We start from the raw sequence: 55,828 nt of genomic DNA, 5'->3' as shown, positions 1-55,828 counted from the left end.
TACCCATCCTCTACCGGTTGCGTGCGCCCAGGGTCCACCGGTAGGATCTACGACCTCAAGAACATCGCGCTTGATGGTAGTGACTGGTCAGGCGGAATCACCGACATCTTCGTCTACGCCGTGGATGTCGATCACAACGTTACCGGATTCGCTAAATGTGGACGCGCGGCGAGTAACTGCGTGGCTGGCCAGTACTGACCACTTGTAACGCGATGAGCTTCTAATTGCAATAGTTACGTGGCCGCCGAATGATTCGGCGGCCACGTTAACCTATCCCCGGCCACTACGCGCGCGCTGCGGGGTAGATCATGACGCTTTCGTCGATGGAGCCCGGCAGCTGGTGGGGTCGGGATGGCAGCCAGGTGGGACTGCGGCGATCAGACCAGTCATCAAAACATCAGGGTAGCGAGGAAGAGACCGACCCAGCCCGCGAAGATGACGACCAGGGCCTTGCCAAGCAGGTCGTTGATCCGATTGACCCGGGCGGGTAGCCGTTCCTTCAAGCGGTCGAGGACGTGACGGGTCATGCTCACGGACAGGAAGAGCGCGAGGGCTGCCGTCCAGGCGCCGCCGAACAGGCTGTAGCCGGCGAGGGATGAGACTAGCCAGATCAGCATAAGGAGATGTGTGACCACGGCCGCCAGGACGGCATGGGGGATCGACGCGGAGGGGCGCGGCTGAGTATCGGTCACTGCCCCATGATGGCCGGTAGGCGCCAGCCCGTCGATGCCTACGAGTGGTTGCACTCGCCGCTGCAAGGCCCGCACGAAGCGGCGGGCGGGTCTTGCGCGACGCCGGCTGTTTAGGCCACCAGGCTCGACGTGGTGGGTCGCTACGTCAGCAAGAAATCAGCAAGAGGTCCGGTCATCCATCGTTAGGCGATCTTCGACGGTGACCGGCTGGCACGCGACAGCATCCGGTGGCATCGGCTGAAGCGCCGCAGCGGGCGAGATCAACATTCACACCGAAGAGGTCACTGGTTCGATCCCACTGGACGTCGAGGTCGGCGAGCAGGGTGGCGCAGGTGCGTCTGGCGTCGTGGACGGTGATCGCGCTGCTCCTGCCTCCTGTTCTTGTCTGAGCTTGATGGCGGTCAGGCAGATGTCGGGCAGGGGGAGGGCGTCGGATGCTTGGGGCTTGGTGTCGCGATGCAGGAGTTGGCCGCGGACTCGTTGGAGTTGGCGGCCGATGGTCAGCTCTCCGGCGTCGAGGTCAACGGCCTCCCATGTCAGGCCGAGTGCCTCGCCCTTGCGCAGGCCGGTGACGAGGACCAGCGCGTCGCCGGCGAAGAGTGGTCTTCGAAGCGGACAGCGCTGGCGTGCGCCGACCAGTCGACGATCCCGTGGAACTCTTTCTCGGGATGGCGTCGGATCCGGGCCGAGTCGTTCGTAGAAGGGGCGAGAGGCGGAGAGGTCTGCCCGGTCCCGAACCAGACGTGATGCTCCACCAGCTGGCAGGCGAGGGTGACATCCCAATCGGGTCCTACGTGCACCGGAGGTAGAGGCATGGCAAAGCTGATCTACGTGACCAACGTGTCGATTGACGGCTATATCGAGGACGAAGGCGGAGTCTTCGCCTGGTTCCCGCCCGACGACGAGGTATTCACGTTCACCACCGACCTCCTGCGGTCGGTGGGTACGTTCCTCTACGGGCGGCGCCTGTACGAGATGATGGCTGTCTGGGAAACCGACCCTGCTCTAGCCGCGCAGTCCGGCCTCATGGCTGACTTCGCCAGCGCCTGGCAAGCGGCGAACAAAATCGTCTACTCCACGACTCTCACCGAGGTGTCAACAGCCGCCACCAGCCTGGAGCGCCGTTTCGACCCCGCCGCCGTACACCAGCTGAAGGCCACCGCCGGCAGCGACATCACCATTGGAGGCGCCAACCTGGCGGCGCAAGCCATGCGGGCTGGACTGGTTGACGAGTGCCAGTTGTTGGTCTGGCCCACGGCCGTCGGAGGCGGCAAGCCGGGGCTGCCCACCGGCGTGCGCCACAACTTCGCCCTCCTCGACGAGCGCCGATTCAAGAACGGCGTCGTTCACCTCCGTTACCGCCCGCTCGGTCACTGAACATCTCGGCGCTGCAGCCTGTGTGACGAGCGCCCGCCCACCCGTCCGCCGCATGGTGAGACCCATGAGCGTTCGCCGGCTGTTTCCCAAGCATCGGAGGTCCATCGCATGACCGAGTGAACCCTTCTCGGCTACTTGTTTCATTGACCTGCGATCGTGGCCCGGCCAAGCCTGGGCAGGCAGGAGAGATGCCGGCCTGGAACGATGGGTGGGTGAAGATCACCCGACTCATCACTTCCGAGGACGCGCCGGCCCTGGCCGAGGTGCTCCGCGCCAACCGTGAGTTTCTCGCGCCGTGGGACCCGATCCGTAGCGAGGACTACTTCACGGCAGAGGGCCAGCGCGCCGTCATCGAAGCGGATCTCCAGCAGTACGAGCAGGGATCGAAACTGCCCCACGTCATCCTCGACGACTCCGGTCGGGTGATCGGCCGCATCACGCTCAACGGCATCGTGCGTGGCCCGTTCCAGTCGTGCGCCATGGGCTACTGGGTGAGCGTCAGCCACAACGGTCAGGGGTTCGCGACCAGGGCGGTTCGGGAGATCGTGCGGCTGGCGTTCGATGAGTTGGGGCTGCATCGGGTACAGGCAGAAACCCTGCTGCACAACGCCAGGTCGCAGCGGGTGCTGGAGCGCAACGGGTTCGTGCAGTTCGGCATGGCGCCGGAGTACCTCAACATCGCCAGCCGGTGGCAGGACCACGCCATGTACCAGGTGGTGAAGCCGTCGTCGGCAACCGGCTGAACGGCATCGCCCACCGCAGTGCACGGAGCCGCGCCTTGACGATCACGGTGCCGGTGTTCGCTGACGCTGATCGCGCCAGCTGTCGACACAGCGTCAGAGGCACAGAGACTGGACACCCGGTCGTGGGCCGTGTCGGGTCCCAGGATCTGTGTGGCGGAACAGCCTCAAGACGTAGGTGGCAATTCCGCTAGCCGGGTGGTGACGGCGCCTCGGGCGGGTGTCCGCGGGCGCGGGCCGCATCCGAGATGGCGATCCCGGTCAGGACGAGGGCGGCAGCGGCGGCGACCACGACCGGCGGCAGGAGGAGCATCGCCGGTGCCAGGGCGGCCAGTGCGAGGACGCCGATCGGCCGGGACCGGGACACGCGGCCGAATACCGCGTGCTCGAAGCGGGCGCGCCCGGCCATGTACAGCGCGGGTCCGCCCAGGATGACGGCGATCCAGGCCGGTGGGGTGTGCCCGAGCGGGTGGGCGATGACGAGTTCGTCGCCGACGGCTGCAGCGACCACGCCGGCCACCATCACCAGGTGGGCGTATGACGCCGATCGGGCGAGGCGGACCGGGTCGGCAGACGCGGCGATCGCTCCCGCCAGGACCTGCCCGGCGCGGTAGATGTAGATCCGCCACAGCAGCACGGTGGTCGCGATCGACACCGCGAACGCGGCGCTCCGGTCCGGCGCGAAGCCGCTGCTGCTCAGCGCCAGTCCGGTAACGAGGATCAGCTCGCCGAGCGCGATGATGAAGAACTGCCGGTAGCGCTCGGACAAATGCTCGCCCGAGATCACAAGGTCCTGGCTGGGCGAACGGCCCGCCCCCGGGGTGGGGAAGCCGATCCTGCCCGCCGTGTGGTCAAGCACCACCGCGAGGGCCCACAACGCGCCCCGCGCCGTGCCGTTGACGAGCGCCCCCGCGATCCACGGCAGCGCCGACAGGCCGTACCAGAACAACCCGCGCACGCTGTGGCGCTGCAGTTCGTGGCCACGCAGGACGACAGCGAGCACGAGCCCTCGGCCGAGCTGTACGGCGACGTAGGCGCCCGCGAAGATCAGGCCCGTGTCGCCGAACGCCTCCGGCACCGCGGCCGCCATGACCAGGCTGCCAACCATGGTCGCGATGACCAGCGCCTGGATCACCGGTCGTTGCGGGTCCGTCCGGTCGGTCAGCCATGCGGTGCTGGACCAGACCCACCACATGGCTCCCAGCAGCACCAGGGTGCGGAATGCGCCGCTCCACCCGAGATCCTCGGCCAGGCCGCGCGAGAGCTGAGCGAGCGCGAGGACGAACACCAGGTCGAAGAAGAGTTCCAGGAACGTAGCCCGCTGTGGATCCCCGGCTTTCCGCAGCAGCTCTGCGGTCCTGCCCGTCGTCATCGGCTCGCCCGTCCTGCCACCTTTGCCCAGTTTAGAGCATTCTGTCATGCGTCAGCAGTGGTGACTGCGGATGTGCCGCCGCGGGTTCGCCGTCTTGGTGAGGCGGTGGGTGGCGTCGGTGGCCCTGCTGGCATACGCGGCGAGGTGGCCGGCGGCCTTGCCGTCCGTCAGCTCACCGGCGGTGCTGTTGATTCGGCAGCCCCGGTAACCCGGACTCCCTAACGACGGCTGCCAACGATATGAGAGGAAGACATGAGAACTGTTGTACGTGTTGCGCTGGTCTGTGCCAGCAGTGCCGCACTCGCGGTCGGGTTCGCAGCGACCAGCGGTGCGGCATTCGCCGCCAACCCCCATACCCCCGGTGGAACAGGCCAGCCCTCGAAGGAGTGTGGCGACGAAGGCGCCACGACGAGGCCGGGTCACTCCGCCGAGGCTCCCGGTCCCGGTTCCCCGTTCAGGCCGGACGGCGGCATCGCCGGGGCGCACTACGCGGGGGAGCAGCCGCAGAACTCGAAGAACCCCAAGTCCGTTGCGCAGTACGACGTCGCCTGCTTCCAGGTAACCCAGAACCACTGAACACCCACCGGTGCGCCGACGCGGTCAGACCTTCGCGGACTCGGCTGCACGGGCCTCACCGGGTTGTTCGCGTCGCAGTTTGAGCGCGGTCCGGCAGGTGCCGGGCAAGGCAACGGTGACGTCGGAGATCCCTGACCACCGGTGCCCGCCCGTCACGGGCGGGCACCGGAGGCACGACGGACTCAGACCGCCTTGCGGAGCCCGGCAAGCTGCAGAGCGGCAAAGCCGGCGACCACTACCGCCTGTGCGATCACAAATGCGGTGCCGAGGCCGGTCAACGGGAACCACCCGGCGACGAGCAACTCCACGCTCGCGATCACCCATGCGGTGTTGGCAGCGATCACGACACCTACGGCGGGCCTGCTCACCTTCGGCTTCGACGCGAGGAACAGCAGCGTGGCGGCGAAGGCGACCAGGAACGCGCCAATCGGGTAGAGGAAGGCGGCGGGCAGGCCGAACATCTTGCCGAAGATCGCTGCGACAGCGAGGTAGACGACCCCGTTGGCGCCCGAGCCGATCGCGTCCTGCTTGAGGGCGAAGCGGAGCAGCTTGGCGTCATCGGCGGTCTGGACGGTGCTGGCGATCGTAGCCATATCGGAGGTCCCTTCGTGGTGCTGACGTGCGTCTGGTCACGAAGCTACGGAGATCGGCGCCATCCCGAATCAGTCGTCGTGACGGTAGGTTGCCAGTCGTGTTGCACGGGCGGGCCAAGGAGCAGGCAAAGATCGATCGGCTGCTGGAAGATGTCAGGAGCGGCCGCAGCGGCACCCTGGTGATCCGTGGTCCGGCGGGAATCGGCAAGTCGGCGCTCCTGGAGTACGCCGCCGGGCAGGCAGCCGGCATGCGGGTGTTACGCGGCGTCGGTATCGAGTCCGAGGCGGCATTGCCGTTCGCCGCACTCCACCTGCTCCTGCGAAGTGGCCTCGATCGGATTCACGCCCTGCCCGACGCGCAGGCCACCGCGCTCAGCGGCGCCCTGGGATTGTGCGACGCGCCGCCGGACAGCCGGTTCCTGGTCGGACTGGCCACGCTGAGCCTTCTGTCCGAGGTGGGCGGGGACGGTGCGCTGATCTGTCTCATTGACGACGCGCAATGGTTCGACCAGGCGTCCCTCGACGCCCTTGTGTTTGCCGCGCGCCGACTCGAGGCTGACGGCGTCGCCATGATCTTCGCCGCTCGCCCGGATTTCCATGCCACCGGACTGCCCGAACTCCGGCTGGACGGCCTGGACAGCACCGCGGCGGCAGCCCTGCTGCCCGTCGACCTTCCACCCCAGGTACGGGCGCGCCTCATTCAGGAGTCGGACGGCAACCCGCTGGCGCTCATCGAGTTACCCGCCGCGCTCAGTCCCGAACAGCGGGCGGGACGATTGTCGCCGGTGGGCGCGATGCCCGTGGCCGATCGTGTCCAGGAGGCCTTTCACGCGCAGATGGCGGAGCTTCCCGAGCTCGCGCGCACCGCGCTACTGATCGCGGCGGCGGGCGGCTCAGGTGAGCTCGCGACACTGGTCGCTGCCGGCGCTTCGCTCCACGGTCTCGAACTGGCCGAGCGGAGCAGGTTGATCGAGATCAGGGGGTCGACCGTCGGTTTCCGTCATCCCCTGATCAGGGCTGCCGCCTATCAGAGGGCCCCGGTCAGCCAACGTCTCGCCGTACATCGAGCTCTTGCCGAGGCGCTGAGCAGTACGACCGCGCCGGATGCCGCCGACCGGGGGGCCTGGCACCTGGCCGCCGCCGCGCTCGGTCCCGACGAGGACGTCGCGCAACAGTTGGAGGAGGCGGCGGGTCGAGCCCGCACGCGTGGCGGTCACGCCGCGATGGCGGCCGCCTACGAACGGGCCGCCGAGCTCACCGCCGAGCCGGTACGCCGATCCGCGCGGCTGGCCGCTGCGGCGCTGGCCGCGAGCGACGCCGGCCTGATGGGCCGTGCCGCCGCACTCGCCGACAACGCCACCCCCGACGTGAACGAGCCCACAATGATCGTGGCGCTCACCCAGGTGCGCGCCCATCGCGAATTCGAGCTGGGCTCCCCGCTGGCGGCGGGCCGAATCATCATGGACACCGTCCCTCGCGTCGCTGCCCACGCCACCGACCAGGCCAGCTGGCTGCTGGTGGAGGCCGTTCGCTGCGCCTGGTTCGCCGGTGACGCGCGGCTGGCGGAGCAGGCAGCCGCGACGCTTCACGCGCTTCCCGGTTCGCCGCTGGTCAGCCAGGCGATCGGGCTGACCCGGCTGCTGCGCGGCGACATCCCCGGCGGAATCAAGCTCATCACCGAGGTACTCGACGCACCTGCGCTCGCCGAGCTGGGCGTGCCGGGGCTCACCTTCACCGCTGGTGTCTGCCTCCCCGCGGGCCGTGCCGCCTTCTGCGAGGAGATCGCCGGACGTGTCGTGGCGGAATGCCAGCAGAGCGGGATGGCTGGCTGGCTGGCGTTCGCGCTGCAGGACCAGGGGTTCGCACAAGGGCTGCTCGGCCGGTACGGCGAGGCGCTGGCGACGCTCGACGCGGGGCTGCGGTTGGCGACGGATCTGGGTCACGAGCAGCGGGTCACCCAGCTCACGTGCTGTATCGCCTGGGTGCTCGCCCACCAGGCGGATGTGCCGGGATGCCGCGAGAAGGCCGAGGAAGGCGTTCGGCGCGCCGACGAACAAGGGCTGGTTCTCGCCGCGACCATCGGGCGGTGGGCGCTCGGCCGGCTCGAACTCGCCCAGGGACACCCGGACGCCGCCCTGCGGCAGTTGGAGGCCGTCCCGCCGGTGGGAATCGGAGTCCTCTGCGCCGCTGACCAGGTCGAGGCAGCCGTCCGCAGTGACCAGCCGGACCGGGCGAAGGAGCCGCTCGATCGCTACCTGACGTGGGCGCGGCAGGTCCGTCAACCGGCATCGGACGCGATCGCCCTACGCTGCCGGGCCCTCGTCGACCAGGACGAAGCGCACTTCGTGGACGCCGCTCGTCTCCACGCGAGCGACGACCAACCATACGAACAGGCGAGGACCCGGCTTGCCTACGGCGAGTGGCTGCGACGGGCCCGAAGGCGGGCGGACGCCCGCGCAGAGCTACGCGGCGCACTGCAAATCTTCGATCGACTCGGTGCGGAGCTGTGGGCCCGGCGGGCCCGTGCCGAGTTGCGTGCGACCGGGGATGTGCCGGCTGCGCCGCGCAAGGCCGGTGATCCGCTCAGTGTGCTCACTCCCCAGGAACGGGAAGTCGTCCGGCTGGCGGCCGGTGGTGCCTCCAACCGCGACATCGGCGCCCAGCTCTTCCTCAGCCCGCGGACCGTTGGCTACCACCTCTACAAGGCGTTCCCCAAACTGGGCATCTCCTCACGATCCCAGCTGGCGGCGATCGTCCGGTCCCGCTTCATCGAGGGCTGACGGCCGCTCCGTCAGCGGCGCGTGCAGCCGGGCTTACCCCGATTCGGCTCGGTGGCCGGTGATCTCTGCGCGAACCAGGCAGTAGCAGAAACGCTGACAGAAGTCGGCCTCTGGGCCGAGTGCTGCCGTCACCCTTCGAATCGGCGGTTGCGGGCCGAGTAGGAGCGCTGGCCGGTGATGCCGTCCAGGATGGTGGTCAGGTTGTGGTGGAAGGTCTCCTCGGCGTTGAGGTGGGCGCCGTCGATGACCAGCCGGGCGACGGTGGGGTAGCGGCCTGTTTCGAGCATGCGTGTCAGGTAGGGCCCGAGAGCGGCCTGCCAGGCGGACTCGTCGGTGCCGGTTGACCGGGCGGTGCGCCGCTCGGTGATCTCCCTGCGGAGCGCTCCTACGATGAACGCGTTGAGGGCGCCCAGGGCCCGCTGGAGATCGTCGATGGTGCGTACGCCAGGGGCCTGGCTGAGCGCCGCGGCGGTCGACTCGGCCACGGCGAGCGCGTGGGGTCCCAGGTGTGGCCGTGCGCCGAGCAGGTCGGCGAACCACTCGTGCTCCAGGGCGACGTCGCGGGTCCGGTGAACGATGGCCAGCACCGTGGCGCGCCACTCGGCGTGGTGGCCGGCCTCGGCGATCCGGGCGTACACGGCGTCGACCATCAGGTCGAGCAGTTCGGATCTGTTGACCACGTAGTCGTAGAGCCGCATCGGACCGACGCCGAGCTCTTTGGCGATCTTGCGTACCGACAGCCCGTCGAGGCCGTCTGCGTCGGCGATCCGGATCGCCGTGGCGGCGATCTTCGCGCGGCTCAGCGGCACCGGCGCCGTCCGTGGCTGGGGCTCGGGCCGTTCCCAGACGGGCAGCGGTGCGCTACCGTACGGCGTATCCATGAGATACAGCGTACGGTAACGGAGATGTTGATGCGAATCGCGATCGCCGGTGGTGGCCTGGGCGGCCTGACGCTGGCCCGGATCCTGCACCGGCACGGCATCGGCGCCGTGGTCTACGAGCGCGAGGCGAGCCGATCGGCGCGCTCGCAGGGCGGCTCGCTCGACCTGCACCCGGAGTCCGGGCAACGGGCCCTGACCGATGCGGGTCTCGCCGGCGGCTTCCGGTCCGAAGCGCGGCCGGAGGGCGAGGAGCATCGCATCCTCGATCCGGCCGGACGCACCCTCGTGCACCACAAGCCGCAATCCGGCTCGTTCTCCGGACGCCCCGAGATCGACCGCGGCGCGCTGCGTGATCTTCTGCTCGATTCACTCCCCGCCGGCACTGTCATGTGGCGGCACCGGCTCGTCGCGGCGGTGCCACGACCCGGCGCAGGCTTCGGGCTGACGTTCGACGGCGGTCACCGCGCCGACTGCGACGTTCTCATCGGCGCGGACGGCGCCCGCTCGGTCGTCCGGTCGCTGCTGACCGACGCGGCACTGTCTCCCGTGGCCACCCTGGTCGAGCTGGGCATCAGCGACGCCGACCGGCGCCACCCGGATCTCGCCGAGCTGGTCGGCCCGGGAAACCTCTGGTGCATCGGCGTGAGCCGGATTCTGGCAGCGCAACGCCTCGGCGACGGCAGCATCCGAGTCGGGATCTCCCTACCCGCGGACGGCCGTCACCTGGACACCTACCGCAGCAAGCGCGCTCTGCTGGACATGTTCGACGGCTGGGACCCCCGCCTCACCGCACTCATCGAAGCCGGCGACACTCCGCCGGCGCCACGCCGGATCGAGGCGATGCCCGCCGGTGCACGCTGGGCCCACCAGCCGGGCATCACCCTCATCGGCGACGCCGCGCACCTCATGCCGCCGGTCGGTGAGGGCGCCAACCAGGCGATGCTCGACGCCGCCGAACTCGCCGCCGAACTCGCCACCGATCCCGCCGACCCCGACGCGGCGATCCGGGCGTACGAGGAGGCGATGTTCACCAGGATCGAGCCGATCGCCCACATGTCCGCACGGGTTCAGGCGATGATGCTGTCCCCCACCGCGGCCGACGACATCGTCCGCTTCTTCACGCGGCGGCCCGCCGAGCCGGCACCCGCAGACTGACGGCGCGCGACGCGGCGGCGCCGCCCCTGCCCGCGATCACCGGTCGTCCACGGCCCGGCGCAAGGTGTCAGAGCCTCCTGTCAGGATCGGCGCCGTGACGGCATGGAGATACAACGATCGCCCGGAGGGCGTCCGGTTCCTGACCGAGCGGATCGCGGAGCCGGGTCGCGGGGAGATCGAGCGCGAGGTCTGGGACTGGATCGTGCGAGGCGAGGACGACCCGGACGAGTTCGTGGAGTTCTTCGACGACGAGGAGCAGCGCCACGGCGCCTCCGACGAGGAACTCCGAGCGGCGCACGAGAAGGCGCTGGCCGCCCGGCGGGAGCAGCAGCGGCAGTGGGGTGACGTGCGGAGCAACCTCACCCGGGCCTTCGACGACCTCACCGGGCTCGGTGTGCTGGCCAGGGAGAACTTCAGCTGCTGCGGCACCTGCGCGGCCGCTGAGATCCACGACGAGCGGGACGACTCCCGGCACTGGCACGGATACCTCTGGTACCACCAGCAGGACACGGAGTCGCTGGTCGCGAGCGAGGACGGCGAGGTCTACCTCGGCTACGGCGCCTATCCGCCGGCGGACTTCGACGAGGCCGCCTATGCCGCGCTGCCGGAGGCCGAGCAACAGGCCCGCTATCAGGCGGACCTGGAACGGTTGCTGGACGACGTCGTCTTCCCGGTACTGCGCGAGCACGGCATGCGGGTGGAGTGGAATCGCAAGCAGTCCACGCGGATCCGGGTGACCGGCGCCCAGTGGTATGCGCGACTGACCTGAGGACGAGGACGACACCGGCTCTGTCCGTGGGCGCAGAGCCGGTGTCGGGTCCCCGATCGGGCGGGCTTTCTGAGTGATGGAGATCGACGTCAGAAAGCTTCGGCACGGGGGCTCGGGTCGTTCTTGAACGCGTGTTGAACGGGCCTGCGTGAATACGGTTTCACCGTGCCGCGGCGCGGTCGAGTTCGCGCAACGCCTCGGCCACCTGATCGGCGTTCGGATGGTCGAGTTCGCGGAGGAGGGTCAACGCCTGCCCCAGAAAGTCCCGTGCCGGGCCCATGTCGCCGGCGGCGCGATGGCTCGTCCCCAGATGCGTCAGGATCTCCGCCTCGTTGTACCGGTCCCGGAAGCTGCGGACCAGGTCGAGAGCCCGCTGGTAGCAGGCGTTGGCATCCGCGTGCCGACCCAGGTGGTGGTATGCGTAACCCAGGCTGTCCCAGGCGCCCGCTTCCGCATGCCGGTCGCCGATCTCCTGGTTGAGCTCGACGGCCCGCCGGCAGTACGCCAGTGCCGCCTGGTGATCGCCGAGTTGTGCGTGCAGCCACCCGGCGTTGTTGACGGCCAGCGCCTGCCCGGCCCGGTGCCCGGCCTGCCGGTAGAGCTCCAGGGCCAGCTCGTTGTGGTGGAGCGCATCGGACCACCGGTCCTGCTCGTGGTGGACCCAGCCGAGCCCACGGTGGGTGTGCGCCTGGCTCACCAGGTCGCCCAGTTCCTCGAACAGCGAGAGCGCCTGGCGGTGGTGCCGGTGGGCCTCGTCGAGCTCCCCGAGCTGCGTGTGGGCCACCCCCAGGCTGCGGTGGGAGCAGGCCTGCCGGCGCCGATCGCCCAGGCGGCACGCGGCACGCAGCGCCGCCCGCTGGGTCGTCGTCCAGTCGCGCCAGTGCCCCTGCTCGTCGAGGTAGCTCTCCAGCGTCCAGGCCAACTGCCAGGTGTACGCGTCGAGGCCCTCCTGCGCCGCCCGGCCGAGGATGCCGAGCAGGACGGCGTGCTCGGTGTGGAACCAGGCCAGGGCCTGACCCTGGTCGGCTACCGGATCGAGGGTGGGCGGGCGCTCCGTGGGCGGCAGTGTGATCGGCTCGCGCAGGGGGTCGAGCAGGCGCGCTGCCGCGTGTGCGGTGTGCAGGTAGTGGTCGAGCATGCGACGCAGGGCGGCCTGCCCGGCCTCCGGGAGATCGCGCTCGACCTGCTCCGCCGCGTACAGGCGAACCAGGTCGTGCAGGCGGTATCGCGTCGCGGTCTGCTGGTGCACCAGGTGGGCCTCGTGCAGTTCGTGCAGCAGCGTGCGGGTCTGCTGCGCGGGCAGGTCGTTGAGGCTCGCCGCGGCCCCGAGGCTGACCTCGGGGCCCGGGGTGAGACCGAGCAGGCGGAACACCCGGGCCGCCCGGGGCTGCAGGGCCCGCGTGGAGGCAGCGAAGACGGCACGCAGGTCGGCGGTCAGGTCGCCGGTGGTCAGGGCGTCGAGCCGGGTCGCCTCCTCGGACAACTCCTCGACGAGAGCCCGGAGCGGAAGGTCCCGGTGCATCGCCGCGCGGGCCGCCACGATGCTCAGGGCCAGCGGCAGCCCATGACACCGGGCCAGCAGCGCCGCGACGCTGTCGGGTTCCTCCGCGACCCGTCGCGACCCGAACCGGCGGGACAGCAGGTGGTGGGCTTCGTCGTCGGTCAGCACGTTCAGGGTGAACCCCTGCGCCCCCTGCGCGAGGAGCCCGCCGAGACGGCGGCGGCTGGTCACCAGCACGGTGCAGGTGGGGCTGCCCGGCAGCAGCGGGACGACCTGCGCCGTGTCGTGGGCGTTGTCCAGCACGATCAGCATTCGCCGGCCCGCGATGAGGCTGCGGTAGAGGGCCGCCTGCGCGTCCAGGCCGTTCGGAATCGCCTTGGGCGGCACGGCGAGGGCGTCGAGGAAGCCGCGCAGGGCGACCGGTGGCGGTACCGGCTCGGCGGCGGGGTCGAAGCCGCGGAGATTCACGTACAGCTGGCCGTCCGGGAAGCGGTCCAGATTGTCGTACGCCCAGCGCAGGGCCAGCCAGGTCTTGCCGATGCCGCCGATCCCGCCGATCACCGCGACGGCGACGGCCTCCGCGTCGCCGGCCGGACCGTCCAGGAGGTTCGACAGCGTCGCCAGTTCGCGGACGCGGCCGGTGAACAGAGGGGGTGGCGCCGGCAGCTGCCGGGGCGTCGGAAAGGGCGGCGCCGTCCCGGTCGCCGGCGCGGCGAGGGCCGGCTCGCCATGGAGGATGCCCAGGTGCAACGCCTGCAGATCGGGCCCGGGGTCGACACCGGTCTCGTCCGCCAGGACACGCCGGAGCCGGTCATAGTGATCGAGCGCCTCGGCCTGCCGGCCGCAGCGGTAGAGGGCGCGCATGAGTTGCCCGGCGAGACGCTCGTCCAGCGGGTGGGCCGGTGCCTCCCGCAACAGGTCGGGCAGCACCGACGCGTGCAGGCCCAGCCGGAGCGCGACATCCGTCCGGTCCCGCTCGGCGGCGATTCTCTCCTGCGTGAGCGCCTCCCGCATCTCGTTGAGCCACGGGGTGTCCAGCCGGGCGAAGGGCTCCCCGCGCCACAGGCCGAGGGCCTCGTCGAAGCGGCGCAGCGCCGCCTCGTCGTCGTCGTCGGTCCCCGACCCGGTGACCAGCTCACGGAACCGGTGCAGGTCCACCGCGGCCGGATCCACGGTGAGCAGGTAGCCGCCCGATCGGCGGGAGATCCGGACGCCCTCGGCGCCGGCCAGGCAGGACCGCAGCCGGGACAGGTAGCTGTACAGCGAGTTCACGGCACGTTGCGGACGATTCTCGGCCCAGACGCGGTCGAGAAGTTGGTCGACGTGTACGACGCGGTTCGCCTCGATGAGCAGGACCGCCAGGACGCTGCGCTGCCGCGCGTGACCCAGGTCGACCCACTCGCCGTCGATTCCCGCCTCGACCTCGCCCAGCAGCCTGAACTTCACCGACACCGTCCCCCGCGGTCGTCCATTCCCGGCTTGACCAGGCGATTCAAGATTTGCTCAAGAAACCTCTCCAGTGTACCCGGTGACATTTACGAGTTCGAATAGTTAAGGTCCTGCGCCTACGTTCTGGGACGGACGCGAAAAACGGGCCCCGCGACTCCGAGGAGTCGCGGGGCCCGCTGAACCGGCGGCGTCAGCCGTTGGCGGAAACCTCGAAGACGCGGCTTCCGCTGACGAACGTGGACCCTTCGTAGTTCGCGACGGTGAACGTGATGTAGCCGGACTCCGCGATGTCGAGGTCGATGTCGACGCAGTTGCCGTAGCCGGGGTAGTAGTGCTTGTTGCCGCTCCACGAGCCACCGTTGATCGCGTAGTTCACCACCGGGTGATGGTTGTTGCCCGTGTCGCAGACCCAGAGGTGCTCGCCGTAGGGGGCGAAGCAGGCGAAGGCGCCGCCGTCGAACGAGTAGCCGCCGTAGCAGGCCGACGGCGGGCTCGCCGCGGCCTGGACCGTCGGCGCGGCAGCCGAGGCCGGCGCGACGAACGTCAGCACCGCACCGAAGGCGAGGGCGCCCACCGTAGCGATTCGCCGAAACTGCATGGAAACCTCCTGTGAGAGTGGTCCCGGGCGTCCGGGATATCTGCACCAGAGGCTGCCGGTGGAGGTGTGGACAAACCTTGTGCGGAGGTTGAATCGCCTGATGACGGCTACGGGCTCAGCGACGGGCCCGGACGGTCGAGTACGGGGTCAGGGCCTGGGCCGGCCGGAGGACGTCGACGGCACCCAGCAGGAACCACAGGCCGAGCGCCGCGACGCACGGCGGGAAGCCGAACTCCCGAAAGGACGCGGACAGTCACGACCATCGCCTCGCCAGTGAGGGCGAAACCCCCACTGACGAGGCGATGATCAGGGACGACGCGCCGTGGCGCCTGACTACTGCTCGATCGTGATCGTCGCCGTGCGGTAGTTGTTGCGCTTGTCGGTCTTCGACGGGTCGTAGTTCTGCTCGATGTTGCCGGCGCTGTCGACCGAGAACCAGCGGAAGGTGGTGGTCTCGGTCACGTGGAACACCTGCCCCGGCTCCCGGAACTCGGTCGCGGCGTAGCGCGGCGACTCGAGGGTGGGCCGGCTGCCGTCCGTCGTGTAGTAGATGGTGGCCGGCTCGCTCGTCTCGAAGCGCACGTCTACGGGCCCGGAGTACTTCGCGCCGCCGGGAACCAGCTGCGACGTCGGCTTCTGGTGGTCCTTGCCCCAGTCCGCCGCGATCCGGAACATCTCCATGATGCCGTTCGCGTACTCCATCGTCTCCGAGTGGCCGCTGACGAGGTCCGGGTTCCCCACCCACGCCGGCTGGAACGAACCGCCCTGCCAGTTGCCGGTGGCCGGGTTGTAGATCGAGCCGCCGACCTCCCAGCCGAAGGCGTAGATCCCGTAGTTGTGGTACAGGTCCTCGCGCACGTTGCCCGCGGAGGAGTAGAGGACGTCCGACGAGCCGCCGACGTTCTCCGGCGTGACGACGGTCTGCCGGTGTGCCTTGACCTGCGACAGGATCCGGGCGGCCGACTGCCAGTAGAACGCCTCGTCACCCAGCGGCGGACGGGGGGTGGTGATCCGCCCGTCCGCGATGTAGGCGCCCGGCTGCCAGAACAGCTGGCCGCCGTTGGAGTGCACCGACATCATGAACTTGATGTTCGAGTACTTCTCGACCAGCCAGATGATGTTCTTCGACTCCGGCTCGGACAGCTTCTCCGGGCCCTGGTAGGTGTCGCTGACGCAGCTGTTCGACCCGCCCGAGTAGCCGTCGTGAGCCGACCCGACCCGGTAGTTCCGGTTCAGGTCGACGCCCCAGGAGTTGCGCCGCGCCGGATCGGCGTTGTCGTCCGCGCAGTGGTTCGTCATGTTCCGGCGCTGCGAGGCGAAGTTGTAGAAGCTGTAGTTCGCCCCGTCGGGGTTGTTGGACAGGATGAAGAAGACGTCGGTGTTGTCGACGATCTTCTTCGTCTCCCAGTCGGACTTGTAGTTGTGCACCAGACGCTCGGCCGACTCCAGGCTGGTCGTCGCGGGCACCCACTCGCGGGCGTGGTCCTGCGCCTGGATGAGCACACCCGGGTTCCTGCCGTCGCGGTGCTTGCCGATCCGCAGTACGGGGATCGTGGCCGGCCCGCGCGGCACCTCGCCCTCCGGCGCGCCGACGCGCTTCTGGTCGAGGAAGTCGGTGAGCGCGACCGGGCCGGGGGTGGCCGCCACGATGCCGGTGCCCGTGTTGGTGCGGTACGGGTGCGCCCGGTCGATCAGGCCCTGGGACTGGCTCTCCAGCGCCGCCGCCACCTGCGTGGCCGTGCTCGACGGCGCACCGGAGGCGTCCTTCGCGAGGAGGACGCGGATCGCCTTGCCCGTGACCTCGACCCCGAGCGGGAGGTTCGCCCCCGGCCGGTCCACGAACTCGACCGTGATGTCGTTGCCGCCCTCGTGGCCCCAGGCGGCCGAGCTGACGACGACCGCGCTCTGCCCGGTGCCGCCGATCGTGGCCTGCGCCTTCCGTTGGTAGCCGTTCGTCTTGTTGGGCAGGTAGACGATCTCGGCGATGTCCGGGTACTGGCGGGCGATCTCCTCGGCGCGGCTGAAGAGCTGCTGCGGGTGCCGGTAACCGTCGACGAAGTCCCACTTGTACGCGGGGTTCGCGGTCAGCGGCGGCGCGCCGTCCTCGAGCCAGTTGGAGACGTAGGCGGTGGTGACGCCCCCCGTCGAGCTCGTGACCCGGATCTGGCTCGGGCGGGTGCCGAGCTTGAACAGGTTCCGGTGGAACATGTACTGCCCGGAGTCGACGAACCGGCTCATCGTCCGGGCGGAGCCGAACGCCGTGCCCGGGCCCGAGTCGTTCTCGAGCTGCATCCCGACGATCGGGTTCGTCTGCGCCCCTTCGGTCGTCCGCGCCTCGACGTACAGGAAGCCCTGGCCCTTCGTCGTGAACCAGTCGGCACGGGCGATCCGCACCGTCTCCTCGTGAGCGAGCGGCTGGACGGCGTTCGTGCGGAGGGCCTGGAGGCCGCCGTCGGCCTCCTCGCTCCAGGCGAAGCCCTCGCCGTCACCGAGGATCTCGACGCCCAGCGCCTCCAGTTCGGCGACCTGCTCGGCGGTCGCCACCGCCTCGCCCTCGATGCCGGTCGGCACGCGCTTGAGGCCGTGTTCGAGGTCGAAGCCGGCGGCGGCCACCTTGTCCAGCATGTCGGCGCCGGTGAGCTTGATGCGTACGAGGCGTGCGGCCTCGGGAGCCTCGAGGCCGGATCGTCCTGAGCCGGCCGCGGCTGCCGACCCCGTGGGATCCGCACCCGCGGGCCCGGTTGCCATGAGGACGCTTCCCACCAGCGTGGGCAGCGCGAGCAGCGCAATGCGTCGTTGTATGCGTCTCATCTCTCCCCTCCTTCTGCTTGCGACGGGTGGTCGACGTGGCGGCCGGCCCTGCTGCGGGTCGGGCCGATCCCGCCACGACGGTCATGCCGAGCTCGCGCAGGGTCGTCCCGTGCACGACGGTGGTCGCCGCCGTGACGGGATCGGGGAGGACCGTGAGTGAGCCTGGTGCGGTGAGCGTATGCAGGTTCGTCGCTCCGACGGATCGGCCGAACTGGATTTGAGCATTACTTGAGGCGTGCAGAGTCGACGCTCCCGGGCCGGTTCGCCGCGGGTGGAGCCGCGGCGGACGGCCGCCTCAGGAGGCGGTCAGTGGAGACGGGCCCGCAGGTCGGTGACCCGATCCGCCGCGGCGAGGAAGTCGGCGGCGTCGAGCCGGCCCCCGGTCCGGGCGTCGACCAGGGCGGCGGTGGCGGCTTGGCCCTGGCCGACGTCCCGGGCGGAGCACAGGATGAGGTCCATGCCGGCGGCCGCGGCGGCGACCGCGCGCCGGCCGGTGCTGCCGTAGTTCGCCAGCGCACCGGCTTCCAGGGCGTCGGTGACGGTCACTCCGGTGAACCCGATGCGGCCGCGCAGTTCCTGCCGGACCACGGTCGGCGACAGGCCGGCCGGGCGGCTCGGGTCCAGCCCGGGGTAGATGGCCCAGGACACCATGACGAGGTCGACGCCCGCGGCGACGGCGGCCGGGTACGGGAACTCGTCGGTCCCGCGCAACGTGGCCGGCGATCGGGGCAGGGTGACCGGCCCGGTGTCGGTGTTCTGTGCCGTTGCCGCCCAGCCCAGTCCGGGGAAGTGCTTGGCGGTCGCGGCCACGCCGGTGCGCTGCTGGGCGGTGATGAACGCCCGCCCCAGGCGTGCGACGGTGCCGGGGTCCGCGCTGTAGGAGCGCTGGTACTGGTCGATGAAGTTGCCCGCGGTGGAGTAGACGTCGAGAACCGGGGCGAGGTTGACGTTCATGCCCACGGCGGCGAGCGTGCGGCCGGCTCCGGTGCCCGCCGCGGTCGCCGCGGCCACCGGATCGGCGGACCGGCCGATCCGCTTCTCGGACAGCGCGGGCGCCCCCGGCAACCGCCGGATCAGGCCACCCTCCTGATCGACCATCAGCAGCAGCGGCACGTGGACCGGGCTCTGCGCCTGGGCTCGGCGCAGCTGGGCGATCACCGAACCGATCTGGGCGCTGCTGGCGATGTTCTCCCCGAAGAAGATCACCCCGGCGGCCTCACCGGCGCGGATGATCCGCAACAGGCTCGCGGGCGGCGTCAACCCGGGGTAGGAGTAGATGATCCGTTGCCCGGCCAGTTGCCGCCCGGTCAGGCCGGCCCACCTGGTCGGGGCCGGCCCGGACGGTGCCGGTGCGAGTGACGTGCCCGGGACCTTCGGCGGCGCGGTCGATGTGGACGGTGACGCGACCCATCCGCCACCCGATCCGCCGGGCGCGGGCCGGATCGAACGTGCCGCATCAGGCGTGGACGGCCCGGGCGTGGGGGCGTGCGCGGACTGGCAGGCGACCAGGGCAAGGCCGAGCGCCCCGGCGACCAGACCGGCGCGAACCTTCGCCGCTGGGCGCATGACCACCTCCGGGTAGCCCGCACCGATCCGCCGCACCTCGTGTGGCGGCCCTGTCAATGAGAAGTATGTGCCGGACATCCGTCGATGACCAGTCGCCGGCTCGGCCGCAGGAGCGAGAGAGCGCCGCACATTATCGTTCTCGATAGTGATATCGTTGGCGCGTGGAGATGTCGAGGGAACGGTGGGCCGACCTGGCGCTGCATCCGGTGCGCATCCGGATCCTGCGGGCCGTCGCGGGTGCGCGGCTGACCACGCACGACCTGGCGGCGCTGTTGCCGGACGTCCCGCAGGCCACGCTGTACCGGCACCTGGCGACGCTGGTCAAGGCGGGCCTGCTCGAGGTGGTGGACGAGCGCAGGATCCGCGGCGCCTTGGAGCGCGTCTACGCCCTGCCGGCCCACGGTGCGACGGCGGATGCCGCAGCCCTGGCCACCGCGACGCCCGAGGACCACGCCCGTTACTTCACCGCCTTCGTGTCCAGCCTGCTGTCGGAGTTCTCCCGCTACCTGGCCCGTGACCACATCGACTTCGCCGCCGACGGGGTCGGTTACCAGCAGCTCGTGCTCCACCTGACCGACGCGGAGCTGGCCACGTTCGCCGCCGACCTCAACCGGGTCGTCGGCCCGCTGCTGCGTAACGAGCCCGGCAAGGGGAGGGTGCCTCGGCTGCTGGCCACGATCCTGCTGCCGGCCGACCAGCCGGCAGCCCGCGACACCCCACAACAGACGCCGGAACGGGAACAGGGCTCCGGCACGACGGAAGGGAGTGGCTGATGGCATCGGTCACGGTTACCGACGAACTCGTCGACATCCGGTTCACCGGATGGGAGCGGATCTGGACCGGGCGGGAGAGGCTGGCGGTTCCGGTTGACGGGGTGCGGCACGCGGTCCTGGTGGCCGACCCGCTGCGCCTCGCGCGGGGCGGCCGGCGCGGAGTCGTGGTGTCCGGCTACCTCAAGATCGGTGTGTGGGGGTTGTTCGGCGGTCCCCGTCAGCTCGTGGCAGCACGCCGGGGTGAGCCGGGCCTGCACCTCGTCCTGGACCAGGCAGCCACCGGTGGCCGGTTCGACGAGGTCGTGCTCTCCGACCCGGCCGCGCCCCGTGTCGCGGACGCGATCGCACGCGCGATGGCGGCCCGGGCATGAGTGGTGACGGCCTCGCAATCGAGGTCTCGCACCTGACCAAGCGGTACGGCGGGGCCACGGCGGTGCGTGAGCTGACCTTCACCGTCGACGCGGGTGTGGTCACCGGGTTCCTGGGCCCGAACGGCGCCGGCAAGACGACCACCATGCGGATGCTGACCGGCCTCGTGTCGCCCACCTCCGGCACCGCGACGATCGGCGGCCTGCCCTACGCACGGCTGCCGCAGCCGTCCCGCACCGTCGGGGCGGTCTTCGGCGGAAACGCGTTCCACCCCGGCCACACCGCCCGCGACCACCTGCGCGTCTACGCCGCGATGGGAGGCTATCCGGACCGTCGGGTCGCCGCGCTGCTCGATCTGCTCGACCTCGGCGAGGTCGCCGACCGCCGCACTCGCGGATTCTCCACCGGCATGCGGCAACGGCTCACCCTCGCCACCGCGTTGCTCGGCGATCCCCGGGTGCTCCTGCTGGACGAGCCGAGCAACGGCCTGGACCCCGCGGGCCTGCGGTGGCTACGCGGGTTCCTGCGCAGGCTGGCCCACGAGGGACGGACCGTCCTGATCTCCAGCCACGTGCTCAGCGAGATGCAGCAGCTCGTCGACAACCTGGTGGTGATCCGCCGCGGCGAACTCGTCGCCGCCGGGCCATGGTCGCGGCTGGCCGGACCGCCGGCGGTGCTGGTGAGTTCCCCGGACGCCGACCGTCTGGCCGCCGTCCTGCGGGGCGGCCGACCAGACGGCGACGCACCGCAGGTCGAAGCCGTCGGCGACGGTCGGCTCCGGGTGCACGGGCTGGACTCACCGGACGTGGCCGACCTCGCCGCTGCGCACCGGCTGCGGGTGCACGAGCTGGTCACCGATAACACCAGCCTCGAACAACTCTTCCTCCACCTGACCTCCGACAAGGCGGCCATGCCATGAGTCACCTGATCAGAGCCGAGGTCCGCAGGCTGCTCGCCACCCGCATGTGGTGCGGGCTACTGCTCGCCGCCGCACTGCTCGGCGGGGGCATGATGAGCGCCATGGCGCTGGCCGGGCCGGAGAACTTCGACCCACCCATGCCCGGCCTCGACACGGAAACCGGTGTCCGCTCGATCCTGGGTATCCTCGGCTACACCGCCTTCGTGCCGGCCGCCGTCGGCGCCCTCGCCGTCACGTCCGAATACCGGAACGGCACGGCCGCCGTCACGTTCCTGTTCGCGCCGCGTCGATGGCGGGTCCTGGTGGCCAAGCTCAGCGCCTACGGCATCGCCGGGCTGGCGTACGGCCTGATCCTCGCCGGCACGGCAGCCGGGGCGCTCTTCGGGGTCGCCGCCGCCCGGGGCGTCCCGCTCGGCCTTCCGGCCGGCACCGTGCTCGCCCTGCTCGCCCGCATCGGCCTCGCCATGGTCGTGTATCTGCTGATCGGCGTCGGCGTGGGCGCCCTGCTCCGCAACCAGGTCGTGGCCCTCTGCATCGTGATCGGCTACCTGTACCTGGGCGAACCCGTGCTCATGATGATCCCGGGCGTCAACGCGCTGTACCCGGTCCTTCCCGGCGGCGCCACCGCCGCCCTCACCGACTTCACCTACCTCGCCGACGCGATGTCACAACAGCTCGGCAGCACCCCCGTCCAGCTACTGCCACCGGCCGCCGGCGCGCTGCTGCTCACCGGGTACGCACTCGCGGCCGCCCTGATCGCCGTCGTCCTCCCCATGCGCCGCGACCTCACCTGACATTCCCACCGGGCACACAGCGGCGAGGCCGGCCGCGTCCCGCATCCGTACCCGAAAATGCCTCACCGCACGCCCCGACGCCTACCTCGCGGCCCCCGCTGGTCGGTAGGGTCGTCCGCGTGGATCTGGACGACACCGCCGCCCGGCTCGGGGTACCCGTCGAGGAGGTCGACCGCGTACACCGGCTCGCCGGCGACCGGCCGTCGGCTCCGCTGCCCGCCAGGGCCGACGTGCCGTCGATCCTCGACCGGCTGGCGGTACGGCCGGACGACGCCGCCGAGATCATGGCAGGCTGGCCCGACGCCGGTTCCGCGCTGTGGACGCCGGAGCTGCGCTGGCTGCTCGACCGCTCGATCGCCCTGGTCCGTGCCGATCTCGGGGGCCACGGCTGGCTGCCGCCCGGTCCGGCGCTGCCACGCGACCGGGGCCCCGCCTGGCGCCACCTCTACGTGTACGCGTACCTGGCACTGGTCGATGTCGTCCGCGGGTACCACCGCGACCACGGCGTCCCCGATGCCGTGTCGTGGGCGACCCTCGCGGACCTGGGCCGCAACCTCGCGATCGACCGGCGGATGCACCGCGAGGGCTGGCCGGTCATGCAGAGCTGGCTGACCCTGCACACGCGCGGCGGCCTCTACGAGCTGGGCCGGCTGCAGCACCAGCGCGGCGACAGCAACGCCATCGACCTGCACATCCCCGACTCGGGGCCGTTGACCCCGGAGGCGGTCGAGGCGTCGCTCGACGAGGCTCGCGCGTTCTTCCCGCGCCACTTTCCCGACGAGCGCTACACGGCCTTCGCCTGCGGCTCGTGGCTGCTCGACCCGCAGCTGCTGGAACATCTGCCCGGGGACTCCAACATCGCCCGGTTCCAGCGGAGGTTCGAGCTGGAGCCCTACGAGGAGCCGGAAGGGCTGGACGGCGACGTCGAGGTGCTGCGCTTCGTGTTCCGCACCCTGACCACGCCGCTGGACCAGCTGCCGCGCCGCACCGTGCTCCAGCGCGCGGTCGTCGACCACCTGAAGGCCGGTCGTCACTTCCAGTGGCGCCGCGGCCGCTTCCCGATCGACCCTGGAGAGTCGTAGGCGGTCAGCCGGTCATCGGGACGAACTTCTCCCAGGGGCCGATGGCGGTGCGGTTGGCGATCAGGGGTTTGGTGCCGGCGCTTTCCGCGGTGACGTACCGGTTGTTGGCGTTGGACAGCAGGCTGGTCGTGCCGTCGGTGTTGGTGATGACGCGGAACTTCTCCCAGGGGCCGACGGCGGTGCGGTTGGCGATCAGCGGTGCGGTGCCGGCGCTTTCCGCGGTGACGTACCGGCCGTTGATCCGGGCGCGGAACGCCACGAACCCGCCGCCCGCGTCGATCTGGTCGAACTGCTGCGCCGGACCGGTCATGGTCCCGGTGGCGATCAGGGCCGAGGCGCCGCCGCCGGCTGCCGTGACGAAGCGGAGGTTCGCGACGGCGAGCAGGCTGACCGGGGCCGGCGGCGTGACGACCCGGAACTTCTCCCAGGGGCCGATGGCGGTGCGGTTGGCGATCAGGGGTTTGGTGCCGGCGCTTTCCGCGGTGACGTACCGGTTGTCGGCGTTGGACAGCAGGCTGGTCGTGCCGTCGGTGTTGGTGATGACGCGGAACTTCTCCCAGGGGCCGACGGCGGTGCGGTTGGCGATCAGCGGTGCGGCGCCGGCGCTTTCCGCGGTGACGTACCGGCCGTTGATCCGGGCGCGGAACGCCACGAACCCTCCGCCCGCGTCGATCCGGTCGAACTGCTCCCACGGACCGAGCACGGTGCGGTTGGCGATCAGCGCTGAGGAACCGGCGTTCTCCGCGGTCACGTAACGGTTGTTGACGGTCGCCAGCAGGCTGGTCGCGGGGCCGCCGAGCAGCCGGGCCAGCGCGGCGTGATCGCCGTTGAAGACGTCCAGGTCGGGTGTGGGGAAGTCGGAGCCCGGAACGGAGGCGCCCGCGGCGTGCTGCCACATCGTGAAGGACGCCCAGCCGGCCGGCAACGGCGGCGGGTTCTGGGAGTAGTTCGCGATGAACAGCGGGTTCGCCGCGAAGCTCTGGCTGCTGCCCGTGCAGGGATTCCACCAGTTCATGTTGGTGTAGATCATGGCCTGCCGGCCGGTGCGCACGGCGATCTCGGTGACGAAGTCCCGGACCCAGGCCACCAGTTGGGCGGGGGTCATGTTGTAGCAGTCGTCGAGGCCCCAGTCGGACCGGGGCCACTCGATGTCCAGCATCGGCGGGAGGCTGCGGCCGTCGGCGACGTACGGGGCGAAGCCGAGCAGGACGTCCGCCTGCTGCCTGCCGCTGCTCAGGTCGGGGCGGGCACGGTGGTACGCCCCGGTGTACAGGCCATTGGCCCGGGCGCCGGCAGAGTTGGTGGCGTAGTAGGGGTCGGGATTGTTGTGCGGAACCGCGCGGCCGTCCTGCTCGCTGACCCGGATGTAGGCGAACTTCGCGCCGCCCCGGGCCATCGCGGCCCAGTCGAGCGATGGTCCCTGAAAGTAGGACACGTCGACGCCGGTGATCGAGTAACCGCTCGGGGTCGGCAGCGCCCGGGCCGGCGAGGCGACCCCGGTCAGCCCCACGAATCCCAACGCCGCGCCCAGCAGCACAGCCAGACCTCTGCGTACCATGGCCCGCCTCCAGACACCAGCCAAGGCGCTACGCCGCGTCCGTACCGAGCGTAGGCGCGTCGCGGACGTACAGGCATGGGCCGCTCGTCCATAGCTGCAGGTGAAAGGGCCGAAGGTCTAGTCGTCGCCCTTCTTCTTGCCGCCCTTCTTGCCGTCCCCGCCCGTGCCGTTCCCGCCCTTCCTGCCGTCCTCCGTGGCGCCGGAGCGGGGAGTGGGCCGGCTGGTCTGCCCGGCCACGGCGAACGAGCTGCGGCATGGCGTGTCGTTCAGCCGGAACTGGCCGGGCAGGGAGGTGGCCTCCCGGTAGGTCACCGCCACGGTGGCGGTGACGGTCCGCCGGGGCGGCAGGTCGCCGATGGCCGCCTGCACCGAGTCGCCGCTCTGCCGCCACGTGCCGGGTGAGCCCTGCACGAGGCGTTGCCGGTCGGGGAGGCTGAAGGCCAGTCGGGCGCCGCCGATCGGCACCGTCCCGGTGTTGGTGACGGTGACCCGGCTGGAGGACCGGCCGTTCGCGACCCGGTCGAGGGCGTAGCGGACGCTGCACTCCGGCTTGCGCTGACCGATGCCGACGACGGCGGCCGGGGTTCGCATCGGGGCGGGGTCTTCACCGGACGACCCACCGGACGACAGCGCGACGGCGGTCCCGCCGGCCAGCAGCGTCGTGGCGACCGCACCGGCGACGGCCGCCCGCCTCCTCGGCGGAAGTCCTCGCCAGCCCGCGAGCGGCACGGCGACGAGCGGCGATGCGGCGAGGCCGGCGGCCACCGGGCCGAGGGACGGCACCCAGAGACGGGTCGGGGTGGGCTCGCTGGTGTCCGCGGAGTCGGGGAGCAGGAGAGTGGTCGCCGGCACCCCGGCGGCGGCACCGAGGACGGAGGCCACTTCGGCCGCCGGCGGGCGCTCGGCCGGATCCTTGGTCAGACACCGCCGGCACAGGTCGCCGACGGCGTCGGGCAGGTCGGGGAGGTCCGGCAACGCGGCCGGCTCCCGGTAGCGATGGGCGGTCAGCATCTGGGTGGTGGTGGAGGCCCGCCAGGGCAGCCGGCCGGCCAGGGCCCGGTAGAGCAGCAGCCCGAGGGCGTACACGTCGGTGGCCGGTTGCACCGCGCCTCGCTCCAGCCGCTCCGGGGCCAGGTACGCGGGGGTGCCCAGCAGCCCCTCGGACAGCCCGTCCGGGTCACCGGAGGTCGCCGAGATGCCGAAGTCGACAAGTTTCACCCCGGCGCCCGCCACCATCACGTTGCCGGGCTTGACGTCCCGGTGCACGATGCCCCGACGGTGGGCGGCGGCCAGTGCCGCGGCGACCTGGGCGCAGACCAGCGCCGCCACCCGCCAGGGCAGCGGACCGCCACTGAGCAGCTGAGCCAGCGAGCGGCCCTCGACGACCTCCATGACCACGTACGGCACCGGCGGACCGTCGCCGTCGGCGGCTTCGCCGTAGTCGTACACCTCGACGATGTTGGGGTGGCGCAGCCGCGCGGCGGACCGGGCCTCGGCGCGGATCCGGTGCAGCAACTGCGGGTCGGCCGCCAGCTCCGGAGAGAGCAGTTTCACCGCCACGTCGCGCCCGAGCACCTCGTCGTGGGCACGCCAGATCACCGACATGCCGCCGGCTCCCAGGCGGTCCAGCAGCCGGTAGCGGCCGTCCAGCATCGACCCGGCGTCCATCAACTCAACGTGCCCAGGCCGGCGCCGGAGAAAACACCGCCGGCGGCAGGACGGCTGCTACTCGGCGCCGACCGAGAGGAAGGGGGCCGGGTAGCGGATCATGGGCGCGTCCGGCTCGCCGCAGGCGAGAACGAGGTCCGGGCTGCCGCCGGAGGGTGAAGCCACTGCACCCGGTTCCCGGTGGCTGACGTCGGTCGTCACGAGGACGTTCACGCGCTGCACGCCGCGGTCGGTCTCGGTCACGAGTCCGCTCGTGACGACGACGGTGACCGAAGTGTTCTCGCCCCGGTCCGGCGGCGGTTCGCCGGCGACGGGCTCCGCCGTCATGTCGCCGGTCATTCTCCTGGTGTGCCCCCTGTGCGAGCTGTGACCGTGGTGGCCGGAGGGATCAGCCTCCATGGATGTGCGGGAGGGGACATCGTGAGGACAGGAATGCTCAAGCGGCTCGGGCTGGCCGCCGGTCTCGCAGGCGTCGGCGTCGCCGGGAGTCTGATCGCGGCGGCGCCGGCGTCGGCTGGGCCGTACTGCGACCCGGGCAACCACTGCGTCTTCGTGGCCGGGCTGGGCAGCGCGCGGCATTCGTACTTCAACAGTGACAGCAACTTCACCGACGACTACTTCACCGGCACCAGCGTGGTCGTCAGCGACAACGTGTGGTCGGCCAGCAACTCCAGCACCGGCGGCTACGAGAGCCACTACTACTACGACATCAACTACGGTGGCGGCCTCGTGTTCTGCGTCAACCCGGGCAGCTCGGTCAACGCCTCCCAGCTGTCGGACGACGGCATCAACGGCAACTGGGTCGGTCAGCGAGACGAGGTGAGCTCGCTGCGCCTGCGGCCTGCCACTTCGATCCGGTGCTTCTGACCGGCGACGGGCGGGGCTCGTCCGGCGGCCGGCGGTCGCCGGGCGGGCGGCTCGCCCGTACCGTGTTGCTCGTTCTCCTTGTCGCGAACGCCGGGTGGGCTCTCGGGGCGTCGGCCGCCCCGGCCGATAATGCCGATCGGCCGGAGCCGGCGCTCGCGCAGCTGCGCACGACGCCACCGATCTACCGGCTGGTCTACACGCGTAGCAGTGCGGACGAGCGCATCGACACCGCCCAGCAGCGTCTCGTCGGCCTCTGCATGGGCAGGCTGGGCTTCACCTACACCGCCCCACCGCCGGCAGCGGCGGGTCAACCGGCAGAGGGTCCGCGCCCGTTCGGCCTGGAGTCGCTCGACTCGCCCGACACCGGCGAGGCCCCAGCCGTACGGGAGGAGCAGCGGCCGGATGCGGCGGCCTACACCCGGGCGCTCTACGGTGACCCGAAGAAGCGCCTGGTGGGCAGGGGGAAGTGGCTGTCCGCGTCCCGACCGGGGGCCGGGTGCCTCGCCGAGGCCGAGCAGCGGCTGATGGGTGACGCGCGGCAGCGGTGGATCCAGTTGCGGGTCCTGCTGTTCGAGGCGGAGCAGCGGTCCCGGGACCTTCTCGATCGGGACGCCGAGTTCCAGGCGGCGAACCGCGAGTGGCAGCGGTGCATGCAGCGGACCGGCATCACCGCGTCGGATCCGTTGCGGCTGCTGGCGGCGCTGCCCGCCGGATCCGATGTACGCACGCACCCGGCGACCCGGGCGGACACGCGGTGCAAGACGAGCACCGGGTACCTCCGGATCGCGTACACCCGGCTCGCCGTGGTCCAGACCGAGGTGCTCGGCGCCGATCCCTCGATCGTCCGGGACTGGCGCCGCATTCTGGCGCGCCAGGATGCGGCGGCCCGGGCGGCACTCGGCGACCGCTGATCCCGATCGATCAGACCGCGACCTCGGCGCTGAGGACGATGGTGCGTTCCTCGGGCAGGTGGAGGAACTCGGTGTGGCTGGCGGCGTTGTGGGCGAGGGCGATGAACAGGCGCTTGCGCCAGACGGCCATGCCGGGCCGGCGGGTGCACCGCAGCGTGATCCGTGAGACGAAGTAGGAGACCTGGTCCAGGTCGAGGCTGACGCCCTTGGCGAGCGGGTGGGCGGCCGCCCGCCGGAGCACCTCGGGGAAGTCGGTGGGGTCCTGGAAGCCGAAGAGGGCGTCGATGTGGATGATGCCGTCGTTCGGGTCGCCGAGGTCGTCGATGGTGAGGCGTTTGTCCCAGGGGAGGTGCGGGACGTTGGCGGTACGACCCGTGATGATCACGATTCGCTCGTGCCGGACGTGGAAGTGCGCGACGTTCGCGCGCAGCGCCAGGGGCGTCGTCTCCTTGTTCGGATGGGGGAACACCGCGGTGCCCGGCACCCACGGGATGTTCGTGGTGTGCAGGGTGTCGATGAACTCGGCGAGTGGCCCTTCCCGTTCGATCCGCCGGGCGGTCACCAGCTCGGCTCCGCGCCGCCACGTCAGCAGGACCGTGAACAGGGCGCCCGCGATGAGCAGCGTCAGCCAACCGCCGTGGGTGACCTTGGCCAGGTTCGCCGTGAAGAAGGTCAGCTCGATGCTGCCGAAGACGACGCCGAACACCCACAGCCGCCAGGTGGGCCAGCGCCAGCGCGCTCGCGCGACGACCAGGAACAGGGTCGTGGTGATCATGAAGGTGCCGGTGACCGCCACCCCGTAGGCGGCAGCGAGGTTCGTGGACGAGCCGAACGCGAACACCACCACCAGGACCGCCACGAACAGGCCCCAGTTCACCCCCGGGGCGTAGATCTGCCCGTACTGGTGGCGCGAGGTCTGCCGGATGCGCAGGTGCGGCAGGAAGCCCAGCCGCATGGCCTCCCGGGACACCGAGAACGCGCCGGAGATCACCGCCTGGGACGCGATCACCGTGGCCACGGTGGCCAGGACGACCATGGGCAGCTGTGCCCACTCCGGGAGCAGCAGGAAGAACGGATTCGCCCGGCTCTCCGGCGTCGCGAGGATCAGTGCGCCCTGGCCGAGATAGTTCAGCGTCAGCGCGGGGAAGACGACGCCGAACCAGGCCCGGCGGATCGGGGCGCGGCCGAAGTGCCCCATGTCGGCGTAGAGCGCCTCCGCGCCGGTGATCGACAGCACCACGGCGCCCATCGCGATGAACGCGATGACCGGGTGCTCGACCACGAACAGGACCGCGTACGTCGGCGACAGCCCGGCCAGGACGCTCGGGTGCCGGATCACCTCGGCGGCGCCGGCCACGCCCAGGCAGGTGAACCAGAGCAGCATGACCGGCCCGAACAGGGCGCCGACCCGTCCGGTGCCCCAGCGCTGGATGGCGAACAGCAGGGTGAGGACCACCGCCGACGCCGGCAGCACGACCACCTTCCACGTCGGGGAGATCACCTCCAGCCCCTCCACCGCGGACAGCACCGAGATCGCCGGGGTGATCACACTGTCGCCGTAGAAGAGGGCCGCGCCCAGCGCCCCGAGCGACAGCACCGTGGCGGCGCGCCGTGCACTGATCTTGAGCAGCGCCCGTCGGGCGAGGGCGGCCAGGGCCATCACCCCGCCCTCGCCGTCGTTGTCGGCCCGCAGGATGAAGATGACGTACTTGACCGACACGATCAGGATGATCGACCAGAAGACCCACGAGATCACCCCGTACACGTCCGGGGCGTCCGGGGTCAGGTTGCGGTCGAGGGTGAAGACCGTCTTCAGGGCGTACAGCGGGCTCGTGCCGATGTCGCCGTAGACCACCCCCAGGGCGCCCAGCAACAGGCCCAGCCCCGCGGCGGGGCGACCCGCCGGCTGGTCGTCACCTGCCCCGGGCTGCTCGTCGCCCGCACGCTCCGCCATCCCATAGGCATACCAACTCCCGGCCCCTTCCACCGCGGGACCTGCGAACCTTGGTCCTGGCGCCGGGCGCCCGGCGGCCGGTGGCGCGCCGTGGCACGCCGATAATCGACCGCAGCGCCCCGCACCTCGTTCGAAAGGGAACCCGTGCCGACCCACCGCCAACCGGGCACCGTCATCACCGACCACACCTTCCGGGTACCCCTCGACCACGCAAACCCGGCCGGCGAGCGAATCGAGGTGTACGCCCGCGAGGTCGTGGCCGCCCGCCGGGATCGGGAGCCGCTGCCCTGGCTGCTGTTCCTGCAGGGAGGGCCGGGTGGCCGGTCACCGCGCCCGGTGGGCCGCGACGGCTGGCTGAACCGGGCGTTGGACGACTACCGGGTGCTGCTGCTGGACCAGCGCGGCACCGGCCGCTCCACGCCCGTCGACCGGCACACGCTGCCGCTGCGTGGCGACGCGGCCGCGCAGGCGCGCTACCTGGCGCACTTCCGGGCCGACTCGATCGTCCGGGACTGCGAGCTGATCCGCCGGGAACTGCTCGGTGAGGCCGGGCGGTGGAGCCTGCTGGGGCAGAGCTACGGCGGGTTCTGCACCCTCACCTACCTGTCGTACGCGCCCGAGGGTCTCCGCGAGGCCTTCGTGACCGGGGGCCTCCCGGGCCTGCGCAGCACGCCCGAGGCCGTCTACCGGGCCGCCTACCCCCGGGTGCAGCGCAAGGTCGAGGCGCACTACGCCCGCTACCCGGAGGACGCCGAGACGGTCCGCGCCGTCGTGCGGCGACTGCGGGAGCAGGAGGTACGGCTGCCCGGCGGCGGGCTGCTGACCGCCGAGGCGTTCCAGGCGCTCGGCATCATGCTGGGCACCGGCAGCGGGTCCCACACGCTGCACTACCTGCTCGAGGACAGCCTCCTGCCCGGCCACCCGTTCTCCGACCCGTTCCTCGCCCAGGTCGAGAGCCACCTCTCGTTCGCCGGCCGCCCGCTCTACGCCGTCCTGCACGAGTCGATCTACGGTCAGCGGTCGGCGTCCCCGCACGGCACCGGATGGGCGGCCCAGTCGGTACGCGCCGAGTTCCCGCGGTTCGACGCCGACCGGGCCCTGGCCGAGGGCGCCCCGGTGCTGCTGACCGGCGAGATGATCTATCCGTGGATGTTCGCCACCGACCCGGCCCTGGCCCCGCTGGCCGAGGCGGCGGAGCTGCTCGCCCAGCGGGCGGACTGGCCCGACCTCTACGAGCCGGACCAACTGGCGCGCAACGACGTCCCCGTGGCCGCCGCCGTTTACCACGACGACATGTACGTCGACACCGACGACTCGCTCGCCACGGCCCGCTCGGTGCGCCGCCTGCGCACCTGGGTCACCGACGAGTACGAGCACGACGGCCTCCGGATCAGCGAGGGTCGCGTCCTGGACCGGCTGATCCGGCTGGTCCGCGGCGAGCTGTGAGGCCCTCGTGCCGGCTTCCCGGGCTCAGCGCAGGCCGGCGAACAGGTCGTCCTCGCGCTCCGGCGCGCCGGTGGTGTCGTGGACCCGGACGAAGGTCTCCACGCCCATCAGCTCGGTGAAGCGCTCCTGACCCAGCTGAAGGAAGAAGATGTTCTCCGCCTGGCTGGCGTGCGCGGCCAGCGACTCGAACTTCTGCGCCCCGTAGGCGCTGGTGTCCACCCAGGTGGTGATCTCGTCGTCGGGCAGGCCGAGCGGGGGCATCTCGTCCGACCCGTCCGGCTCGGGGAACTCGACGCCGATCTCCTTCATGACGCGGCCGAACTCCTGGAACGCGCTGCGGGGCACGGTGGTCCAGTAGACCTTCGCGGGGATGCCGGTCCGCTCGACGGCGGCCATGGTGATGCGGTGCGCCTGGATGTGGTCCGGGTGGCCGTAGAAGCCGTTCTCGTCGTAGGTGACGACGACGTCGGGCCGGTAGCGCCGGATCAACTCGGCCAGCCGGTCGGCCGCCTCCGCCACGGGCGTGTTCCAGAACGCTTCGGGCAGGTCGTTGGTCGCCCAGCCCATCATCCCGGAGTCGGCGTAGCCGAGCGTCTCCAGGTGCGTGACCTTCAGCGCCTCGCAACTGGCCACCAGCTCGGCCTGGCGCATCGCCACCACGGCCTGCGGGTCGTGCCCCGGGTCGCCCGGCTTGACCCCGCCGGGCCCGTCGCCGCAGCCCCCGTCGGTGCAGGTCACGAGCACCGTCGTGACCCCCTCCGCGGCATAGCGGGCGAGGATGCCGCCGGTGCTCGTCGCCTCGTCGTCGGGGTGCGCGTGCACCGCCATCAGGGTCAGGGATCGGTCCGCCACCCCATCACCATACGAGAGAGGTCCGACGCACTAGCATTGCCGCGGTCCGGGACGGCTCTGCTGAAACGAGGCGACATGCGTTGGCTCCAGCGGTTGCTGGGTGGCGGGCGGGTCCAGCTCGATCCGGAGCGGCAGCAGGCGCTGCTGCGGGAGGTCCGGCACCGGTACGGCGCCCACGCGCGGATCCGGTTCCCCGACCAGGTCGAGGCGGTCACCCGGGAGCTGGACGGCGACGACGGCCTGGTGGTGGCGACCCGGATCGTGATCGAGGTCGCCGACCAGGCCCACGCGGACCTGCTGGCCCAGGCCCACGACGTGCACCGGCGGACGGGGCGCCGGCTTCTGGTGCACCGCCGGAACTACCGGCCGCTGTGGAAGGAGGCCGGCCACGCGCTGCGGTGGCCACTGTTCGCGCTGCCGGGCGGCTTCCACCCGTACGCCCAGGTGGCCGGGGCTGTCACGGTGGTCGGCGGACGGGCGGCCCGGCTCGACCGAGTGACCGACCCGATCCCGCTCGTGACCGGCGTGTTCGAGCTGCTCGACCTCACCACCGCCGGCTGGGAGTACGGGCGGGTACGCGTCGACACCGACGCCGCCGCCCTGGCCGCCCGGCTCATCTCGACCGCCGGGCGGGTCCTCGCGACCATGGAGGATCCTCCCCGGCTGCCACCGGCCGTCCGCGAGCTGATGCGCCGCAACAACACCGTCGACGTGCACGACCCGAGCGGTCCGCGAGTGGTCGACGCCATCAACCTGGGAGCCAGGATGCGGGAGACGCTGCTGGCCTGAGGGCTTGCTCAGCCGTTCCCGGCCCTGGCTCCGGGCGATACGCCCGCCGGTGGTCGGGCCGAGGTGGGGCCGGTCACCGGGGCGCGATCCGGGCGGCGGGGCAGCAGCAGCGGACTGGCGAGGATCAGCAGCCCGGCGACCGTGATCGCGGTGCGCGGGCTGGTGGCCCCGGCGAGCAGGCCGCCGAGCGCGCTGAGGACGGCGATGCAGGCGTTGCTGCTGATCGACCAGGCCGACAGGGTGCGGGCGACGCGGTCCGTGGGGGTGTGTTCGAGCCGGTAGGTGGCGAGCACCGGGTTGTACAGGCTCATGCTGATGATGATCGCCACCTCGACGGCGATCACCGTCACGAGACCGGCGATGCCGGGCGGGACGAAGGCGAGGCCGATGAGCCAGACCGCGCGCAGCGTGCCGACCGTGCGGAGGATCCGGTGCCGGCCGTACCGGGCCACGACGCGGCGGGCGAGGCGTGAGCCGATGAGCCCACCGACGCAGGGTGCGGCGAAGGCGAGGCCGTACTGCCAGGGCGGGAACCCCAGCTCGCCGAGGAGGAGCACGGCCAGCAGCGGCTCGGTGGCCATGATCAGTCCGCTGACGAGCAGCTGGTTGAGGTAGAGCGGGCGCAGGCCGGGATGGGTCAAAAGGTGCCGCCAGCCGTCGAGCAGCTCGCCGGCGCGGACGCGGCGCCGGTCGGCTCGCCGCGGGGGTTCCTCCCGGTCGCGAATCGCCGTGAGGCCCAGCGCGGAGAGCAGGTAGCTGAGCGCGTCGGCCACCACGGTGGTCACCGGCCCGAACAGGCCGACGGCCGCGCCGCCCAGCGGCGGGCCGACGGCGATGGAGCTCCACGTGGTCGACTCGAACCTCGCGTTGGCCACGAGCAGGTCGTCCGGCCGGACGATGGCCTTGAGGTAGGCGCCGCTGGCCGCCTGAAAGGTGATCTTGGCGGCGGCGACCGCGGCCGAGACGATCAGCAACTGGACGAAGCTGAGCCGGCCGGCGGCGTAGGCGACCGGGATCGTCATCATGACCGCGAAGCGGGCCAGGTCCATCGCGATCATGACCGGGCGCTTACGGCGAAACTCCACCCACGGCCCGAGCGGCAACGCGATGAGGGCGCCTACGGCCGGTCCCACCGCCGACAGCGCGGACACCTGAGCGGGGCTGGCGTCCAGCACCAGCAGAGCGATCAGCGGGATCGCGCCGAACCCCAACGCGGAGCCGTAGGCGCTGACCGCGTAGGCCGCCCAGAGCCATCCGAACCGCCGACCCAGGGACCGTCTGGCCACCACGCTCCGCACCTCCTCAGACCACCTGCCGTTGGCCCCGGTGATCGAAGCAGGGTCGCGATTGCGAGACAAACAACCGCCCTGGTGGCGAGCCCCAACCGTGAGTTGTGCGGACCGGGACCGGTCAGATCGCGCCGGACAGGTACTCCCGTCGGCGCTGCGGCTCGAACTTCTCGATGGCGTAGCGCAGCATGACGCGCGGCATGGCCCGGTAGTGCCGGGCAAGGAACTCCTCCTCCGCCGCCCGGTCCCGGTTGCCGACCTCGCGCAGCATCCAGCCCACCGCCTTGTGCACGAGATCGTGCGGGTCACCCAGCAGGCGCTCGGCGAGGCGGAAGGTCCACGAGAAGTCGCCGGCCCTGATGAAGGCGAACGTCGCCATGACCGCGATGCGCCGGTCCCACACCAGGTCCGACCCGGCCAACCGATCCAGGACGCCCCGGTCCCGGTCCAGCAGCCAGGGGCCGACGATGTACGGAGCGGACGAGTCCACCAGGTCCCAGTTGTTGATGTGGCCCGTGCTGGCCAGGACGATGCGGAAGATCCGGCCCCGCTCCTCCTCGTCGCCCCTGGCGAACTTCCGCACCAGGATGAACAGCGCCGTCAGCCGCACCTCGTGCACGGCATCGGTCAGCAGCTCCGCCGCCTCGGTCAGGGACAGGTCGCGCCAGTACCGGGCGGCCACCCTGCGCTGCTCCGGCACGGAGACACCGATGGCCCGGTCGCCCTCGCCGTACCCGCCGGGGGTCATCTGGAGGAACCGGCTCAGCCCCTCGGCCCGCCGCGGGTCCGCGAGGCCGGCGAGCGCGTGCCGGATGTCGGCGGTCGTGGCCATGACCGTGCAAGCTACCTCAGGCGGCCTCGTCCCGATGTTCGAGCCACTGGCGTACCGCCGTGAGGTCCGTGCCGGTCAGGCCGAGGTGCGGGTCGACGCGGTGCAGCAGCGCCGAGCGACCACCTCGTTCGCCTCCGCCATCCAGGTGCTCGCCCAGACCAGCTCGCCCGACAGGGCGAGCAGGCGCCGGCCGTCGAGGGGATCGAGTCGCTCCAGCAGTGGATTGCCGGAGTCGTCGGGAGCATCCGGCAGGTCGCCGCTCGACCGGCGAGTCGTTCCGGTCGAGCGGGCCCGGAGCGGGATGAGCACGCCGTCGATGTCGACGAAGATCAGCGGTCGTGCGGCACCGGCGGACATCGCCGCACCGTACCGCTGTTCGAGGGTGCCCGGGGGCCTCGTGGGCGCCGAATACTCGGCTGCGGGTGAGGCGGGCTCACCCTAGGCTGCCGGTCAGCCGGCGGGCGATGCGTTCGGCAGCGATCGGTCAGCGGATCGGAGATGAGCAGAGGGATGACCTGTCAACTGTTCGCCTTGAGCTTCGACGCGAACCAGCCTCGGCGCCTCGCGGAGTTCTGGTCCGGGTTCCTCGGCCGGGACATGGCCGATGACCCGGAGGACGGCTTCGTGCTCCTGCCCGGTGACGACACCGGGTTCCGGATCCGCTTCCTGCCGACCGAGCGGCCGAAGGTCGGCCAGAACCGGGTCCACTTCGATCTGACCAGCGAGTCGCTGGAGGACCAGCGGCACAAGGTGGCCCGGGCGCTCGAACTCGGCGGGCGGCACATCGACATCGGCCAGGATCCCGAGGACGACCATGTGGTGCTCGCCGATCCCGAGGGCAACGAGTTCTGCGTCATCGGCCCGGGCAACAAGTTCCTTGCCGGCTGCGGGTTCATCGGAGCGGTGTCCTGCGACGGTTCGCAGGACGTCGGCTACTTCTGGAGCGAGGCGCTGGGGTGGCCGCTGGTCTGGGACCAGGATCAGGAGACGGCGATCCAGTCTCCGCTCGGTGGGTCGAAGATCTCGTGGGGTGGTCCACCGTTCATGCCGATGACCGGCAAGCAGCGACTGCACTTCGACCTCGCCCCGCCGGCCGACGGCGACCAGCAGGCCGAGGTCGACCGGCTGCTCTCCCTCGGGGCCAAGCGGATCGACATCGGCCAGGGTGACGTGAGCTGGGTGGTGCTGGCCGACCCCGACGGCAACGAGTTCTGCGTGCTGACGCCCCGGTAGCGCTTCACCCGCTAGGGCCACACCACCGGCGAGAACCGCCGTGTGCGCACGGCGCCTCGTGGGCGCCGGGACGCCACGGCCCGCCGGCGCCGGTCGGCGGGGCGCCCGGCGGCGGCCCCCGGAACCTCGCAGGGGGGATCGCTGTCGGCGCGGGCGAGCCGGTGCCGGACCCGGGCCGTCTCCGGGTGATGCAGCTCGGCCAGGATCCACGCGGCGCGCTGCCAGTGCCTCCGCGCGGCGGCCCGGTCGCCCGAGTCCCACCGGTTGTCACCCCGGTGCACCAGCGCCTCGGCCTGGAAGTAGCGGTCGCCGAGGTCGACGAAGAGCGTGAGCGCGTGCCGGAAGCAGTGGTCGGCGGCCTCCCGGTGACCGAGTTCGGCGTAGGCGCAGCCGAGACTGTCCCAGGCGCTCGCCTCGCCGTGCCGCTCCCCGAAGCGCCGCAGCAGCACGAGCGCGGTCCGGATCTGCCGCATCGCCCGGGGTACGTGTCCGGCCAGCAGGTTGAGCCAGCCCGCGCCGTTCAGCACCTCCGCGCGGGCACTGGTGTTCCCCACGGCGCCGAAGATCGCGGCGGAACGCCGACTGCGGTCGAGGGCGGCACGCAGGTCGTTCCGCTTCTCGGCGGCGACCGACAGCCCGTGGTGTGCGCGGGCCCGGCCACTCTGGTCGCCGAGTTCGGCGGCGAGGCGCAGCGCCCGGCGCAGCGCGGCCTCCGCCGCGTCCGGCCGGCCGAGCCGCAGGTAGGCGCGGCTCAGGCCCCGATAGGCGTACGACATGCCGAGCCGGTCGCCGTCGGCCGTGGCGGCCCGCAGGGCGATCCGGTGGGCGGTGAGCTGGTCGGCCCAGTGGCCGCCCCGGGACAGGAACGCGGTCAGGACCCAGGCGAGCTGCCAGGCCACGGTCGCGAGACCGTGCGCCTCCGCCAGGCGTACCGTCGCCAGGAGGGTGGGATGGTGTGCCACGAACCAGTGCCGCGCGTCCTCGGCCGTTGCCGGCGGCAGCACCGCGGTGCCCGCCGCGGGTGCCCGCACCGCGGGCAGCTCCCGTCGTGGTTCCAGCAGCCGGGCGCCGGCGATCGCCGTGTGCAGGTAATGGTCGCAGAGGCGCCGCAGCCCCGCGTGCCGGTCGTCGGCGCGAACCAGTTCGGCGGCGTACGCGGCGATCAGATCGTGCTGGTGGTAGCGGGCGTCGGCCTGCTCGGTGAGCAGGTTGGCCTGGTGGAGTTCGGTGAGCAGCGGGTGGGCCCGGTCGACGGGGACGCCCGCGAGGCTGGCGGCGGCGACCGCGGTGGCCGGGCCCGGGTGCAGGCCGAGCAGGCGGAACAGTCGAGCGGCCGGCTCGCTGAGGAGCTGGTACGAGCCGTCCAGGCAGGACCGGAGATCCGTGGCGCTGTCGCGACTGGCGAACCCGTCCAGGCGGTTCCCCGTCCCGGTCAGCTCCCGGGCGATCTCCCGCAGCGGCATCGACACCCGGCTGGTGATCCGGGCGGCCGCCACCGTGAGGGCGAGCGGCAGGCCACCGCAGGCGCCGGTGATCATGTCGAGGGCGACCGAGTCGGCCGCCCGCGCCGGTGGGCCGGTCCGTCCGGCCAGCAGTTGCCGGGACGCCTCGGGGGTGAGCGGGCCCAGCTCGACCGAGTGGGCGGCGTTGCCGGCGACCAGCCCGAGCATCCGGTCCCGGCTCGTGACCAGCACCAGGCAGCCCGGCCCGCCGAGCAGCAGGGGACGGACCTGCTCGCTGTCGTGTGCGTTGTCGAGGACCAGCAGCATCCTCCGGTCGATGAGCAGGCTGCGGAGCAGACCGGTGCGCCCGATGTCGTCGGCCGGCATCGACGGTGCGGGCACGCCGAGCGCGTCGAGGAAGGCCGCCGACGCCAGCCCCGTCGCCAGCGGTGGCTGCCGCGGGTCGAATCCGCGCAGGTCCACGAATAGCTGGCCGTCGGGGAACCGGTCCCGGACCCGGTGGGCCCAGTGCACGGCGAGGCTGGTCTTCCCGATGCCCGCCGGTCCGACGACCACGATCGTCGTGGCGGCCCGGGCCCGCCGGCCGGCCACGAGGTGGTCCAGCCGGCCGAGCGGGTCGCCGCGCCCCACCAGGTCGATGTCGGCCGGCAACTGGGCCGGCACGGGTCGCAGTGGTGACGCCACCGGGTTGCCCGGGAACGCCGCGGCCGGCTCCCCGCCGAGGGCGTAGAACCGCTGCCGCTGGGTGGGCGTGAGGCCGAGGGCGTCGGCGAGCATCCGGACGGTCTGTTGCCGGGGCGTACGCACCTGGCCGATCTCGATGGCCCGCAGGTTCCGGACGCTCAACCCGGCCCGTTCCGCGAGTTCCTCCTGCGAGAGGTTCAGGGCCCGCCGGTGGGCACGCAGGGCGTCGCCGATCATGTGCATCCGCGTCTCCGCCTCGGGCATCCTCCGGCCGATGTCGCCGGTCGATCTCCTGTGAACCCGAGGGTACGTGGACATCGGCGCACATCGAAGTCCACGGCGCCGATCCGGTGCCATGAGTCGGGATCAGGACACGTCCGGCCGGTCGCCGGTCAACCGCCGGTCAAGCTCCTGTCGCCGCCGACCGGGCGCCTGCCATCGTGGCTTCCGGGCCGATCCGATCCGGCCCGATCCCCTTCGGAGACAGGAGGTAACAGCATGCGCGGAGGCACCTCGCAGCGCGCGAAGCGCACGGCCCGGCTCGTGTCCGCCGGGCTCCTCGCAGGCACCATGATCGCGGCTTCCGGGTTCGCGGCCACCCCGGCGCACGCCGGCTCGGCATACGGCTGCACGTATCCCCGGGTCTGCTTCTGGACCACCGGCAGCCCGTACAACAGCAACCCGCCCACGGCGTCCTTCCAGGACACCTACTACCAGACGCTCGGTTCGCGGAGCCGGGGCGCGGACTGGGTCTTCAACAGCCGGAACGACGACGGCGCCAAGATCTACTACGCGGACGGCAACTGGGTCTGCATCCAGCCGGACGAACTCATGTACCTCGAGCCGTACGGCTACGCGGTCGCCATCGACATCATGGACTCGCCCTACTGCTCCTACTGACGGGGAGGGCACTCGTGAGACTTCACACGGGAGGAACGATGCTCCGGAACATCCTGCGCGGCGGCCTCGCCGCGGCGGTCGTCCTGAGCGGCCTGCTGTTCCCCGCCGCGGTCCACGCCGCTTCGCCCGGCGCCGGCTCGGCGGCGGTGCCCAGGCCGGTGCTGGTTCCCGCCGGCACGGGTTCGCCGGAGCTGGAACGCCAGCGGCAGGCCACGGCGAGGGCGGCGGCGGCAGTGTCGGGGCAGGTGACGACGGCGGCCCTGGCGCATCCGGAACCGTGCTGGCAGAACGTCTCGTTCAAGCGGTATGGCCTGACGAAGTACGTGTCGATGGAGTTGCAGTACACGGGCGACCGGCAGTACGAGCTGCGGGCGCGTTCCGCCTCGGTCGGTCCCTGGGAGCTGTTCACCCTCTGCCGCGACCCGTACAGCGAGGTGACCACCATCCGGTCGCAGAGCAACCACAACTACGTGTCGGTCGAGGAGGCGTACCAGGGCACGATCTACGCCATGCTGCGGGCCCGGACGGGCGAGGTCAACCTCGGTCCCTGGGAGCTCTTCTACAGCGACATCGAGCCGGGGCAGGGCCACTGCGGCCAGATCCGGGCCAATTCGAACGGGCTCTTCGTCGCGGCGGAGGAGGACTACACGGGCGCGTCGCAGGGCATGCTCCGCGCCCGGACGAAGGCGTCGCAGATCGGCACCTGGGAAACCTTCTGCTACTGAACCGGCGCCTGCGCGCCCGCCGCCCAAAGGGGAGGCGGGCGCGCGGCGGCGCACCCTGCCGGGGCCCTGGTGCCGGGACCGATCAGCCCTGTGCGGCGGAGATTCCGTGCGGGGCGATGAACACCTTGTCGGCCGCGCCGGTCCGCTGCGCCTCCAGGGCCTCCGGCAGCTGGTCCAGGCCGTAGAACGCCGGACGCAGGCGGTCCAGGCCCAGGGTCGGCAGCATCTGCACCGCGCGGTGGTGGGTGTACGGGTTGATCACCGCACCGACGAGCGTCAGCTCCCGCGCGAAGATCTCGTTGGGGCGTACCCGGGCCTCGTCGTCGGGCCGGGCCACCCCGAAGACGAGGATGCGGCCGCCCCGCGACGCCACGGTGATCGCCGACTCCAGGATCCGGCCGGATCCGACCGCGTCGATCACGTGCGGGAAGCCGAGCCCGTCGGTCAGTGCGACGGCCTCGTCCAGCGACGCCGGGTCGAGGGCCGTGTCGGCACCCATGCGCAGCGCGGCCGCCCGCCGGTCGGCGCGCGGGTCCAGCACCACCACCGGTGCGAGGCCGCGGGCCTTGGCGAGGGCCGCCATCATGGCCCCGGCCGGCCCGGCGCCGAAGATGAGGATCGGCAGCCCGGAGCGCGGGTCGAGCTGGTCCATGCCGTGCAGGCAACAGGCGAGCGGCTCGGTCAACGCCCCGATCCACGGCGGCGTCGCATCCGGCAGCCGGTACGCGATCCGGGCCGGCACCACCATGCGCTCGGTCATGCCGCCGTCGAGCTTCACGCCGTACCCCCGCTTGCCGTCGCAGAGGTGCTCCTGGCCGAGCCGGCAGTACGTGCACCGGGTGCAGTAGTCGTGGGGTTCGACGGTGACCAGGTCGCCCTCGGTGAGACCGTCGACCGCCGCACCCACCTCGGTGATCCGGCCGCACACCTCGTGACCGAGCACGACCTGCGGCGCGGCCGCGAAGCTGCCGGCGACGATGTGGCTGTCGGTGCCGCAGACACCCACCGCGAGGGGTGCGATCGCCACCTCCTGCGGGCCGAGCGGCGCCGGTTCGGACCGGAGCAGCCGTACGTCGCCGGTGCCGAAGAAACGGGCCTCAGTCAGCAGCACGCAGCAACTCCTTCAGTCGGCGGATGTGGGCGCGTGCGGCCTCCTCGGCGGCCACCGCGTCGCCGGAACCGATGGCCTCGAAGATGGCCTGGTGGTCATGGACGGCCTGGACCATCCCACCGGTCAGGCTGGTCGAGCGCATCGCCACGAGGACGCGGCTCTGGACGCTGTCGAGCATCCGGGCCAGCACCGGGCTCTGCGCCGCCTGCCGGATCTCCCGGTGGAACGCCGCGTCCAGCTCGATGTGGCGGGCGAAGTCGCCCTGCTCGGCGACGGTGCGGTGCTCGGTGAGCAGCGCGAGCAGGCTGCGCCGCAGGGAGGCGTCGTACTTCTCCGTCGCCAGCCGGGCCACCGCGCCTTCCAGGACCTCGCGGGCCTCGTACAGGCTCACCAGTTCGGCCCGGCTGATGCGGGCGACCTCCGCGCCGCGGTTCATCGTCTCGGCGACCAGGTTCTCCTGCACGAGGCGGATCACCGCGTCCCGGACGGGGCTGCGGCTGACATGGAACTCCTCGGCGAGGGCCGGGACGCTCAACCGCGAGCCCGGCCGCAACTCGCCGGAGATGATCCGGTCGCGGAGCGTCTTGTAGAGCACCTCGCCGACGCGCTGGTCGGCCTGAAGAGAGCTGGTCACTGGAGGAACGTCCCTGCGAAGTGGCGGTAGTTGGCAGCGACCGCCGCGATCGCCTCGGGCCGCGTCAGGTCACCGGTCAGAAGTCCGCGCAGCGAGTCCCACCAGATGCTACGGCCGATGGCGAAGCCCGTGAACCCGTTGGCGGCGGCGTCGGTGAGCCAACCGTCGAGTGTGGCCCGTGGGGCGTTCGCGCCCAGCAGAATGCACTCGCCGCCGGTCTGGGCGGCGAGGTCGGCGGCCGTCCGGTAGTGCTCCGGCGCGCCGAGGTGCTCCAGCTTCCAGACGTCGACGGGCACCTCCTCAACGATCTCCGCCATCGCCCGGTGGATGAGCCCCGGCCGCACCTCGGTGTCGAAGACCTCGCCCGGGATGCTCCGCTGATCGGGCGTCGGCGGCACGAGCAGCTCGAAGAGGAACCGGCCGCCGGAGTCGCGCACCGCCTGCGAGACCTTGGCCAGCCGGGACCGCTGCTCGCGGTTGTCCGCCGCCGAACCCTCGACGTTGTAGCGGACCAGCACCTTGGGGAACTCGGGACGGAAGTGGGCGAGGAATCCCGGCAGGTCGGCCGGTTCGGTCTCGTACACGTCGCAGCCGCCGCGCTCGACCGGCATGCTCAGCGTCACCCGGTTGGCCCGGGCCCGCTCGGGCACGCCGGCGCCGAGCTGATCGTCGACCAGGATGCCGGCGTGGGCGGCCAGGCGAGGCTCGGCGTCGAGGGCGGCGAGCAGTCCTTCGAGGACCATGTGCTTGCCGTCGGTGATCGCTGCGCGCTCGCCGGGCAGCGCGGTGGTGGTGTGCCCGTAGAGGGCCTGGGTGAGCCAGGGACGCTGGTCGACGGCGAGGATCAACAGGCTCACGGGGTTACCTCCGACACGGAATGGGCGTCCGCCGACACGATGCAGGGCTTGACGTAGTCGCCGGCCACGAAGCGGGCGAACGCCTCGGGCAGCTCGGGCAGGGTGAGGGGCTTGACGATCAGGTCGCGCAGCGACGCGCCCATGACGCGCAGCAGGTCCCAGTTCGCCTCGACCTCGTTGACGGGAAAGTAAAAGGACCGGACGGTGTAGCAGTCGGTCCGCCGCCAGCGCGGCGTGGCGGGCATGGTGTACGGCTCGTTCGACTCGCCGAGCGCGACGACCGTGCCGCCGGGCCGGACCACCCGCTGTGCCGTCTCCCGGGCCGCGTTCGCGCCGCTGACCTCGACGACCATGTCGTACCGGTTCTCGGCGGACAGGTCACCGGCGGGCGTCGCGCCGAGCGCGGTCGCGGCATCGAGACGGGTGGGGTTGGGGTCGAAGGCGTCCACGGCGAGCCCCATGGCCCGGGCGACGGCGACGACACCGAGGCCGAGCGGGCCGGCGCCGACGACCAGCGCGCGCTCCACCGAGTCCTGGGTACGCAGGGCCAGCCTCAGGGCGTGTGCGGCGGTGCCCACCGTGTCGAGCCCGAGGACCGCGACGGACAGCGGGATGTCGTCCGGCACGGGCAGAACGCACCGCGCCGGGACGTCCACGTGCTCGGCGAAACCGCCGTCCCGCTGCCAGCCGACCAGCTGAGACAGGTGCAGGCACTGGTTGGTGCGGCCGGCCGTGCAACGCACACACGTGCCGCAGAAGACCGGGATGTAGACGATGCCGCGCGTACCCTCGGGCAGCGCACCACCCACGACCGTACCCCCGATCTCGTGGCCCGGGACGACGGTCGAACCGCTCTGCAGCAGCCGCTTGTCCGACCCGCAGAGCGCACAGACGTCGACCCGCAGCCGCACGTCGCCCTCCGCGACGTCGCCGAGCGTGACCTTCTCGAAGGTGATCTCCCCGTTGCCCTGGAAGCGGGCCCGCATGGACGTCACTTGACGGCTCCTCCGGTGATGCCGCGCACCAGCCAGCGCTGCGCGAAGACCGTCAGCAGCAGGGCGGGCGCGGAGATGAGCGTGCTCGCGGCCATCAGGCCGCCGAAGTCGTTGGAACCCTGGCCGATGAAATTGAACGCGATCACGGTCAGTGGGAGCGTCCGCTCGTTCGCCAGAGCCAGCGCGAACAGGAAGTAGTTCCAGCTGAAGATGAAGCTGAGCGTGAGCGCGACCGACAGCCCGGGCAGCGCCAGCGGCAGGGCGATCCGGCGGAACCGCTGCCAGGCGTTCGCGCCGTCGATCAGCGTCGACTCCTCGATGCTGACCGGGATCTCCTCGAAGAACGGCACCAGCAGCCAGATGCACAGCGGCAGCGTGATGATCAGGTGCGCGACGATCAGCAGCGTGTAGTTGAGCGCCACGCTGTCCGGGCCGCCGATGCGGATCGAGAGCACGAACAGCGGCAGCACGAACAGCACGCCGGGGGCCATGCGGGCCAGCAGCGTCACGAAGCCGAGCGCGGCCAGCTTGCGGCGCACGATCACGTACGCGGCGGGGGCGCCGAGGACGAGCCCGAGGATGGTCGAGCCGCCGGCCACGATGAAGCTGTTGGCGATGTAGCGGCCGAACTCGAAGCGCTCGAAGAGGTTGGTGAAGTTCTCCAGCGTCAGCGGCGACCCGATATTGAACAGCGAGCCGGTGATGTCGACGTTGTTGCGCAGCGACGACCAGAGCATGAAAAGCACCGGGCCGAAGAAGACGACCGCGAAGACGAGGTACGCGGCGTAGACGCCGCCGAGCCGCTTGGTCATCGCGCGGCCCGCTGCCGGAACCAGGTGAACACGCCCGCGATCGCGATCACCAGCACGAGCAGGGCGATCTGGAGGGCGGCCGCGTAGCTCGGCTCGTGGTCGACGAAGCCGGCGTTGTAGCCGTACACGTTGAGGGTGTTCGTGGAGTTCACCGGACCCCCCTGGGTCATGATGTAGATCGTGTCGAAGAAGCGCACGAGGTCCACGGTGCGCAGCAGCATCGCCACCGTGAGCACCGGGCGCAGGAGCGGCAGGCCGATGTTCCAGGCCGTACGCCAGCCGCTCGCGCCGTCGATCGCGGCGGCCTCGAACGGCTCCTCGGGCAGCGACCGGATGCCGGCCGAGATGATCAGCGCCATGAACGGCGTCCACTGCCAGATGTCGACCAGGGCGATCGACCAGGGTGCGATGTCCGGATCGCCGAGCCACACCACCGGGTCGATGCCGACCTTGGCGAGGATCTGGTTGGCCGCGCCGAGCGACGGGTCCATGATGAGCAGCCACACCAGGCCGACCGCCACCGACGCGGTGATCGCCGGGATCAGCATCATGCCCTGGAAGATCCGCCGGCCGGGCACGTCGAGGCTCATCACGTACCCGAGGGCCAGCCCGAGGACGGTCTCCACCAGCAGGCAGACCACGAAGAGGAACAGCGTGATCTTCAGCGAGTTCCAGAACTGCGGGTTGCCGAACATCTCGGCGTAGTTGGCGAACCCGAGGAACCCCGCGTTCGTCCCGTCGGACTGCCGGTCGCTGACCGAGAGCCAGATCGTGTACGCCACCGGCACCAGCACGAGCACGGCCGTGACCAGCACGGCGGGCAGCGCGAACGGCCACACGCCCCGGGCGGTCGGGTCGACGCGGCGGCGACGCCGGGGCGGCGCCCCCGCCCCCGGCTCCGCGCTGGCGGATCCGGAGGCGGCGGGCCGCTTCGTCATCAGGTCGCTCATGGCGTTATCCGGCGTTCTTCGCCAGCAGCGGGGTCAGGCCGTCCTGGATCTCCTTGGCCGCGGCGTCGGCGTCCGCCTGGCCGAGGATCACCTTGCCGACCGCGTCCCCGACGACCTTGCGCATCTCCGGGGCGGAGACACCGACCGGGCCCACCTCGGTGGAGCCGTTGGTCTGCACGTTGGCCAGAGCCTGGCTCCACTGCTTCAGCGTGTCGGTGTTCAGCGTGTCGGTGTACGCCTTGTCCTGCGCGACGGAGGTCCGCGGCGGAGCGATGCCGCCCTCGGTCAGCTTGAGCTGGGTGGCCTTGCCGGTCGCCCACTCGATGAACTTCCAGGCCGCGTCCTTGTGCTTCGAGTACGAGGACATCGCGATGCCCCAGTTCAGGACGGTGGACTTCGAGCCGGCCGAGCCGGCCGGGAAATCCAGCACGCCGATCTTGCCGACCACCTTGGAGGTCTTCGGGTCGTTGATGCTGCTGATCTCGTTGCTGGACTCCAGCTCCATGGCCGCGCTGCCGGCCGCGAAGAGCGCCGAGGACTGGGTGAAGGTGTTGTTGACGACGCCGGGAGGCCCGTAATCCTTGGCGAGGGTCGCGTACCGCTGGATCGCGTCGACGGCACCCGGCGTGTCGAAGTTCGGGGTGCCGTCCGGCTTGGTCCACTCCACGCCCTGGGAGTGCAGGAACGGGCCGAAGGTGAACGGCAGGGCGGCGGACTGCCCGCGCAGCGCGATCGGCGTCACCTTGCCACCGGACTTCTGCTTGATCGCGGCGGCGACCGTGGGCAGCTCGTCGAGCGTCTTCGGCGGCGTGATGCCGTACTTCTGGAACAGGTCCGTGCGGTAGTAGAGGACGACACCCTCGACGTTCACCGGCGCGGCGATCATCTTGTCCTGGATCGTCATGCCCGTCTTGACGGCGGCCGGGAAGTCGGCGGCGTCGTACGCGGCGGACTTGCTCAGGTAGTCGTCGAGCGGGGCGTAGTAGCCGGCCTTGCTGAACTGAAGGCCCTCGCGCGACGGCAGCGTCATGAAGACGTCCATCGACGAGCTGCGCGACTGCAGGTTCAGCGAGATCTTGTCGCGGGCCTGCTGCTCGGCGAACGTCTGCACCTTCACCTTGACGCCCGAGGCCTTCTCGAACTCGGGGATCAGCGGCTCGATGGCCTTCTGCCACGGGTGGTTCGACATCACGAGGGAGATCTCGTTGGCGCTGCCGCCCGAGTCGCCGCCGCCGCAGCCGGCGGCGAGCCCGCCGACGAGGGCCAGGGCGAACCCGGCGCTCAAGAACTTGTGCCGCATCTTCATGCCTTTCCGTTCTGACCGAGGAGTGGGAAGAGCCAGTCGTGGAAGTCGCCGAGGCCGGCGGGGTCGGTGGTGCGCCACCGCGGGGGTACGGGCCGGGTCCGGCCGGCCACCTCCGTGAGCGGCACAGGGTCGTACGCGGTCTCGCCGGCGCTGCGGTGCAGGCCGACCATCAGGCCGGTGGCGCGGTCGGCCAGCAGCTTCGCCGCGTGCCGCCCGGCCTCCGCCGCCTCCGCCCGGTCGACGTCGCTGGCGAGCGCGCCGCTGCTGCGCTGGACCATGCCGAGCACCTCGCCGCGGGCGGCGACCTCCAGTTCGGTGCTCACCAGCCCGGCGAGCGCTCGGGAGACGCCGCCGAGGATGATCCGCGTGTGGTTGACGGCCTCGAAGGGGTCGTCGGTCATCTCGCTCGCCGCGCCCTCGCTCACGACCACGAACGCCCGTCCGTGCGCGTGCAGGGCGTCCTGCACGGCGGTGAGGAACGCCGCCCGGTCGAAGGCGATCTCCGGGATCAGCACCAGGTGCGGCGCGTGGGCCGGATCGTCGCGGTGCCAGGTCGCGGCGAGGGCCAGCCAGCCCACCGAGCGGCCGAGCGTCTCCACGATGCGTACCGGCTCGATGCCCGCCATCGCCGCGTGGTCGCGGGCCAGGTCCGGGACGATCGTCGTGAGATAGCGCGCGGCCGAGCCGTAACCCGGGCAGTGGTCGATGCCGACCAGGTCGTTGTCCACGGTCTTCGGGATGCCGACGACGTTCAGCTCGCGCCCGGTCGCCGCGGCCCGCTCCGCGAGGGCGTGCAGCAGCGCCATCGTCCCGTTGCCGCCGATCAGGGCCAGGCCCTCGACACCGTTGGCGGCCAGCACGTCGAGCGCGGTGTCCAGGTCCGCCTCCGTGACCGCCCGCCGGCCGGCGCCGAGCCAGGAACCGCCGTGCCGAGTCGCGGCGACCGGCACGTCGGCGGCGGTGACCGGGGTGAGCCGGCCCTCGACCAGGCCGTCCGGGCCACCCCGCAGCGCCAGCACGTCGTGATCGGCCGCCGCCTCCAGGAAGCCGCGGAGGCTGGCGTTGACGACGCTGGTCGGTGCGCCGGTCTGTCCGATGAGCAGGCGCATGCTCATCCCTGGGCCTTCGAGCCGACGGACAGGAAGGTCTGGAAGGCCTCCAGGCCGGGCCGGCCGCCCTCGTAGCCGAGGCCGGAGTCCCGCACGCCGCCGAACGGGATCCATGGCGTGTTCGGGGTGCCGGTGTTGATGCCGACGATCCCGGCGGAGAGCCGGTCGGCGACGGCGTGGGCGCGGTCGAGGTCCGCGCTGCACACGTAGCCGGCCAGGCCGTATCCGGTGGCCTGGTGCAGGACCAGCGCGTCGTCGAGGTCGTCGTAGACGTGGATCGGTGCGATCGGCCCGAAGATCTCGTCGGTCATCACCCGGCTGTCGACGGGCGCGTCCAGCAGCACGGTCGCCGGTGCGAAGTGACCCTTCTCCGGGACGGCGCCGCTGGTGACCTTCTTGGCGCCCCTGCTCACCGCCTCGTCGACGAGCGCGGCCATCCGGGCCGGGTCCGCGGCCGGCGCGAGGGGACCGAGGTCGGTGGCCGGGTCCGTGGGGAGGCCGACGACCATCTTCTCGGTCGCCGCGACGAACGCCTCGGTGAACTCGGCCGCCACCTCGCGGGCCACGAAGATCTGGTTGGCGGCGATGCAGGACTGGCCGTTGTTGCGGTACTTCGCCACGAGCAGCGTCTGCGCGGCCGCCTGCGGGTCCGCGTCGGGCAGTACGAGGAAGGGCGCGCAACCTCCGAGTTCCATCACCGTACGCAGGAAACGCGGCGCCGCGGCCGCGGCCACCAGCCGCCCCACCCGGGTCGACCCGGTGAAGGAGACGACGCCGACGCTCCGGTCGGCGAGCCACGGGTCCACGACGTCGGTGGGAGTGCCGAGCACCGTCGACAGGACCCCCTCGGGCACGTGCCGTTCGACGACCGCGGCCAGCACCATCGACGACAGCGGCGTCAGCTCGGAGGGCTTGAACAGCACCGGACACCCCGCGGCCAGCGCCGGCGCGATCTTTCGCGCCGGGATGGACACCGGGAAGTTCCAGGGGGTCAGGACCGCGGCGACACCCGCGGGCCGCGCGGTCACGCGGTGCCCGATCCCGGGTACGACGGCGAGCTCCTCGGCCTCCTGCCGGTCCAGCAGGTCGGCCATGATCCGGAAGTAGGCGACCGTCAGCGCCAGCTCGGCCGCCGACTCGGCGAGCCGCTTGCCGCTCTCCCGGGTGATCAGCGCCGGCCACTCGGGCTGCGCCGCGAGCGCCTCGACGTCCGCGGCGATGGCCCGCAGCGCCGCCGACCGCTCGGCGCGCGGCGTGCCCGCCCAGACCGGGAGGGCCCGCTGAGCCAGGCCGAGTGCCGCGGCCGCGTCGGCGCCGTTACCCGTGCTGACCTCGGTGAACGGCTCGCCGGTGGCCGGATCGAGCACCGCGAGCCGCGGCCCGCCCGCCACCCGGCCGGCCACGCGCACGGCGGTGACGGCCGAGAGGATGTCGTTGACGATGGGGTCGGTCACGGTAGTTGCTCCTCGTACGCGTCGAGCTGGTCCTGGTCGAGATCGATGCCGAATCCGGGCCCGTCCGGCACGCGGACCGTGCCGTGGGCGGTGAGCAGGCCGTCGGCGGCCTGCCGCAGCGGGTTGGAGCGGATGTCCCACTCGATGAGCCGGGTCGCGGGCGACACGGCGCCGGCCTGGACGGTCACCGCGGTCGCGACCGCGCCGTTGTAGAGGTGCGGGTTCACGGTGCGTCCGGCCGCCGTCGCGGCCGCCAGCACGTCCAGGTACTCGGTGAGGCCGCCGACCTTGCCGAGGTCGGGCTGCAGGATCTCGACCGCCTCCAGGTACGGCTCGAACGCCCCGGCGCCGTAGAGGTTCTCCCCGGTCGCCAGCGGCATTCCGGTGCGGCGGCCCAGTTCCGCCAGCTCGGCGGGACGATCGCCGGCCAACGGCTCCTCGACCCAGGCGACGCCGAGGTCGGCCAGCGCGGGAACCATCTCCAGCGCCTCGGTCAGCCGCCACGCCTGGTTGGCGTCGGCGAAGACCTGCACCTGGTCGCCGAGGATCCGCCGGGCGGTCCCGACGTTGGCGAGGTCGGTGTCCGCGCCGAACCCGACCTTGACCTTGACCGCGGTGAGCCCGAGCGCGGCGCAGCGGTAGGCGACGTCGGCGACGCCGGTGGGTCCGAGGCTGGAGCCGTACACCGGCAGCTCGGTGCGGGGGGCGGCGCTGAGCAGCCGGGCCAGGCTGGTGCCCGCGTGGCGGGCGGCGAGGTCCCACAGCGCCATGTCGACGCCGCTGATCGCCTGGTGGACCGGGCCGGGGGCGCCCCACTGGCGGCCCAGCGGCGCCAGCTCCGCGAGCAGCGCCCGCTGGGCGGTGGCCGGGTCGGGGAAGCGGCGGCCGATCAGGAGCGGCGCGACGCCGTCGTGGATCGTGGCGATCCGCTCGCGCCAGGCCCAGGCCGGGTAGTTGGCCCAGCTCTCGCCGATGCCGACCGAACCGTCGGCCAGCTCGACCTCGACCAGGATCATCACGCGGTGGGTCAGCGGCGCGAAGGACATGGCGATCTGCTCGGTGGGTCGGGCCCGGAAGACCCGGCACCGCACGTCCGCCACCGCGGCGTCCGGCAGCGCGACCGCGCGGGTCGCGGCAGAGGGTGCGGCCTTGAGAACCATGTGCCTTCTCTCACGTCGACGGGATCTGCATGCAGTGTTGAACGCAGTTCACCGAGACGTCAAGACCACGAAACAAGAAATGCCGCGAGTTGAGATGCCGCGAAAGGTGCGTATGCCTCACATGGGCAGCTTCGAGCGCGAGAGCCGCCCCGGACGCGGGCGGTTTCCGAAGCGGGGTTCCGTTCGGACTACGCGGTCACCACGCGGGTGCCCGTGCGGCGTGCGGCCGCGGCCACCGCGTCAGGCAGGGGGCCGTCCACGACCAGGGTGTCGATGCGGTCGAACCCGCACACCTGGACCGGGGCGGTCGCCGTCAGCTTGCTCGCGTCCACGAGCAGCACGACCTCGTCGGCGATGTCCATGAGGGCGTGCTTGGCGCTCAGCTCGACCTCCGAGCGCACGTACGCGCCCCGCTCGTCGACGGCGCTCGCACCGAGGAACAGCAGGCGCACGCGCATGCGCCGGACCAGGTCCAGCGCGGCGAAACCCACCATCGCCTGATTGTCGTGCAGCAGCTCGCCGCCGATCCCGATGACCCGTGACCTGGGCCGGGACAGCATGTGGGCCAGCACGGGGACGGAATGGGTGATCACGCAGCCGTCGAAGTCCTCGGGCAGCGCATGGGCCACCTCGGCCGTGGTCGTGCCGCTGTCGACGCCGATCGTGTCGCCGGGCTGGACCAGGCGGGCCGCCGCAGCGCCGATCGCCCGCTTGGCGCCGGCATGGCTGAGCGCGCGGGACGCGTAGCCGGGAGCGCCGACGCCGCCGGGCGGAAGGCTGACACCACCGTGGACCAGCAGCACCTCGCCGCTCTCGGCGAGTCGACGGAGGTCGCGACGGATCGTCATCTGCGAGACGCCGAGCTGGGCGCTGATGTCGGCGACCGAGAGGAAGCCGGCCCGGCGGAGCGCGGCCATGATGTGCGTCCGCCGCTGCGGGGCGCCGTCGTAGCGCATGGCTTCCACTGACACGTCGGTAGTCTAGCCCTTGTTCCTCTACGACCAGAGGATGGTAGTTTTCTAACATCCTTTGATGTCAGCGCCTCGACGCCGCCCAACTCGGGCGGCGGACCGGCCCCTTTTCCGCGCTGGAGGAACAGTGACCGCCGACCCCTCGATCCTCGCCCGCCCGTCGGGCGGCTACGCCATGCTCGCCGTCGACCAGCGCGAGGCGCTGCGGGCCATGTTCGCCGCGCGCCAGCCGGAGCCGGTGACCGACGCGCAGCTCACCGCCTTCAAGGTCGACGCCGCGCGGGCCCTCAGCCCGTACGCGTCCGCGATCCTCGTCGACAAGCAGTTCGCCTGGGACGCCGTGATCGCGGAGAACGCGGTCGACCCGTCCTGCGCCCTGATCGCGGCGGCCGACGCGTTCACCCCGAGCGCCACCGAGTTCGTCGCGGACGTGGCGATCGACCCCGAGGTCGACCCCGCGACCGTGCGGAAGGAGGGCGCGAAGGCCCTCAAGCTGCTGGTGCTCTACCGGCCGGACGAGTCGCCCGAGCCTCGGATCGCCCTGGTGTCCGACTTCGTGGCCCGCTGCCGCGAGGCCGGACTCGTGAGCATCATCGAACCCGTGTCCCGTGGCCCCCGCGACGGCAGCGCGTACGACCACGAGGCCGGGATCCACGCGGCGGCCCGCGAGCTGGGCGCCCTCGGCGCCGACCTCTACAAGTCGGAGGTGCCGACCCACGGCAAGGGCACCCCGGACGAGATCACCGCCGGGTGCGCCGCGCTGACGTCGGTCATCAGCAGCCCGTGGGTGGTGCTGTCCTCCGGCGTACCCGCGGAGGTCTTCCCCGACGCCGTGCGGCTCGCCTGCCGCGCCGGCGCCTCGGGCTTCCTCGCCGGCCGGGCGGTCTGGGCCTCCGTGGTCGGCAGCCCGACCATGGCCGACGACCTGCGCACGATCTCGGTCGACCGGCTGCGACGCCTCGCCGACGTGGTTGACGACGCCGTGTCGCACTGACATGCCCCCCGTCGGCGATGTGCTGGCGGTCGGCGCGGTCGCGCTCGGCGCCACCATGCAGCGGGCGACCGGCCTGGGCTTCGCCCTGGTCGCCGCCCCGTTCCTGGTCGTGATCCTCGGCCCCTTCTCAGGCGTGACGCTGGCCAACCTGCTCTCCGCCGTGATCAACCTGATCGTCCTGTGCGTGACCGCCCGGGCGCTGCACCGCCGCGTGGCCCTCCAGATGATCGCCGGTGTGGTCCTGGCCCTGCCGCTGGGCGTCTGGGTGGTCCGGGAGCTGCCGGGCCCGGTCCTGCTCGTCGGCATCGGCCTGATCACGGCGGGATCGGTGACCTGGGTGGCGGTGGGCCGGCGCGTGCCGTTCCTCCAGCACAACGGCGGGGCGGTGGCCTCCGGGTTCGCGTCCGGCTTCTTCAACACCACGGCGGGCACCGGCGGGCCGCCCCTCGCCGTCTACGCCGCCAGCACCGGCTGGGAACACCGGAGCTTCGTCCCGACCGTGCAGCTCGTCGGCCTCGTGACGAACCTGCTCTCGCTCGCCGCGAAGGGCGCGCCGGTCCTGTCGTGGCGACTGCTGCTGGCCTGCGGCGCGGCCATGCTGGCCGGGATCGGGGGCGGGCACTATCTGGAGCGGTGGTTGCCGGAGACCGCCACCCGGCGCTGGGTCCTGGCGCTCGCCCTCACGGGAAGCGTCATCGCGGTCGGCAAGGGGCTGGCGGCATGGTGAGACGCGAAGGTCCGACCCGGTGGCCGCGCCGCGTCTTCGGCCGGGGCAGCGACCCTGATCCACGATTCAGCCTGGCCAACGAGCGCACGTTCCTGGCGTGGATCCGCACCTCCCTGGCGCTCGTGGCCGCCGGCGTGGCGTTGGAGGCGGTGCACCTGCCGATGGTGCCCGGGATGCGCCGGGCGGCGGCCATCGTGCTGATCGTGCTCGGCGCCGCCGCGCCGGCCCAGGCCTGGTTCGGCTGGACGCGCACCGAGATCGCCCTGCGCCTGGGCAGGAGCCTCCCGCCGCCGCTGATGGCCGTGCCGGTCGGCGCGGGCCTCACGCTTGTCGCCGTCCTGCTCCTGCTGGGGCTCGTCCTGTGACCCCCGGCTCCGTACGCCTGGACGATGGTGGATTGCAGGTGGAACGGACGGTGCTGGCGTGGCGGCGTACCGCGGCGGCCTTCGTCGTCGCGGCGGCCGCGGCCGGCCGCTTCCTCCTGCCGCACCGCGGTGGGTGGGTCTTCCTGGCCGCCGTTGTGAGCGCGGCGACGGTCATGGTCGTCGTCGCGGCGGCGCTGCGACGGCGCCTACCGCCCTCCGACGCCCCGGCCCCGCCGGGCTCGGCCCGGCCGTCCGGCCCCTGGCTGGCGGCGGTCACGCTCGCCACCGCCGTCGGCGGTGTCGGCGTGGCGGTCGCCGTGCTGCACGGTTCACCCTGACCCGCACCCTCCTCCCCGTTTCGTCACCGGTGTAACGGGTAGTCGGCGGCCTCTCCTGGGCCGCGCCACCGGTCCGGCGGTGACGGGCAAGCGATGTTCGCGTCTTCCGGCAGGCCAGAGGGGGTGTCCTGGGGATGTGCGGGATCAGCGGGGAGGCGCGATTCGACGGATCCGTGCCGGACGGCGCCGCGGTGACCCGGATGAGCGCGGCCCTGCGATCCCGGGGGCCCGACGGCGAGGGCCTGTGGACCGACGGGTGGATCACCCTCGGCCACCGCCGGCTGACCATCATCGACCTGTCCGAGGCCGGTGCCCAGCCGATGGTCCGGGAGGATCTGGGCCTGGCGCTGGTGTTCAACGGGTGCATCTACAACTACCCGCGGCTGCGCGAGGAACTGCGGGCGGCCGGTCACACCTTCCGCTCCACCAGCGACACCGAGGTCATCCTCGTGGCGTACGCGGAGTGGGGCGAGGACTTCGTCGACCACCTCGTGGGGATGTTCGCGGTCGTGCTGGTCGACCGGGAGCGGCGCCGGCTGGTGCTGGCCCGGGACCGGCTCGGCATCAAGCCGCTCTACCTCGCCGAGTCCCCGGGGCGGCTGCGGTTCGCCTCCACCCTGCCGGCGCTGCTGGCCGCCGGTGACGTCGACACCGGCATCGACCCGGTGGCCCTGCATCACTACCTGTCGTGGCACTCGATCGTGCCGGCGCCCCGCACCATCCTGCGGGGCGTACGCAAGCTGCCGCCGGCCACCGTGCGGGTGGTGGAGGCCGACGGGCGCAGCCGCGAGCGGGTCTACTGGCGGCCCGACTACCGGCGGGACCCGGCGCACGTGGGCATGGACGCGGGGGACTGGCAGGCGGCGGTCGGCGACGCGCTGCGCACGGCCGTGCGGCGGCGGCTGGTGGCCGACGTACCGGTCGGGGTGCTGCTGTCCGGCGGGCTGGACTCCAGCATGATCGTGGCCCTGCTCGCCGAGGCCGGGCAGCACCACCTCCAGACGTTCAGCATCGGCTTCGACAGCCGGGGCGGCGAGAGCGGCGACGAGTTCCACTACTCCGACCTCGTCGCCCGCACCTTCGGCACCGACCACCACCGCATCCAGCTCGGCGACGACGACCTGGAGCCGGCGGTCCGCCGGACGATCGAGGCGATGACCGAGCCGATGGGCAGCCACGACGTCGTCGCCTTCCACCTGCTCTCGGAGCAGGTCGCCCGGCACGTCAAGGTGGCACAGTCCGGCCAGGGCGCCGACGAGGTGTTCGCCGGCTACGCCTACCACCAGCCCCTCACGCAGGTGTCCCGGGACGGGGCCGCCGAGGCGTTCGCCGCCGCGTTCTTCGACCGGAGCCATGCGGAACTGGACCTGGTGGTCGACCCCGCGTACGCCTGCGACCACGACGCCAGCCGCGAACTGCTCGCCGCGCACCTGGCCGCGCCCGGGGCGGACACCGCGCTCGACGCGGTGCTGCGCCTGGACACCCACCTGATGCTGCCCGACGACCCGGTGAAGCGGGTGGACAGCATGAGCATGGCCTGGGGGCTGGAGGTGCGTACCCCGTTCCTGGACCAGGACCTCGTGGCCCTCGCCGCGGCCTGCCCCCCGGAACACAAGGTCGCGCAGGGCGGCAAGGGCATCCTCAAGGAGGTGGCCCGGGAGACGCTGCCCGCGGAGGTGATCGACCGGCCCAAGGGCTACTTCCCCGTGCCGGCCCTGCGCAACGTCGACGGGCCGGTGCGGCACCTCGTCGCGGAGGCCCTGGCCGCGCCGGCCGCGCGCGAACGTGGTCTGTTCCGGCCCGGGTACGTCGCCGAACTGCTCGCCGAACCGGACCGGGCACAGGCCACCGCGGGCAGCAACAAGCTCTGGCAGCTCGGCCTGCTGGAGTTGTGGCTCCAGGCCCACGCGATCCGCTGACCGCGAGGCGGTCAGCAGTCGAAGTAGAGGGCGAACTCGTGCGGGGTCGGGCGCAGGCGGACGGGGTCGACCTCGTTGGCCCGCTTCCAGGACACCCAGGTGGAGATGAGGTCGGGGGTGAACACGCCGCCGTCGAGGAGGTAGTCGTGGTCGGCTTC

Annotated in this window: 51 protein-coding genes and 2 pseudogenes (1 of these 53 cut by a window edge); 23 read left to right on the top strand and 30 right to left on the bottom strand. The window is 71.6% G+C overall.

Going from position 1 to position 55,828, the window contains the following annotated elements; all coding sequences use genetic code 11:
• Positions 1–198, top strand: the end of a protein-coding gene (locus ABZW14_RS21930; RefSeq protein ID WP_355349416.1) for a hypothetical protein. 282 nt of this gene lie to the left of the window's left edge; only the last 198 of its 480 coding nucleotides appear in the window; its start codon lies beyond the left edge, outside the window; the stop codon is at positions 196–198.
• 191 nt (positions 199–389) lie between these two features.
• Here ABZW14_RS21930 and ABZW14_RS21925 read toward each other — a convergent pair whose 3' ends face one another.
• Both ABZW14_RS21925 and ABZW14_RS21920 read right to left on the bottom strand, forming a co-directional pair.
• Positions 390–692: a hypothetical protein gene (locus ABZW14_RS21925; protein WP_355349413.1), complete on the bottom strand. Its 303-nt coding sequence runs from the start codon at positions 690–692 to the stop codon at positions 390–392.
• Positions 693–864: 172 nt separating this feature from the next.
• Positions 865–1,295 (bottom strand): annotated as a pseudogene (locus tag ABZW14_RS21920) (hypothetical protein); the annotation flags it as partial.
• A 210-nt stretch (positions 1,296–1,505) separates the two neighbouring features.
• On the opposite strand from ABZW14_RS21920, the gene ABZW14_RS21915 reads away from it, so the two are divergent.
• Both ABZW14_RS21915 and ABZW14_RS21910 read left to right on the top strand, forming a co-directional pair.
• Positions 1,506–2,069: a dihydrofolate reductase family protein gene (locus ABZW14_RS21915; protein WP_355349411.1), complete on the top strand. Its 564-nt coding sequence runs from the start codon at positions 1,506–1,508 to the stop codon at positions 2,067–2,069.
• 212 nt (positions 2,070–2,281) lie between these two features.
• Positions 2,282–2,812, top strand: a complete 531-nt coding sequence (locus tag ABZW14_RS21910; protein WP_355349408.1) for a GNAT family protein — start codon at positions 2,282–2,284, stop codon at positions 2,810–2,812.
• Between the two features lie 187 nt (positions 2,813–2,999).
• On the opposite strand, the gene ABZW14_RS21905 is transcribed toward ABZW14_RS21910, so the two are convergent.
• Both ABZW14_RS21905 and ABZW14_RS21900 read right to left on the bottom strand, forming a co-directional pair.
• The gene (locus ABZW14_RS21905) at positions 3,000–4,229 is read right to left on the bottom strand and encodes a low temperature requirement protein A (RefSeq protein WP_355349405.1); all 1,230 of its coding nucleotides are present in this window, start codon (positions 4,227–4,229) and stop codon (positions 3,000–3,002) included.
• Positions 4,230–4,939: 710 nt separating this feature from the next.
• Positions 4,940–5,350, bottom strand: coding sequence for a hypothetical protein (locus ABZW14_RS21900; protein WP_355349402.1), 411 nt, complete (start codon positions 5,348–5,350; stop codon positions 4,940–4,942).
• A 98-nt stretch (positions 5,351–5,448) separates the two neighbouring features.
• Between ABZW14_RS21900 and ABZW14_RS21895 the strand changes: the two genes are divergently transcribed.
• Complete coding sequence (locus ABZW14_RS21895; RefSeq protein WP_355349399.1) at positions 5,449–8,130, top strand: AAA family ATPase; 2,682 nt, start codon at positions 5,449–5,451, stop codon at positions 8,128–8,130.
• A 128-nt stretch (positions 8,131–8,258) separates the two neighbouring features.
• Here the strand turns inward: ABZW14_RS21895 and ABZW14_RS21890 are convergent, their stop codons facing one another.
• Entirely contained in the window at positions 8,259–9,011 is a 753-nt protein-coding gene (locus ABZW14_RS21890) for a TetR/AcrR family transcriptional regulator C-terminal domain-containing protein (RefSeq protein ID WP_355349396.1), read from the bottom strand.
• A gap of 24 nt (positions 9,012–9,035) precedes the next feature.
• On the opposite strand from ABZW14_RS21890, the gene ABZW14_RS21885 reads away from it, so the two are divergent.
• Both ABZW14_RS21885 and ABZW14_RS21880 read left to right on the top strand, forming a co-directional pair.
• Complete coding sequence (locus ABZW14_RS21885; protein ID WP_355349393.1) at positions 9,036–10,166, top strand: FAD-dependent monooxygenase; 1,131 nt, start codon at positions 9,036–9,038, stop codon at positions 10,164–10,166.
• Positions 10,167–10,260: 94 nt separating this feature from the next.
• On the top strand, positions 10,261–10,935 hold the full coding sequence (locus ABZW14_RS21880; protein ID WP_355349390.1) for a hypothetical protein: 675 nt from the start codon (positions 10,261–10,263) through the stop codon (positions 10,933–10,935).
• A 160-nt stretch (positions 10,936–11,095) separates the two neighbouring features.
• Here the strand turns inward: ABZW14_RS21880 and ABZW14_RS21875 are convergent, their stop codons facing one another.
• The 4 genes from ABZW14_RS21875 to ABZW14_RS21860 form a co-directional block, all read right to left on the bottom strand.
• The gene (locus ABZW14_RS21875; protein WP_355349387.1) at positions 11,096–13,882 is read right to left on the bottom strand and encodes a BTAD domain-containing putative transcriptional regulator; all 2,787 of its coding nucleotides are present in this window, start codon (positions 13,880–13,882) and stop codon (positions 11,096–11,098) included.
• Positions 13,883–14,075: 193 nt separating this feature from the next.
• Positions 14,076–14,483 carry a hypothetical protein gene (locus ABZW14_RS21870; RefSeq protein ID WP_355349384.1) on the bottom strand — a complete coding sequence of 136 codons (408 nt, stop codon included), beginning with the start codon at positions 14,481–14,483 and terminating at the stop codon, positions 14,076–14,078.
• A 333-nt stretch (positions 14,484–14,816) separates the two neighbouring features.
• Positions 14,817–17,294: a M14 family metallopeptidase gene (locus tag ABZW14_RS21865; RefSeq protein ID WP_355349381.1), complete on the bottom strand. Its 2,478-nt coding sequence runs from the start codon at positions 17,292–17,294 to the stop codon at positions 14,817–14,819.
• A gap of 306 nt (positions 17,295–17,600) precedes the next feature.
• A complete protein-coding gene (locus ABZW14_RS21860; protein WP_355349378.1) occupies positions 17,601–18,860 on the bottom strand; it encodes a glycoside hydrolase family 3 N-terminal domain-containing protein in 1,260 nt (419 codons plus the stop codon).
• Positions 18,861–19,027: 167 nt separating this feature from the next.
• Here ABZW14_RS21860 and ABZW14_RS21855 point away from each other — a divergent pair, with 167 nt between their 5' ends.
• From ABZW14_RS21855 to ABZW14_RS21835, 5 genes are all read left to right on the top strand, one after another.
• Positions 19,028–19,633: a helix-turn-helix domain-containing protein gene (locus tag ABZW14_RS21855; protein WP_355349602.1), complete on the top strand. Its 606-nt coding sequence runs from the start codon at positions 19,028–19,030 to the stop codon at positions 19,631–19,633.
• On the top strand, positions 19,633–20,004 hold the full coding sequence (locus ABZW14_RS21850; protein ID WP_355349375.1) for a hypothetical protein: 372 nt from the start codon (positions 19,633–19,635) through the stop codon (positions 20,002–20,004). The genes ABZW14_RS21855 and ABZW14_RS21850 overlap by 1 nt, the downstream gene beginning before the upstream one ends.
• A complete protein-coding gene (locus ABZW14_RS21845; RefSeq protein ID WP_355349372.1) occupies positions 20,001–20,921 on the top strand; it encodes an ATP-binding cassette domain-containing protein in 921 nt (306 codons plus the stop codon). Before ABZW14_RS21850 ends, ABZW14_RS21845 begins: the two co-directional genes overlap by 4 nt.
• Entirely contained in the window at positions 20,918–21,715 is a 798-nt protein-coding gene (locus ABZW14_RS21840; protein ID WP_355349369.1) for an ABC transporter permease, read from the top strand. The genes ABZW14_RS21845 and ABZW14_RS21840 overlap by 4 nt, the downstream gene beginning before the upstream one ends.
• Before the next feature lie 119 nt (positions 21,716–21,834).
• Positions 21,835–22,797 (top strand): acyltransferase domain-containing protein, encoded by a 963-nt coding sequence (locus ABZW14_RS21835; RefSeq protein ID WP_355349366.1) that lies wholly within the window; start codon positions 21,835–21,837, stop codon positions 22,795–22,797.
• A 4-nt stretch (positions 22,798–22,801) separates the two neighbouring features.
• Here ABZW14_RS21835 and ABZW14_RS21830 read toward each other — a convergent pair whose 3' ends face one another.
• From ABZW14_RS21830 to ABZW14_RS21820, 3 genes are all read right to left on the bottom strand, one after another.
• A complete protein-coding gene (locus ABZW14_RS21830; RefSeq protein ID WP_355349363.1) occupies positions 22,802–24,355 on the bottom strand; it encodes a GH25 family lysozyme in 1,554 nt (517 codons plus the stop codon).
• A 117-nt stretch (positions 24,356–24,472) separates the two neighbouring features.
• Entirely contained in the window at positions 24,473–26,023 is a 1,551-nt protein-coding gene (locus ABZW14_RS21825) for a serine/threonine-protein kinase (RefSeq protein ID WP_355349360.1), read from the bottom strand.
• Positions 26,024–26,080: 57 nt separating this feature from the next.
• Positions 26,081–26,350, bottom strand: a complete 270-nt coding sequence (locus ABZW14_RS21820) for a hypothetical protein (RefSeq protein ID WP_355349357.1) — start codon at positions 26,348–26,350, stop codon at positions 26,081–26,083.
• Between the two features lie 93 nt (positions 26,351–26,443).
• On the opposite strand from ABZW14_RS21820, the gene ABZW14_RS21815 reads away from it, so the two are divergent.
• Both ABZW14_RS21815 and ABZW14_RS21810 read left to right on the top strand, forming a co-directional pair.
• A complete protein-coding gene (locus tag ABZW14_RS21815; protein WP_355349354.1) occupies positions 26,444–26,890 on the top strand; it encodes a hypothetical protein in 447 nt (148 codons plus the stop codon).
• Positions 26,881–27,801 carry a hypothetical protein gene (locus tag ABZW14_RS21810; protein WP_355349351.1) on the top strand — a complete coding sequence of 307 codons (921 nt, stop codon included), beginning with the start codon at positions 26,881–26,883 and terminating at the stop codon, positions 27,799–27,801. Before ABZW14_RS21815 ends, ABZW14_RS21810 begins: the two co-directional genes overlap by 10 nt.
• Before the next feature lie 10 nt (positions 27,802–27,811).
• Here the strand turns inward: ABZW14_RS21810 and ABZW14_RS21805 are convergent, their stop codons facing one another.
• Complete coding sequence (locus tag ABZW14_RS21805; protein ID WP_355349348.1) at positions 27,812–29,755, bottom strand: KUP/HAK/KT family potassium transporter; 1,944 nt, start codon at positions 29,753–29,755, stop codon at positions 27,812–27,814.
• Between the two features lie 144 nt (positions 29,756–29,899).
• Between ABZW14_RS21805 and ABZW14_RS21800 the strand changes: the two genes are divergently transcribed.
• Positions 29,900–31,201, top strand: coding sequence for an alpha/beta fold hydrolase (locus ABZW14_RS21800; RefSeq protein WP_355349345.1), 1,302 nt, complete (start codon positions 29,900–29,902; stop codon positions 31,199–31,201).
• A 24-nt stretch (positions 31,202–31,225) separates the two neighbouring features.
• Here the strand turns inward: ABZW14_RS21800 and ABZW14_RS21795 are convergent, their stop codons facing one another.
• Positions 31,226–32,053: a PIG-L family deacetylase gene (locus tag ABZW14_RS21795; protein ID WP_355349342.1), complete on the bottom strand. Its 828-nt coding sequence runs from the start codon at positions 32,051–32,053 to the stop codon at positions 31,226–31,228.
• 75 nt (positions 32,054–32,128) lie between these two features.
• Here ABZW14_RS21795 and ABZW14_RS21790 point away from each other — a divergent pair, with 75 nt between their 5' ends.
• Positions 32,129–32,842 (top strand): hypothetical protein, encoded by a 714-nt coding sequence (locus ABZW14_RS21790; protein WP_355349339.1) that lies wholly within the window; start codon positions 32,129–32,131, stop codon positions 32,840–32,842.
• Between the two features lie 8 nt (positions 32,843–32,850).
• Here the strand turns inward: ABZW14_RS21790 and ABZW14_RS21785 are convergent, their stop codons facing one another.
• From ABZW14_RS21785 to ABZW14_RS21775, 3 genes are all read right to left on the bottom strand, one after another.
• Positions 32,851–34,131, bottom strand: a complete 1,281-nt coding sequence (locus ABZW14_RS21785; protein WP_355349336.1) for an MFS transporter — start codon at positions 34,129–34,131, stop codon at positions 32,851–32,853.
• Positions 34,132–34,252: 121 nt separating this feature from the next.
• Positions 34,253–34,963 carry a DNA alkylation repair protein gene (locus ABZW14_RS21780; protein WP_355349333.1) on the bottom strand — a complete coding sequence of 237 codons (711 nt, stop codon included), beginning with the start codon at positions 34,961–34,963 and terminating at the stop codon, positions 34,253–34,255.
• Between the two features lie 75 nt (positions 34,964–35,038).
• Complete coding sequence (locus ABZW14_RS21775; protein ID WP_355349330.1) at positions 35,039–35,320, bottom strand: hypothetical protein; 282 nt, start codon at positions 35,318–35,320, stop codon at positions 35,039–35,041.
• Between the two features lie 141 nt (positions 35,321–35,461).
• On the opposite strand from ABZW14_RS21775, the gene ABZW14_RS21770 reads away from it, so the two are divergent.
• The gene (locus tag ABZW14_RS21770) at positions 35,462–36,196 is read left to right on the top strand and encodes a VOC family protein (RefSeq protein ID WP_355349327.1); all 735 of its coding nucleotides are present in this window, start codon (positions 35,462–35,464) and stop codon (positions 36,194–36,196) included.
• An 11-nt stretch (positions 36,197–36,207) separates the two neighbouring features.
• Here ABZW14_RS21770 and ABZW14_RS21765 read toward each other — a convergent pair whose 3' ends face one another.
• Entirely contained in the window at positions 36,208–38,586 is a 2,379-nt protein-coding gene (locus ABZW14_RS21765; RefSeq protein WP_355349324.1) for a helix-turn-helix domain-containing protein, read from the bottom strand.
• A 255-nt stretch (positions 38,587–38,841) separates the two neighbouring features.
• Between ABZW14_RS21765 and ABZW14_RS21760 the strand changes: the two genes are divergently transcribed.
• Positions 38,842–39,243, top strand: a complete 402-nt coding sequence (locus ABZW14_RS21760) for a hypothetical protein (RefSeq protein ID WP_355349322.1) — start codon at positions 38,842–38,844, stop codon at positions 39,241–39,243.
• A 38-nt stretch (positions 39,244–39,281) separates the two neighbouring features.
• Positions 39,282–39,968, top strand: coding sequence for a hypothetical protein (locus ABZW14_RS21755; protein WP_355349319.1), 687 nt, complete (start codon positions 39,282–39,284; stop codon positions 39,966–39,968).
• Between the two features lie 82 nt (positions 39,969–40,050).
• Here ABZW14_RS21755 and ABZW14_RS21750 read toward each other — a convergent pair whose 3' ends face one another.
• From ABZW14_RS21750 to ABZW14_RS21700, 11 genes are all read right to left on the bottom strand, one after another.
• Complete coding sequence (locus ABZW14_RS21750) at positions 40,051–41,079, bottom strand: alcohol dehydrogenase catalytic domain-containing protein (RefSeq protein ID WP_355349316.1); 1,029 nt, start codon at positions 41,077–41,079, stop codon at positions 40,051–40,053.
• Positions 41,066–41,713: a GntR family transcriptional regulator gene (locus ABZW14_RS21745; protein WP_355349313.1), complete on the bottom strand. Its 648-nt coding sequence runs from the start codon at positions 41,711–41,713 to the stop codon at positions 41,066–41,068. Before ABZW14_RS21745 ends, ABZW14_RS21750 begins: the two co-directional genes overlap by 14 nt.
• Positions 41,710–42,570 (bottom strand): 2-deoxy-5-keto-D-gluconate 6-phosphate aldolase domain-containing protein, encoded by an 861-nt coding sequence (locus ABZW14_RS21740; RefSeq protein ID WP_355349310.1) that lies wholly within the window; start codon positions 42,568–42,570, stop codon positions 41,710–41,712. Before ABZW14_RS21740 ends, ABZW14_RS21745 begins: the two co-directional genes overlap by 4 nt.
• Complete coding sequence (locus ABZW14_RS21735) at positions 42,567–43,556, bottom strand: alcohol dehydrogenase catalytic domain-containing protein (RefSeq protein ID WP_355349599.1); 990 nt, start codon at positions 43,554–43,556, stop codon at positions 42,567–42,569. The genes ABZW14_RS21740 and ABZW14_RS21735 overlap by 4 nt, the downstream gene beginning before the upstream one ends.
• Positions 43,557–43,561: 5 nt before the next feature.
• Positions 43,562–44,377: a carbohydrate ABC transporter permease gene (locus ABZW14_RS21730; RefSeq protein WP_355349307.1), complete on the bottom strand. Its 816-nt coding sequence runs from the start codon at positions 44,375–44,377 to the stop codon at positions 43,562–43,564.
• Positions 44,374–45,327 (bottom strand): sugar ABC transporter permease, encoded by a 954-nt coding sequence (locus tag ABZW14_RS21725; protein WP_355349304.1) that lies wholly within the window; start codon positions 45,325–45,327, stop codon positions 44,374–44,376. Before ABZW14_RS21725 ends, ABZW14_RS21730 begins: the two co-directional genes overlap by 4 nt.
• 4 nt (positions 45,328–45,331) lie before the next feature.
• On the bottom strand, positions 45,332–46,627 hold the full coding sequence (locus tag ABZW14_RS21720; protein WP_355349301.1) for a sugar ABC transporter substrate-binding protein: 1,296 nt from the start codon (positions 46,625–46,627) through the stop codon (positions 45,332–45,334).
• 2 nt (positions 46,628–46,629) lie between these two features.
• Positions 46,630–47,742 (bottom strand): 6-phosphofructokinase, encoded by a 1,113-nt coding sequence (locus tag ABZW14_RS21715; protein ID WP_355349298.1) that lies wholly within the window; start codon positions 47,740–47,742, stop codon positions 46,630–46,632.
• A gap of 2 nt (positions 47,743–47,744) precedes the next feature.
• Positions 47,745–49,196, bottom strand: coding sequence for an aldehyde dehydrogenase family protein (locus tag ABZW14_RS21710; RefSeq protein ID WP_355349295.1), 1,452 nt, complete (start codon positions 49,194–49,196; stop codon positions 47,745–47,747).
• Positions 49,193–50,356, bottom strand: coding sequence for a mandelate racemase/muconate lactonizing enzyme family protein (locus ABZW14_RS21705; protein ID WP_355349292.1), 1,164 nt, complete (start codon positions 50,354–50,356; stop codon positions 49,193–49,195). Before ABZW14_RS21705 ends, ABZW14_RS21710 begins: the two co-directional genes overlap by 4 nt.
• A gap of 188 nt (positions 50,357–50,544) precedes the next feature.
• On the bottom strand, positions 50,545–51,327 hold the full coding sequence (locus ABZW14_RS21700; RefSeq protein ID WP_355349289.1) for a DeoR/GlpR family DNA-binding transcription regulator: 783 nt from the start codon (positions 51,325–51,327) through the stop codon (positions 50,545–50,547).
• A gap of 127 nt (positions 51,328–51,454) precedes the next feature.
• Here ABZW14_RS21700 and ABZW14_RS21695 point away from each other — a divergent pair, with 127 nt between their 5' ends.
• From ABZW14_RS21695 to ABZW14_RS21675, 5 genes are all read left to right on the top strand, one after another.
• A complete protein-coding gene (locus ABZW14_RS21695; RefSeq protein WP_355349286.1) occupies positions 51,455–52,321 on the top strand; it encodes a hypothetical protein in 867 nt (288 codons plus the stop codon).
• A gap of 1 nt (position 52,322) precedes the next feature.
• Positions 52,323–53,048 carry a sulfite exporter TauE/SafE family protein gene (locus ABZW14_RS21690; protein WP_355349283.1) on the top strand — a complete coding sequence of 242 codons (726 nt, stop codon included), beginning with the start codon at positions 52,323–52,325 and terminating at the stop codon, positions 53,046–53,048.
• Positions 53,042–53,413: a DUF202 domain-containing protein gene (locus ABZW14_RS21685; RefSeq protein WP_355349280.1), complete on the top strand. Its 372-nt coding sequence runs from the start codon at positions 53,042–53,044 to the stop codon at positions 53,411–53,413. Before ABZW14_RS21690 ends, ABZW14_RS21685 begins: the two co-directional genes overlap by 7 nt.
• Before the next feature lie 38 nt (positions 53,414–53,451).
• Positions 53,452–53,751 carry a DUF202 domain-containing protein gene (locus tag ABZW14_RS21680; protein WP_355349277.1) on the top strand — a complete coding sequence of 100 codons (300 nt, stop codon included), beginning with the start codon at positions 53,452–53,454 and terminating at the stop codon, positions 53,749–53,751.
• 134 nt (positions 53,752–53,885) lie between these two features.
• The gene (locus tag ABZW14_RS21675) at positions 53,886–55,670 is read left to right on the top strand and encodes an N-acetylglutaminylglutamine amidotransferase (RefSeq protein WP_355349274.1); all 1,785 of its coding nucleotides are present in this window, start codon (positions 53,886–53,888) and stop codon (positions 55,668–55,670) included.
• Positions 55,671–55,681: 11 nt separating this feature from the next.
• Here the strand turns inward: ABZW14_RS21675 and ABZW14_RS21670 are convergent.
• Positions 55,682–55,828 (bottom strand): annotated as a pseudogene (locus ABZW14_RS21670) (type I glutamate--ammonia ligase); the annotation flags it as partial.

The sequence above is a fragment of the Micromonospora sp. NPDC004551 genome (genome assembly GCF_040609975.1).
In the GTDB taxonomy this organism is placed as follows: Bacteria; Actinomycetota; Actinomycetes; order Mycobacteriales; family Micromonosporaceae; genus Micromonospora.
Note: the sequence above shows the minus strand (reverse complement) of the source record. Positions and strands in the feature narration are given on the sequence as shown.

Excerpts from the sequence above, each read along its gene's own strand:
- ABZW14_RS21860 (WP_355349378.1), bottom strand. The coding sequence starts at position 18,860 with ATGCGCCCAGCGGCGAAGGTTCGCGCCGGTCTGGTCGCCGGGGCGCTC.
- ABZW14_RS21830 (WP_355349363.1), bottom strand. The coding sequence starts at position 24,355 with ATGGTACGCAGAGGTCTGGCTGTGCTGCTGGGCGCGGCGTTGGGATTC.
- ABZW14_RS21900 (WP_355349402.1), bottom strand. The coding sequence starts at position 5,350 with ATGGCTACGATCGCCAGCACCGTCCAGACCGCCGATGACGCCAAGCTG.
- ABZW14_RS21870 (WP_355349384.1), bottom strand. The coding sequence starts at position 14,483 with ATGCAGTTTCGGCGAATCGCTACGGTGGGCGCCCTCGCCTTCGGTGCG.
- ABZW14_RS21765 (WP_355349324.1), bottom strand. The coding sequence starts at position 38,586 with ATGCACATGATCGGCGACGCCCTGCGTGCCCACCGGCGGGCCCTGAAC.
- ABZW14_RS21845 (WP_355349372.1), top strand. The coding sequence starts at position 20,001 with ATGAGTGGTGACGGCCTCGCAATCGAGGTCTCGCACCTGACCAAGCGG.
- ABZW14_RS21915 (WP_355349411.1), top strand. The coding sequence starts at position 1,506 with ATGGCAAAGCTGATCTACGTGACCAACGTGTCGATTGACGGCTATATC.
- ABZW14_RS21885 (WP_355349393.1), top strand. The coding sequence starts at position 9,036 with ATGTTGATGCGAATCGCGATCGCCGGTGGTGGCCTGGGCGGCCTGACG.
- ABZW14_RS21890 (WP_355349396.1), bottom strand. The coding sequence starts at position 9,011 with ATGGATACGCCGTACGGTAGCGCACCGCTGCCCGTCTGGGAACGGCCC.
- ABZW14_RS21825 (WP_355349360.1), bottom strand. The coding sequence starts at position 26,023 with ATGGACGCCGGGTCGATGCTGGACGGCCGCTACCGGCTGCTGGACCGC.
- ABZW14_RS21730 (WP_355349307.1), bottom strand. The coding sequence starts at position 44,377 with ATGACCAAGCGGCTCGGCGGCGTCTACGCCGCGTACCTCGTCTTCGCG.
- ABZW14_RS21690 (WP_355349283.1), top strand. The coding sequence starts at position 52,323 with ATGCCCCCCGTCGGCGATGTGCTGGCGGTCGGCGCGGTCGCGCTCGGC.
- ABZW14_RS21905 (WP_355349405.1), bottom strand. The coding sequence starts at position 4,229 with ATGACAGAATGCTCTAAACTGGGCAAAGGTGGCAGGACGGGCGAGCCG.
- ABZW14_RS21865 (WP_355349381.1), bottom strand. The coding sequence starts at position 17,294 with ATGAGACGCATACAACGACGCATTGCGCTGCTCGCGCTGCCCACGCTG.
- ABZW14_RS21775 (WP_355349330.1), bottom strand. The coding sequence starts at position 35,320 with ATGTCCGCCGGTGCCGCACGACCGCTGATCTTCGTCGACATCGACGGC.
- ABZW14_RS21675 (WP_355349274.1), top strand. The coding sequence starts at position 53,886 with ATGTGCGGGATCAGCGGGGAGGCGCGATTCGACGGATCCGTGCCGGAC.
- ABZW14_RS21725 (WP_355349304.1), bottom strand. The coding sequence starts at position 45,327 with ATGAGCGACCTGATGACGAAGCGGCCCGCCGCCTCCGGATCCGCCAGC.
- ABZW14_RS21755 (WP_355349319.1), top strand. The coding sequence starts at position 39,282 with ATGCTCCGGAACATCCTGCGCGGCGGCCTCGCCGCGGCGGTCGTCCTG.
- ABZW14_RS21840 (WP_355349369.1), top strand. The coding sequence starts at position 20,918 with ATGAGTCACCTGATCAGAGCCGAGGTCCGCAGGCTGCTCGCCACCCGC.
- ABZW14_RS21770 (WP_355349327.1), top strand. The coding sequence starts at position 35,462 with ATGAGCAGAGGGATGACCTGTCAACTGTTCGCCTTGAGCTTCGACGCG.
- ABZW14_RS21805 (WP_355349348.1), bottom strand. The coding sequence starts at position 29,755 with ATGGCGGAGCGTGCGGGCGACGAGCAGCCCGGGGCAGGTGACGACCAG.
- ABZW14_RS21780 (WP_355349333.1), bottom strand. The coding sequence starts at position 34,963 with ATGGCCACGACCGCCGACATCCGGCACGCGCTCGCCGGCCTCGCGGAC.
- ABZW14_RS21735 (WP_355349599.1), bottom strand. The coding sequence starts at position 43,556 with ATGCGGGCCCGCTTCCAGGGCAACGGGGAGATCACCTTCGAGAAGGTC.
- ABZW14_RS21820 (WP_355349357.1), bottom strand. The coding sequence starts at position 26,350 with ATGACGGCGGAGCCCGTCGCCGGCGAACCGCCGCCGGACCGGGGCGAG.
- ABZW14_RS21720 (WP_355349301.1), bottom strand. The coding sequence starts at position 46,627 with ATGCGGCACAAGTTCTTGAGCGCCGGGTTCGCCCTGGCCCTCGTCGGC.
- ABZW14_RS21850 (WP_355349375.1), top strand. The coding sequence starts at position 19,633 with ATGGCATCGGTCACGGTTACCGACGAACTCGTCGACATCCGGTTCACC.
- ABZW14_RS21855 (WP_355349602.1), top strand. The coding sequence starts at position 19,028 with ATGTCGAGGGAACGGTGGGCCGACCTGGCGCTGCATCCGGTGCGCATC.
- ABZW14_RS21705 (WP_355349292.1), bottom strand. The coding sequence starts at position 50,356 with ATGGTTCTCAAGGCCGCACCCTCTGCCGCGACCCGCGCGGTCGCGCTG.
- ABZW14_RS21760 (WP_355349322.1), top strand. The coding sequence starts at position 38,842 with ATGCGCGGAGGCACCTCGCAGCGCGCGAAGCGCACGGCCCGGCTCGTG.
- ABZW14_RS21685 (WP_355349280.1), top strand. The coding sequence starts at position 53,042 with ATGGTGAGACGCGAAGGTCCGACCCGGTGGCCGCGCCGCGTCTTCGGC.
- ABZW14_RS21790 (WP_355349339.1), top strand. The coding sequence starts at position 32,129 with ATGCGTTGGCTCCAGCGGTTGCTGGGTGGCGGGCGGGTCCAGCTCGAT.
- ABZW14_RS21715 (WP_355349298.1), bottom strand. The coding sequence starts at position 47,742 with ATGCGCCTGCTCATCGGACAGACCGGCGCACCGACCAGCGTCGTCAAC.